Below are 55,472 nucleotides of genomic sequence, written 5' to 3'. Positions count from 1 at the left end.
CGCCGTGCTCGACGCACTCGCCTGAGCGCTCCGGTTCGGCGCCCGATCCTTCCCATCACGCGTGCGATGGAGGGTGCTTTCGGGCATACCTGGTCGATTCTTCGTGGCAGGTACGCCCGGTTCCGGTAGGTACGCCCGAGTCCGGCAGGTACGCCCGATTCCGGTAGGTACGCCCGGATTCGGCAGGCACGCCCGGTTTCGGGGGTGACCGCAGGCGGCCTGGAGGCGCGGGGCGGGGCCGCACCGCGCCTCCAGGCCGGTGGTCCCCACGTCTAGAGCGTGCGCCGCACGTCCCACAGGTGGTGCACCGGGTCGTGCGCGTAGTAGGTGGCGAGCGTCGCGACGGTGAACGCGCTGCCGTCGGACCGGAGCCCGGTGCGCCCGAGCACCTCGTCGGGGACGGCGGCGAAGGCCCGGGCCGCGCGGTCCGCCGACTCCCGCAGTTCCCGAGCGACGACCGCGGGGTCCTGCTCGCCGTAACGGTCCTCGACGGCGGTGGCGTCCTGGTCCCAGTTCGGGAACGTCGGTGCGTCCTCGGTGAGCATCAGCTCGAGGCGCTCCGCCATCTTCCGGTGCACGTCCCGCACGTGGGCGCCGTACTCGAGCGGGGACCACGTGTGGTCGTCCGGGCGGTTGCGCACGTCGTCGCGCCCGAGGACATCGGGCCACCCGGCGGTGTTCTCGTCGATGATGCCCGGCACGTCGCGGACGGTGACCGCGCTGCCGTCGTAGCCGCACTCGGGACACGCGGACTCGATGACCCACGTCCAGTTCTTCGTCTCGGGTTCGATCGCCATGGGCCGATGTTACGGCCTCGTTACTCAGCTTCCGGGTTCGCCGGACTGGTGCGGATCGGCGGCGACCCCCGTTCGGGTGACACGCCGTTCCCTGAGAATCACCGGCCAATGACATTTCGGTTGCTCGGTAACGTCGCTCGCTGTTCTGGGCCGGTTCCCGACGGCCCACCGATCTTCTCGAGGAGCAAGGCATGGGTTCCGACCCCAGCAGTACCAACACCCGACCACACCGACGGCTGCGCGAGAGCGACGTCACCGTGGTCGACAAGAGCATGATGCGACGAGCCGTCAGCGGCATGGTCGTCGGCAACACCATGGAGTGGTACGACGTCGGTGTGTACGGCTACCTGGCCGTCACGATGGGGAAGGTCTTCCTGCCGACGGCCGAACCCTCGGTGCAGATCCTGTTCAGCCTCGGGGTGTTCGCGGCGACCTACATCGCACGGCCCCTGGGCGGCATCGTGTTCGGACGCCTCGGCGACAAGATCGGCCGGCAGAAGGTGCTCGCGACGACGCTGATCATGATGGCGGCGTCGACGTTCCTGATCGGGGCGCTCCCCGCGTACGCGACGATCGGCGTGTTCGGCCCGATCCTGCTCGTCGTGCTGAAGCTCGCGCAGGGCTTCTCGACCGGTGGTGAGTACGCCGGGGCGACGACGTTCGTCACGGAGTACGCCCCGGACCGCCGTCGTGGGTTCTTCGCGAGCATCCTGGACTTCGGCAGCTACCTGGGCTTCGCGCTCGGTGCCACGGTGGTGTCGGTGCTGCAGCTCACCCTCGGCGACGAGGCGATGACCGCCTACGGCTGGCGGTTCCCGTTCCTGGCGGCCGGTGTGATCGGCGTCGTGGCCATCTACTTCCGTCTGCGGATCGAGGAGTCGCCGGTGTTCCAGGCGACCCAGGCCGCACAGGAGGCCGCGACCGAGTCCCGTGCGTCCTTCGACGGTGAGCGTCCGGCCAACGTCGTCGCGATGGTCCGTCAGCACTGGCGCCCGATCGTCATCGCGATCATGCTCGTCGCCGCGTCGAACACCGTGGGCTACGCCCTGACCTCGTACATGCCGACGTACCTGACCGACTCGCTCGGGTACTCTGCCATCGACGGCACGCTGCTGACGATCCCGGTGCTCCTGCTGCTCGCGGTGATGCTCCCGCTGACCGGCAAGCTCTCCGACCGCGTCGGCCGCCGCGTCGTGATGTGGATCGGTGCCGCCACCACCGTCGTGCTCGTCGTGCCGGCGTTCATGCTCATCGGGCACGGGGCGCAGTGGTCGACGCTCGCCGGCCTCGGGCTGCTCGCGCTCATGACCGCGCTCTGGGTGTCGAACCAGGCTGCGTCGCTGCCGGCGCTGTTCCCGACCTCGACGCGGTACGGCGGCATGGGCTTCGCCTACAACATCGCGATCGCGGTGTTCGGTGGGACCACGCCCCTGATCGTGCAGGCGCTGCTCACCGCGACGGGTGACGAGCTCGCGCCGGCGTACTTCCTGATGGCGATGAGCGTCGTCGGAGCGATCGGTGTCTTCTGCATGAAGGAGTCCTCGCAGCGCCCGCTGCCCGGGTCGATGCCGGCCGTGGAGACCGAGGACGAGGCGAAGGAGCTCGTGCTCACGCAGGACACGAACCCGCACCTGGACCTCGGTGACCTGCCGTTCGCGGCGCAGGACGCGGCGGCTGCCGCTGCGCGTGAGGCTGCTGCGCGTGAGGCTGCAGCGCGGGAGGCGTCGCCGGTGCGGTGACGCTGCGGTTCTCGACGTGACCACGGACGGGAGGCGCGGTGCGGGTCCGACCCGCACCGCGCCTCCCGTCCGTGCGTGCGCACACTGCGACGATCCACGCGACGATCCACGCGCGTTCTGTCGCAACATGCGCACGGAGCGGATGTGTGCGCATGAGACGACGATGCACGCGTCGATCGACTCGTGCTCTGTCGCAAGACGAGTGCGCAGCCTCCCGCGCCCCACCTCACTCGTGCCGGTGCTCCGACGCCGGGTCCACCGCGGGCCACACCGGGAACGGGTCCGGCCAGCCGCGCCACACGTCCGGCCCGGCGAGCAGCTCCGACGGCGTGAGCAGCGCCCCGTCGAGCGCCCGCTCGATCGCCCGGACGTCGAGCTGCTCGCCGACGAACCACAGCGCCTGCCCGATCGGGGCGTCGGCGTCCCACGACGGGTTCGCGGTGGGGTCGAGCGCGAGCATCGACCCGAAGCTCGACCACGAGCCGACGTGGTCCGGCCGGGACGCCAGGCGGAAGAACCCCCGCGACCGCAGCACGCGGCCGTTCACGCCGGCGGACAGGTCCTCGGCGATGACGGTCGAGAGTCGCCCGGGGTGGAACGGCAGCGGCTCCCGGTAGCGCATCGAGACCAGGGCGTCGCGGGCCTCGCGCCCGGTGTCCGCGCCGCTCGACAGCGCCCGCATCCAGCCGGCACCGGTGGCGAGCACCCGTGCGGCTCCACCGTTCGAGGCAGGCAGGTCGGCGGCGCTCCGGATCGCGGGCATGGCGACGATCACGGCCTGGGGCGCCATCCGGTGCAGTAGTGACACGAGCGCCCGTCGCCGACGGCCCGACAGCGGCTCGATGCGGTCCAGGGCGATCACCGTCGCGTACTCGACGAGTGCGGCCATCCGGTCCGCGGCCACGAAGGCGTCGTCGACGTCCGACCACAGCAGGTGCGCGACATCGTCGGCCCGCAGTACCCCGACGACGTGCCGCAGCACCCGGTCGTCGCCGGTCTCGGACCGTGCCGCGTTGGCGAGCAGCATGCCGACCGCTCGGGCATCGGCTCCCGGGTGCAGGGTGACGACGAGCCCGTGGCCCGCGTCGGGTCCGCAGACCCGGTCGAGCTGGTCGGCGCGGTCGGCCACGGCGCGGGCGGTGGCGAAGGCACTCCCGGCGACGTGCATCCGGTGTCCGTCCGAGATCCGGGCGGCGACGCGGTCGGCGTCGACCTGGTGCAGGGCGGTGACGAGGGTGATGGCAGCAGCACGCATGTCCGCTACTGTAACTGAAAACCGTTATCAACAAGGAGGCTCGTCGTGAAGGTCCGCAACTCCCTCAAGGCCCTGAAGAAGATCCCCGGCTCGCAGGTGGTCCGACGCCGGGGTCGCGTCTACGTCATCAACAAGAAGAACCCCCGCTGGAACACCCGGCAGGGCTGACGTCAGCGGCGGTCCGTAGGGTGGCGGCATGCGACTGCTGCTCATCCGCCACGGCCAGACCCCCGCGAACGTGCACGGCATCCTCGATGCCGTGGTGCCCGGACCGGGGCTGACCGAGCTCGGGCAGCAGCAGGCCGACGCCCTGCCCGCAGCGCTCGCCGACCGGGGGATCGAGCGACTGTTCGTGTCGACGATGGTCCGCACGCAGATCACCGCGGCGCCCCTGGCGACCTCGCTCGGCCTCGAGCCCGAGGTGCTGCCGGGCCTGCGTGAGATCGAGGCGGGCGACACCCAGGGCAAGAGCGACAAGGTGTCCGTGCAGACCTACATCTCCACCGTGCACGGCTGGTCCGGCGGTGACCGGACGACCCGGATGCCCGGTGCGGAGAGCGGCGTCGAGTTCTTCGAGCGCTACGACGACGCCGTCCGGCAGATCGAGGCCACCGGGGTCGCCGTCGCCGCCGCCGTCAGCCACGGTGCCGCGATCCGCACGTGGGCGAGCGCAGCTGCGCAGAACACCCCGGACCACTTCGGCACGAAGCGTCACCTGGAGAACACCGGCATCGTCGAGCTCGAGGGGTCGTTCGCCGACGGCTGGCGCCTGGTCGACTGGGAAGGCGAACCGGTCGGCGGCGACCAGCTCATCGACCGCACGGCGCTCGACCCCACCGGCGAGCGTTTCTGACGCGACCAGCAGACAGACAGGAGGCGCGGTGCCAGCTGGCACCGCGCCTCCTGTCTGTGGTCGGTCGCGTCGACTACGCGAGCTGCGACGCCGATGCGGACGTCAGCGGCACGATCACGCCGTGCGACTCACGCAGCACGTCGAGCGTGCGCTGGACCTCGTCCGCGCGCTCCTCGGTCGTCCAGCCGAGCGCGCCGGCGAGCACGTCGGCCAGCTCGTCGAGCAGGTCGATCGTGACCCCGCCGACGAACGCCAGGTTCGTGCGGCGCAGGACGACGTCCACCAGGTGGACGGCCTGCTCGTGGCGGGCGAAGTACGCGACCTCGGCGCGGGTGAGCGACGGGTCGGACTCGAGCGGCTCGACCGGGCCGTCGGTCAGGACGTCCACGACCTCGGCGGCACGGGTGCCGTAGCGCTCGAGCAGCCCCTCGACCAGCGACTCGTCCAGGCCGTCGCGGTGCGACTTGATCCACAGGGCGCGCTGGGCGTCCGTGGTCGGGAACTCCTTGCCACCGCCGATCGGCATGCCCGTGGTGTCGACCTTGCGGCTCATGCCGAGCTTGGTCGTCGCCTCGGTGGACAGGTGTGCAGCGAGGGCACGGAAGGTCGTCCACTTGCCGCCGACGAGCGACAGCACGGTCGACTTCGGCAGCCCGGCGATCTGGGTGTCCACGATCCGGTAGTCACGGGACACGAAGCCGGGGGCGGTGTCCTCGTGGCGGGGGAGCGGACGGATGCCGGAGTAGCTGTAGACGATGTGGTCGCGGGTGACGTCGATCTGCGGGAACACGTGCTTGACGAGCCCGAAGAAGTAGTCGATCTCCTCGTCGGTCGTCGTGACCGGCTTCGCGGGGTCGGCGTCGATGTCGGTCGTGCCGATGAGGACCCGGCCCTTGAGCGGGTAGATGAGGACGATGCGGCCGTCGTCGTTCTCGAAGAACAGCTCGCGGCCCTTGGTGGCCTCGAGCAGCTCGTCGTTGTGGACGACGATGTGCGAGCCCTTCGTGCCGCCCATGAACTTCGTCTCGCCGCCGAACGCCTCGTTCGTCAGGTCGGTCCAGGGGCCGGAGGCGTTGATCACGACGTCGGCCGTGAAGACGAACTCGTCGCCGGTCTCGCGGTCACGCAGCAGGACGCCGCCGTCGCGGGTGCCGGCTGCCTCGACGTAGTTGACGGCGCGTGCCTTGTCGGCTCCGGCGGCCAGGCCGTCCTTCAGGACGTCGAGGGCCAGGCGCTCGGGCTCGTGCACGCTCGCGTCGTAGTAGGTGCCCGTGTACTTCAGGTCCTTGTTGAGGGCGGGCATGTCCTCGAGCGCGGCCTTCTTGGTGCGGAAGACGTGCTTCGGGACGGAGCCGCCGTCACGCGAGAAGGAGTCGTAGATCGTCATGCCAATCTTGATGAGCATCGCGCCGCGCTCCTTGGTGGAGCGCTGCTTGTGCGTCAGCATGCGCAGCGGGGCGTTCATGATGCCGGAGAACGTCGAGAAGATCGGCATGGTCGTCTGCAGCGGCTTGACGTAGTGCGGGGCGATGCGGATCAGGCCGTTGCGCTCCTGCACGCTCTCGCGCACCAGGCGGAACTCGCCGTTCTCCAGGTAGCGGATGCCGCCGTGGATCATGTGGCTCGAGGCCGCGGAGGCGCCGGAGGCGTAGTCGCCACGCTCGACCAGGGCGACGTCGACGCCCTGGAGCGCCAGGTCGCGGAACGTCGCGATGCCGTTGATGCCGCCGCCGACGACGAGGACCTGCGCGTTCGGGCGCTCGGTGAGGGCGGTCACCGTGTTCCGGGGCTGTGTCTTCTTCGACATGGTTCGTCGCTTCCTTCGTCTGTTCGTGGGGTCAGGTCGATCGTGCGCTCGTTCGACAGGGCGGGCAACTTGCGTGCACGAACGTGCAGCACACGTGTCGTCCAGGCCCGACACGGCGGTCAGGAGGCGCGGCAGGGGTTGCAGAGGCCCTGCACGTCCGTGCATGGTTGCGTTCGACAGATCGGAGCACCATGAGCGATGCGGCTCAGCCCATGCGCACGCAGCAGGCGCTGCGCGCCGCCCACCTGTACTACCTGCAGGACCTGACGATGGACGCGATCGCCGACGAACTCGGCACCTCGCGCTCGTCGGTGTCGCGGCTGCTCAAGTACGCCAGGGACACCGGGCTCGTCGACATCCAGATCCGGTCGCCCCTGGACCAGGCCGCTGCGCTGAGCCGGAGCATCCGCTCCCGCTTCGGGGTGCACGCGCACGTCGTCCCGGTGCCGGACCACACGAGCGACGTCGACCGGCTCGAGCGGGTCGCGCTGTCCGCCGCCCGGATCCTGACGCAGTACGTCGAGTCGAACATGGTCATCGGGATCTCGTGGGGCTCGACCGTGAGTGCGGTCAGCCGCTACCTGGTGCCGAAGACCACCCACGGCTCGACGATCGTGCAGATCAACGGTGCCGCGAACACCCGCACCACGGGCATCGTCTACGCGTCCGAGATCCTGCGCCGGTTCGGCGAGGCCTACGGCGCGTTCGTCCAGCAGTTCCCGGTGCCGGCGTTCTTCGACGACCCCGCGACGAAGGAGGCCCTGTTCCGGGAGCGTTCGATCCGCCGTGTGCTCGACCTGCACGAGCGGATGGACCTCGTCGTGTTCGGTGTCGGTGCCCCGCAGGCCCCGGTGCCCTCGCACGTGTACTCCGGCGGGTACCTCGACCCCGAGGACCGCGACGAGCTCACGCAGGCGGGGGTCGTCGGGGACGTCTCGACGGTGTTCTACCGGGCCGACGGCTCCTGGAAGGACATCGGGGTGAACGCCCGCGCCGGCGCTCCGGACCTCGACACGATCAAGCGCGCGCCGCGGCGGGTCTGCGTCGTCGCCGGGCGGTCGAAGGCGGCGTCGCTGCGGGGCGCGCTGGCCGCCGGGCTCATCACGGACCTGATCCTGGACGAGAGCGTGGGGCAGGCGATCCTGCAGCCCTGAGTCAGGACCTGACGCACTTTGTCGGTGGTCGGTCCTAGGTTCTCGACCATGGTGCTTTCTCTCGAACAGCCCGGTCAGCGGTACTTCCGGCGGATGGTCGGCAGCGACGTCGACCAGGCGCTCGCGTTCTTCACGGGCGACTACGACTTCCGTGCGCCACTGGTCCGTCGCACCCACGAGAACGCCCACTGGGACTTCGCCGGCGTCGGTGACGAGCGGATGTCCCTGCGCTCGTCACGGTTCATGGTCGACCTGCGGAGCGAGAGCCAGGTCGACGACGAGTTCCTGGTCGCCTGGATGCGCAGCGGCTCGAGCCGGATCACCTCGGGCGGCGAGACGTACGAGCTCGAGGCCGGGGTGCCTGTCGTGCTGCCCTTCGCCGAGCCGTACGCGCTGCACCACCGCGACATCGCCCTGAACCTGGTGCACCTGGACCGCGACTTCGTCCGAGCCGTGGCCGGCGACGACGACTTCGCCTTCGAGCCGATGCGCCGCCCGACGGCCGACGGCATCGCGCTGTGGCGGTCGGTGGTGCGGAAGTACTCGGCCACGTGGCTCGACGTCGACCGGTCGATGAGTCCGATGGTGCAGCACGACATCGCCGAGGCCTTCGCGACCGCGGCGATCCGGGCCTTCCCGCAGCGCAACAAGTGGCGCGCGACGGTGTCCGGCAGCGGCCCGGAGCACGACCGCCTGCGCCGGGCGCTCGAGTTCGTGCACGAGCACGCGCGCGAAGCGATCGGCACCCCGGACATCGCGGCGGCGGCGGGGCTCAGCCCGCGCGGGCTGCAGCAGTCCCTCCGCCGACACCTCGACCAGACGCCGGGGGAGCTCCTGCGCGGCGTACGACTCGACGGTGCCCGGACCGACCTGGTCGGCAGTGGCCTGGACGAGACGACGGTGGCCGAGATCGCGCGGACGTGGGGCTTCGGGCACCTCGGGCGCTTCTCGGCGACCTACCGCAGCCGTTTCGGGGAGCTGCCGAGCGAGTCGCTGCGCGGGCACTGACCGACTGCTGCTGCGGACCGCTCCGCCGAATCTGATGACACGGATCGCGCTGCGGCTGTCCGGATGTTCGGCTGAGCGCTGCTGTGGGCGAATCCGGTGCTCAATGGACGGGACGAACGCACCGCCCACGAAGGAGTCAGCATGCGCATCGGCGTCCCCACCGAGATCAAGAACAACGAGTACCGCGTCGCGGCCACGCCCGCCGGTGTCGCCGAGCTCGGGTCGCACGGCCACCAGGTGCTGGTGCAGGCCGGTGCCGGGGCCGGTTCGGCCTTCTCCGACGACGAGTACCGCACCGCCGGGGCCACGATCGTCGACACCGCGGCCGAGGTGTGGGAGCGCGCCGAGCTGATCCTCAAGGTGAAGGAGCCGGTCGCGTCGGAGTACCCGATGATCCGGCCGGGCCAGGTGCTCTTCACCTACCTGCACCTCGCCGCCGACCGACCGCTGACCGACGCGCTCATCGATTCGGGCGCGACGGCGATCGCCTACGAGACCGTGCAGCTGCCGGACCGCTCGCTGCCCCTGCTGTCGCCGATGTCCGAGGTCGCCGGGCGACTGTCCGCCCAGGTCGGCGCGTTCCACCTGATGCGCACGAACGGTGGGCGCGGGCTGCTGCTCGGCGGGGTACCCGGCACGCCGAAGGGCCGCGTGGTCGTCATCGGCGGCGGCGTCGCGGGGGAGCACGCCGCGACGATGGCGCTCGGCATGGGCGCCGACGTCACCGTGTTCGACATCAGCCTGCCGCGGCTCCGGGCCCTGGACGCCCGGTTCGACGGCCGCGTCACGACCCTGCGCTCGTCGGCGCACGCCATCGCCGAGGCCCTGCGCGACGCCGACCTGGTGATCGGCTCCGTGCTCATCCCCGGGGCGTCCGCACCGAAGCTCGTCACCGACGCGATGGTCGCCGACATGCGGCCGGGCTCGGTGCTGGTCGACATCGCGATCGACCAGGGCGGCTGCTTCGAGGGCTCCCACCCGACCACCCACGACGACCCCACGTTCGCCGTGCACGACACCGTGTACTACTGCGTGGCGAACATGCCCGGCGCCGTCCCGCGCACGAGCACGATCTCGCTGACGAACGCCACGCTGCCGTACGCCGTCGCGATCGCCGACCGTGGCTGGGAGGCCGCACTCGAGGCCGACCCCGCACTCGCCGCCGGCCTGAACGTGCACGCCGGCCGGGTCACGAACGCCGCGGTCGCCGCCGCCCACGGCCTGGTGGCGCCCGCGCGCTGATTCTTCGCGCTGAGGCCGGGGGCGTCGGGCTGTCCGGCCGCCCACTTCGCGAAAGCGACAGTTCCCCGCCGAACATCGGCGGGGAACTGTCGCTTTCGCGGCCCGGACGGGTGCGAGGCCGCGGGAGCTGTCGCTTTCGCGGGCCTGACGCGCAGGTAGCCGCGCGTCAGGCCGCGACCGGGGCCGCCGCCCGACCGGCACGCCCGCCGCCCCAGCAGGCGCGAGCCCGCAGCACCACGGTCACGACGACCACGGCCGCAGCAGCCACCACGGCCGCGACCGCCGTCGGCGCGGAGACGAGCGGTCCCTCGAACCGGGCCACGGCGACCCACGCCAGACCCCACGCGACCGAGGCCATCGGCGCCAGGCGTCCCCGGCCCCACAGCGCGATGAGGACCCCGACGAGCCCGGCCACCGCGGCGACGACCACGCCCCACGGGTCCTGCCCGAGTCCGAAGCCCCGGAAGCCCGCCGCCGTCAGCACCGCAGCGGTGTTCGCGGCCGTCGCGACGCAGACCCACCCCAGGTACAGCCCGAACGTGCCGTCGGTCAGGATCGCCTCGACGACCCCGCGGGACGGTGTGCGGCGCAAGATCGTGAACGTCCAGATCAGCACGACGAGCAGTGCGACGATGATCGGCTCGCTCGCCCACAGGAACCCGAACTGCACCGACAGGATCCACGCGGCGTTGAGCAGCAGGGAGAGCACCGCCGGCACCACCAGACGCTCGTGCCGCTCGTCGTTCGCGGTGCGGAAGAGCTGCAGCACCGCGTAGCCGATGAGCCCAGCGTAGACGACACTCCAGATCGAGAAGGCCGGGCCGTCCGGTGCGATCGCGGTCGAGGACGCCGACAAGGCGCCACCGGCGGCGTCCTGGATGGGCGTGCCGCCGGCAGCGCCCGACCCGACGTACGCGCCGATGACGGCGACGACCGCGCTCACGGCCACCGCGATGCGCTTCCAGATCCTCTTCATGACAGTCCCTTTCGTCAGCATGCTGATGACCTGCACCGTAGGCGGCCGGTGGCGGCGGTCGTGCAGCGCACGTTCAGGCAGGACGCGGGGCGTGTGGCGGGACCGCCACGGGCCTCCAGGCCGGAGACCGGCCACCCTGCGTACGGTGGGCGCGTGAGCGTCGAACTGAACACCGTCTACATCGACCGGATCGCACCGATCGCGAGTCCGTCCCTCGACGACACCTTCCGGATGCTCGACGAGCAGGGCGCCAGCGCGTGCATCGTCCTGCACCAGCCCGACGCCGAGGAACTCGGCGACGTCGCGGTCGCCCTCGGCCTGCACGAACTCGCCGTCGAGGACTCCGCCGAGGGGCACCAGCGACCGAAGCTCGAGCGCTACGGCTCGACGCTGTTCGTGGTGCTCAAGCCGGCGCTGTACAACGACCAGCAGGAAGAGGTGGCGTTCGGCGAGGTGCACGCCTTCGTCGGTGAGACCTTCTTCCTCGCCGTCGTGAAGGCCGACCCCCGCGGCAAGCAGACCGTTCCCAAGGCGCTGCAGCGGTTGAGCGGCAAGCCGGGACTGGTGACCGTCGGCCCGCAGGCGCAGCTCTGGGCGCTGATGGACTCCATCGTCGACGGCTACGTGCCGGTGATCGACGGCCTCGAGGAGGACATCAACCAGATCGAGGACCAGCTGTTCTCGGGCGAGGCCGGGGTGTCCCGGCGCGTGTACGAGCTGTTCGGCGAGGTCGTCGACTTCCAGCGTGCGGCGCGTCCCCTGGTCTACATGATCGAGAACCTGCACCGCGGCGCCGAGAAGTACCACCTGCCGATCGAGATGCAGCGGCGGTTCCGTGACGTCCTCGACCACGCGATCCGGGTGGTGGAACGCCTCGACACGTTCCGGCAGCTGCTGCAGAACGCCCTGACCGTCGACTCGACCCTGGCGGCGCAGAAGCAGAACGACGACACGAAGAAGATCTCCGGCTGGGCGGCGATCCTGTTCGCACCGACCCTCATCGCCGCGATCTACGGGATGAACTTCACGCACATGCCCGAACTCGGGTGGACGTGGGGGTACCCGCTGTCGATCGTCGCGATGGTCCTGTTCGCCGCGATCCTGTACGTGGTGTTCAAGGTCAAGCGCTGGTTCTGAGCCGCGCCGCAACCTGAGCCGCAACCGGAGCCGCGCCGCAGCCGGATTTGCAGCGGACGGCTCCGGACCGGAAAGCTCTGACGTGCAACGACGCCGACTGGAGCCCCGCATGCCGCACGAACTCGTCCACCTGACCGCCGGTGGCGTCTCGCTCGTCCTGGACTGCCGCGACGACGCGCTCCCCGCCGTCGTGCACTGGGGAGCGGCACTCGGACCGCTCGACACCGACGCGCTGACGGCCCTCGCCGACGCCGACGTCACCCCGGTGTCCCCGAACGAGATGGACGACCCGGTCCGCCTGTCGGTGCTGCCCGAGCCACACCGGGGCTGGAGCGGTCGTCCGGGGCTCGCCGGGCACCGTGACGGCGCCGACTGGTCGCAGGCGTTCACGGTGACGTCGCTCGCGGTCACCGACACCGCGGTCACCGCCGATGCCGAGGACACCACCGCCGGACTCACCGTCCGGGTGACCATCGAGATGCTCGGCTCCGGGCTGGTGCGGGCCCGCGCGAGCGTGACGAACACCGCCGACGGCGTGTACACCGTTGACGACCTGACGCTCGCGATGCCGATCCCGTCCGGGGCCCGCGAGATCCTGGACTTCGCCGGCCGCTGGGGCAAGGAGCGCACCCCGCAGCGCCGCGAACTCGTCGTGGGAACCCACCAGCGCGAGGGACGGAAGGGTCGTACCGGCACCGACGCAGCGACCGTGCTGACGGTGGGGGAGCCGGGCTTCGGCTTCGCCCACGGCCGGATCTGGGGCGTCCACACCGCCTGGAGCGGCAACCACCGGCACCACGCCGAACGGCTCGCCACCGGCCGCCAGGTCATCGGCGGCGGCGAACTCCTGCTGCCCGGCGAGGTCCGGCTCGACACCGGTGGCACGTACGAGGGGCCGTGGGTGTACTTCGCCCACGGGGACGGCCTCGACGACCAGGCCCGACGGTTCCACCGCTGGCTCCGCAGCCGCCCGCAGCACCCGACGACGCCCCGCCCGATGACGATCAACGTGTGGGAGGCCGTGTACTTCGACCACGACCTGGCCCGCCTCGTCGACCTCGCCGAGCGTGCTGCGGCCCTCGGTGTCGAACGCTACGTGCTCGACGACGGCTGGTTCCGTGGCCGCCGCGACGACCACGCCGGCCTCGGTGACTGGTACGTCGACGAGGACGTCTGGCCGGACGGACTCAGCCCCCTGGTCGACCGGGTCCGTGCGCTCGGCATGGAGTTCGGCCTGTGGTTCGAACCCGAGATGGTGAACGAGGACAGCGACCTCGCCCGCGCCCACCCGGAGTGGATCCTGCAGGCCGACGGTCGGCTGCCCGCGCGTTCCCGCGACCAGCAGGTGCTCAACCTGGCGATCCCCGAGGCCTTCGACCACGTCCTCGAGCGGATGACCGCGATCATCGGCGAGTACGCGGTCGACGCCGTGAAGTGGGACCACAACCGCGACCTCGTCGAGGCGGGGTTCCCGGGCGGTGGCGCAGCGGTCCACGAGCAGACCCTCGCCGCGTACCGGTTGATGGCGACGCTCGGCGAGCGCTTCCCGTCGCTGGAGATCGAGTCGTGCTCGTCGGGTGGCGGTCGGGTCGACCTCGGCGTCATCGAGCACACCGCGCGAGTGTGGGTGTCCGACGACATCGACCCGCTCGAGCGCCAGCAGATGCACCGGTGGACGCAGCAGCTCCTGCCGCCGGAGCTGCTCGGGTCGCACATCGCGAGCGGCCGGAACCACACGACCGGTCGCGTCCACGACCTCGCCTTCCGTGCCGGCACCGCCCTGGTCGGCCACCTCGGAATCGAGTGGGACCTGGCCGGCGCGACCGCCGACGAGTCCGCTGCACTGACCGAGTGGATCGCGCTGTACCGCGAGCTCCGCCCGCTCCTGCACGGCGGTGACCTGGTGCGTTCGGACGAGGTCGACGACGCACGGCTCGTGTACGGCACGGTCGCGCCGGACCGGCAACGGGCCGTCTTCTTCCTCGCCAGCATCGGCCGCTCCGAGGTCTCCGGCACCGGCCGGGTCACCTTCCGCGACCTCGACCCCGACACGTCGTACCGCGTCGACCCGGTGGTCATCGGCGACGGCCACGACCTGGTGCGACCGGACTGGTGGTCCGGCCCGCGGGTGTTCAGCGGCCGGGTGCTCGGCACCGTCGGCCTGCAGCCGCCGCTCATGCCGGCCGACTGCGTGGTGCCGTTCCGGTTGACGGCCGTCTGACGGCGGGTGGTCGGGGCTCCCGGCCTGGAGGCCCGTCCCGCGTCCGGCGGGCCCGTTGCGGTCCGTCATCGGGTGCGTCCAGCCCGTTAGGCTTCCGGTCATGCCGCACTCCGGACACGCGACCCCGGTCTGGGCCCTCAAGCTCGCCGTCGTCACCGCCCTGGTGGGCGTCTCCGGCGGCATCGCAGGCATCGCGGTCTGGCTCGCGCTCCAGCTCATCCAGTTCGTCGCCTTCGGGTACGGGTTCGGCGGGCACCTCGAGGCCGCCGACGCATCGTCGGGCCTGAACCGGTTCCTCGCGCTCACCGCGGCCGGCGTCCTGACCGGGTTCGCCTGGTGGGCGCTCCGTCGGTGGGGGCGCTCGATCGTCTCGGTCACCGCGGCAGTCGACGGCAAGCGGATGCCGGCCCTGGCGACGCTCGCGAACGCCGGCATCCAGATCCTGGCCGTGGGGCTCGGCGCGTCCATCGGCAAAGAGGTGGCGCCGCGCGAGGTGGGGGCCTGGCTCGCCCAGCTCGTCACCCGTCGTGCGGGACTGACCGCGCGCGAGACGAAGATCCTCGTCGCCTGCGGTGCTGCGGCCGGCCTCGCCGCCGTGTACGACGTACCCCTCGGTGGTGCGCTGTTCGCGGTCGAGGTCCTGCTCGGGGAGATCAGCTTCGCGACCGCCCTGCCCGCCTTCGCCACGAGTGCGGTCGCCGCCATCACCGCCCGGCTCGTGATCCCGGACGAGGTGCTCTACCACGTGCCCGCGATGCACCTGTCGCCGTCGCTGCTCGTCTGGGCGATCGTCGTGGGACCCGTGCTGGGACTCGCCGGGGTCGGGTTCGTCAAGCTGACCAACCGGCTGCAGGGCATCGCGCCGAAGGGCTGGCACCTGCTCGTCGTGCTGCCGGTGGTCTTCGCGATGGTGGGGCTCATCGCGATCCCGTTCCCGGAGATCCTCGGCAACGGGCGGGCGCTCGGCCTCGTCGCGATGAACACCACGCTCGACGACGCCTCGTTCGCCGGCCTCTCGCCGATCGTCCTGCTGCTGTTGCTCGGTGTCCTGCGGACCGTGACCACCTCGGCCACCATCGGAGCGGGTGCGGTCGGTGGCACGCTGACCCCCTCGATCGCGATCGGTTCGGCGATCGGCGGTGGCCTGGGCGGTGCGTGGCTGCTGTTGTGGCCGGCCGACGGTCCGAGCCTGGCGGCCTTCGCCTTCGTCGGGGCGGCGGCCTTCCTCGCCACCACCATGCGGGCGCCGTTCACCGCCCTCGTGCTCGTCGTCGAGTTCACCCAGCAGGGCACCGACATCCTCGTGCCCTCGTTGCTCGCGGTGTCCGGCGCGGTCGCCGTCGGGTACGTGCTCGCGCGCCGTCGCAGCGCCCAGATGGTGTGAAGACCCCGAGCGTTCCGGTACGGACGACGGCCCCGGGGCCTACTGTCGGCGCCAGGACGGAGCGACGGGCTCCGCACCGAGACGAGGAGCAGCCGATGGCGGGGTTCGACGACATCACGAAGAAGGCCCAGGAGTTCCTGAAGGACGGCAAGGTCCAGGACGCCCTGCAGAGCGAGAAGGCCGAGGGCGTCAGCGACAAGGTGCTCGGCGGCGTTGCCGACGCGGTCAAGAAGGCCACGGGCGGCAAGTACGACGACAAGATCGACGGTGCCCGCGACGCAGCGGACAAGAAGATCGGCAACGAGTAGCGAACGACGTGCGACGGCCCAGGACCCGGCGTGGTCCTGGGCCGTCGCCGTGCCGACTGGACGTGGTCGGGAACAACGGACACCATGGACGGGTTGCTCCGGACAGCAGCACCAGGAGGACGAGACGTGACAGTCGTGGCGCCGAACCAGCCGCTCACCGAGACCGAGGTCGAGGCGATCAAGCGGGACTTCCCGATCCTCGCGCAGGACGTGAACGGGCAGCCGTTGGCGTACCTGGACTCCGGGGCGACGGCTGAACGCCCGCGCCAGGTCCTCGACGCCGAGCGCCGGTTCCTCGAACACGACAACGCCGCCGTCCACCGCGGCGCGCACACGCTCGCGGCGCTCAGCACCGACGCCTACGAGGACGCCCGTGCCACCGTCGCCGGCTTCATCGGCGCCGCTGCCCCGACCGAGGTCGTGTGGACCGCGAACGCCACCGACGCCCTCAACCTCGTCGCCTACGGCATGGCCAACGCCAGCCGTGGCCGCGGCGGTGCCGACGCGGAGCGCTTCCGCCTGGGCACCGGTGACGAGATCCTCGTCACCGAGGCCGAACACCACGCCAACCTCGTCCCGTGGCAGGAGCTCGCCGCACTGACCGGAGCGACCCTCCGATGGATCCCGGTCGCCGACGACGGCACCTGGACCGCCGACGACGCCGCGGCGCTGATCACCGACCGCACGAAGGTCGTCGCCTTCTCGCACGTCTCGAACGTCACCGGGATGATCGCCCCCGTCGAACAGGTCGTCGGGCTCGCCCACGCCCGCGGTGCCCTCGTGGTGCTCGACGCCTGCCAATCTGCACCGCACCGTCCCCTCGACGTGCAGCAGCTCGGGGTCGACTTCGCCGCGTTCTCCGGGCACAAGATGCTCGGCCCGAACGGCATCGGCGTGCTCTGGGGCCGTGCGGAGTTGCTCGATGCCCTGCCGCCGTTCCGCACCGGCGGCTCGATGATCACCACCGTGACGATGGAGGGCTCCGAGTTCATGCCGGCGCCCGAGCGGTTCGAGGCCGGCACGCAGCCCGTGTCCCAGGCGGTCGCCCTCGCCGAGGCCGTCCGCTACCTGCAGGGCATCGGCATGGAACGCGTCCGCGCCCACGAGGAGTACCTCGCCCGCCGGATGCTCGACGGTCTCGCCGCCGTGCCCGGCATCCGCCTGGTCGGTCCGCCCGCCGGTGTCCCGCGCTCCGGCCTGGTGTCCTTCGACGTCGACGGCGTGCACGCCCACGACGTCTCGCAGTACCTCGACGCGCAGGGCATCGCCGTGCGCTCCGGCCACCACTGCGCGCAGCCGCTGCACCGCCGCCTCGGTCTGGTCGCCACCAGCCGCGCGAGCACCTACGTCTACACGACCGAGCACGACGTCGACCGGTTCCTCGCAGCCGTCGCCGAGATCCGCGACTACTTCGGAGCCACCGCGTGAACGCCCTCGACAGCCTGTACCAGCAGGTCATCCTCGACCACGCGAAGGCGCGTCACGGCGACGGTGCGATGCCCGACGCGGATGCATCGCACTTCGAGCGGAACCCCACGTGCGGCGACGAGATCACGGTCAGCCTGCGGCTCGAACCCGGCACCGACCGCATCGCCGGGCTCGCCTGGCAGGGCGACGGCTGCTCGATCTCGATGGCCTCAGCATCGGTCCTCACCGACATGGCCGTCGGCCGCACCGTGCCCGAGTTCCTCGCACTGACCGAGGAGTTCCGCACCATGATGCGCTCGCGCGGTGTCGGTGAGCCCGACGAGGACGTCCTCGAGGACCTCATCGCCTTCCACGGCGTCTCGAAGTTCGTCATGCGCGTCAAGTGCGGCATGCTCGCCTGGGTCGCGGCGGAAGCAGCCGCGCGCGAGGCGACCGCTTCCCGCTGAGCCGGCTGCGGCTCGCGATCGCGACCACCGACCGACCGGGAGGCCCGTTGCGGGCCCGCCCCGCGCCTCCCGTCCGCAGCTGGTCGCCGACCAGGCCCCGGAAGGCTTGAACGGTATGCCTGTTCAAGGGGCGCGATGATCTTCGAGACCAAGCGACCCGGCGCAGGGCGTCTGCCAGGGACGCGGGATCACGTCGTTGCGGCTGGACACCCGCGCTGAGCTCGCCGAGGCCTGTGCGCTCTACGAGCGGCTCGGCTTCGTCCGGGTGGCGCCGTTCAACGACGATCCGTACTCCGACCGCTGGTACGCGAAGTTGCTCACTGCGGGGTAACGATCAGGCGATGGCGCCGATCTCGCGGAGCGCGTCGCCGACGGTGATGCGCTCGCCGCGTTCCTGCGCCCGTGCCCAGCGGGACTTCGCGAGCGCGACGGCGTCGTCGTCGAGACCGAGGAGCTCGTAGAGGCCGTCCAGCTCTCGGGGAACGAGGTCGGCGAGCGGCACGGGGAACTTCCGTTCGGGGCTCGCGTAGCTCTGCTGGGCGAGCTGGTCGAGGACGCCCGGGTCGGTCTCTCGCTGTTCCATGAGCAGGACGACGGCTCGTGACCTCGTCATCATGAGGAAGGCGGACCGCACGTTCTCGTCCGGATCGGTCGCCAGGGTGATCTCGACGGCGAGGGGGAGGTCCTCTTCGCACGCGAGCTCCCAGCGCTGCGAGGTGTCCCCGTGGATCGCCGTGAGCATGTCCGGGTGGACGCCGAGGCCGCGCTCGCCGCGTTCCGGTCGCAGCGAGGTCGGGCGGGGGTCGTCCCCGACGCGGGCGGTGGGGAAGCCGACGCCCGTGTACACGGTGTGGGCGATCGGCAGGAACTGGAGCGCCTGGTGCAGTGCGGTCGCGGCGTCCTGCACCGCCGGAGCGGTCACGTCACCGTCGGCGGCCGCGATGGCGGTGGCGTAGTCGGAGAGTGCGGTGTGCTGCTGCTCGATGGCCCGGGCGAACATCTCCTTGCCCCTGGCGGTGTCGCCGAGGAGCCGTGGGTCCAGGTGCAGCGTGACGGCGCTGGGGTCCTGCAGGTGTCCCCGTGGTGTGCCACCGCCCGACATCATGATCTCGAACGTCTCGTCTTGCTCGTGGGCATCGGTCACGTCGCTGACGCTACCGGCTCAGGGGAGCGTGACGACGAGCTTCCGGGCGGAGACACCGGCGCGGAGCTCGGCGAGGGCGTCCGGGATCGCGGCGAGTCCCGATCCGACGACGGACGCGGTCGGGGTGGCACGGTACCGACCGGTGCGGAGCGCCTCGGGCAGGAAGTCGCGGTAGATCGCGGGGCCGACCTCGGACTCCGTCGGGCGGCCGCCCCAGATCGCGGTGACGTGGACCCCGTGTCGGCGCTCGAGCCGCGCCCGGATCGTCGTCACCGGTGTCGGGTACGCGGATGCGAGCCGACCGGAGCCGGTGGCTGCCCGGACGATCGGGAGCGTGCGGGTCAGCGAGCCCTGACCGAAGGCGAGGGTGCCGGCGAGCTCCCGGTCGGCGAGTGCCTCGAGGATGCGGCGTGCGGCACCGTCGTCGCGGTAGTCGAACACGGCCTCGGCCCCGAGGTCCTGCACGAACCCGTGGTTCTTCGGCGATGCGGTGCCGATCACGGCGTAGCCGGCGGCTCGGGCGAGCTGGACGGCGTTGGCGCCGACGCTCGTGGACGCACCCCACACCAGGACGACCCCGTCGCGATCAACCGCATCGGCCGTCGGGAGCGACAGCGCGAGCTGGTCCGGCTCGAAGAGCCCTGCCGCGGCGGTCGAGACGGCGAGTGGCAGGACCGCCGCCTGCGCGGCGGGCAGGGCATCCGGAACCGGGGTCGTCACACGGTCGAGCAGCAGGACCAGGTGCTGGAAGGCCCCCTCGGCAGCACTGTTCCGGTGCTGTTCCTGCCCCGCGGCGTGCCCGACGACCCGGTCGCCCACGCGGAAGCGCTCGACGTCCGGGCCGATCGCGACGACCGTGCCGGCGACGTCCGACCCGAGGACCGCGGGGAACCGCAGCTTCGGGAACACCAGGTGCCGGAAGAGCCCGCCGACGGCGTCGACCGGGTTGACGGCGACCGCCTCGGCGCGGACGACGAGTTCGCCGGGCCCGGGCTGGGGGACCGTGGCGGGCCCGACGGCGAACCGCCCGGTCGACGTGGTCCAGAGTGCTGCGTTGCCGGATGGCGACATGGTGTCCCGATCTCTTGCTCGAAGTGAGTCATGACACGACGTGTCATCGGCCAGTCAACCATGACACGACGTGTTATCACCACTACTGTGGACACATGCGTTGGTCTCCGGATGCCCGAGGGCGACTCGAGCGAGCGGCGTTCGAGCTCTTCGCTGAGCAGGGCTACCAGGCGACGACCGTGCCGCAGATCACCGCGCGAGCCGGCCTGACGACCCGCACCTTCTTCCGGTACTTCGCCGACAAGCGCGAGGTGATCTTCGCCGGTGACGAGATCCCCGACCTCGCCCGCGCTGCCATCCAGGGTGCACCGGCCGGGATCGACCCGCTCGACATCGTCGTGCACGGCCTCCGCACCGTCGCCGACGAGCGGTTCGAGGGGCGGCACGCCGAGGTCGGCTCGGTGCGGCGGCTGGTGCTGTCCGAGTCCTCGCTCCGGGAGCGTGACGCCCGGAAGCGTGCCGACCTGACGGACGCGGTGCGCGAGGCCTTCGCCCACCGCGGGCTCGATCCGTCCGAGGCAGCGGTCATCGCCGAGACGACCGTGATGCTGTTCCACCTGGCCCTCGAGGCCTGGCTCACCGGACCGTCCGATCGCCGGATGGCCGACGTGGTCGACGAGCAGCTCAGTGCACTCCGTGGGGTGCTCGATCGGCGACCCGCAGCGTCATGAACACGTCGACGCCGTCCTCGGTGTCGAGCACGAAGCCGTGTCGTTCGTAGAGTCGGCGAGCCGGGCTGCCCACCAGCACGTTGAGCCGCGTCGGGCCGTCGTGGGGCTCGTCGAGGACGGCGCGCAGCACGGTCGACCCGACTCCACGCCCCTGGGCGTCGGGCGCGAGGTAGAAGTGTTCGACCCAGCGGACGTCGTCCTCGACCCGCACGGTGATCGACCCGACGTCGCGACCGTCGACCACGACGATGCGGGTCAGCTGCGGCTGGAACGCGTCGCGGAGGCGCTGTCGGACGCGCGTCTCGTCGAACACCCCGAGGCGTGACAGATCTTCGCGCAGCACCACGGCCCGGAGCTCGACGAGCCACTCGAGGTCCTCGGTGGTGCTGTCCCGCAGTGCGACGTCCATCCGCTTAGCCTACGAACTCCGGTGCACCGTCATCGACCTCGTACGCTTGCCCGATGGACCGCGACGGCGTCATCGACCTTGTCGCGTCCCGCCGCGCCTCGGCCCGTGCACCGATCGTCGTCGGTGTCTCCGGCTACTGCGGATCCGGCAAGTCGACGCTGACGCGCACCCTCGTCGAGGGGCTCCCCGGCGCGGTCCGCATCCGCGGCGACGACTTCCTCGACCCCGTTCGGTCCCATCAGCGGTCGGCCGACTGGGACGGCGTCGATCGTCCCCGTCTGGTGTCGTCGGTGCTCGAACCGCACCGAGCCGGTCGGGCGAGCACGTTCCAGCGGTTCGACTGGTCGGTGCGAGCCCTCGGCCCGGCCGAGCCGCTGCCGCGGACGGACGTCCTGGTCGTCGACCTGATCGGACTCTTCCACCCCGAGGCGCTCCCGCACCTCGACGTCAGCATCTGGTGTGACGTCGACCTCGACACGGCGGTGCGTCGGGGCACGGCTCGTGATCGTGCGCTCGGGCGCAGGCACGATGCGCTCTGGCGAGATGTGTGGGGCCCCAACGAGCGTGACTTCGAGGATCGGTACGCACCGAAGGACGCCGCTTCGGTGCGCTACGCGCCCTGACGCCGCAGCGACGTCACCATGCTCCGCAGGATCCGGCGCGCCTCGGTCTGCCCGTCACCGGCCCCGACTTCATCTCCCTGCAGACCCGCGACCTCGATGCCTCGCAGGCGTTCTACGAGCGCTACCTCGGCCTCGTCCGCTCGCAGGCCGGTCCGCCGCACGCCGTCGTGTTCGAGACCACGCCGATCGCCTTCGCCCTGCGCGACCTGGTGCCCGGCACGGACCTCGACGCGGTGGCGCAGCCCGGCGTCGGCGCCGCGGTCTGGCTGCACGCAACGGACGTGCAGGCGATCCACGACGCGCTGGTCGCCGACGGCCACCGCATCGTCTCGGCGCCGATCGACGGTCCCTTCGGTCGGACGTTCACGTTCGCCGACCCCGACGGCTACCACGTCACGCTCCACGACCGCGCCTGAGCCCTGGAGCCGGCCACGCGCCCGGCGCGGGCGACGTGACGGTCGCGGGGCGGGCCTCCAGGCCGGTGCCGGAGCCGACCGTCACGCTTCGTCACGATCCGTGACGGTCGCAGGTGTCCGACGTAGCGTCTCGACCCGTGACCACCAGCAGCGAGCACCGGCAGATCCGCTTCAACGCGTTCGACATGAACTGCGTCGCGCACCAGTCCTCCGGACTGTGGCGGCACCCCCGCGACCGATCGCGGGACTACCGCGACCTGACCTACTGGACGGACCTGGCGAAGACGCTCGAGCGCGGGGCGTTCGACGGCATCTTCATCGCCGACGTCCTGGGCACCTACGACGTGTACGGCGGGTCGAACGAGGCCGCGCTCCGCACCGGGTCGCAGGTGCCCGTGAACGACCCGATCCTGCTCGTGTCGGCGATGGCGTCGGTGACCGAGCACCTGGGCTTCGGCATCACGGCCGGCACCGCGTACGAGCACCCGTACCCGTTCGCCCGACGCATGTCGACGCTCGACCACCTGACCAAGGGCCGGGTCGGCTGGAACGTCGTCACCGGGTACCTGCCGAGCGCCGCGCGGAACATGGGCCAGACCGACCAGCTGTCGCACGACGACCGGTACGACGTGGCGGACGAGTACCTCGAGGTGCTCTACAAGCTGTGGGAGGGCTCGTGGGAGGACGACGCCGTCGTCGCCGACCGCGAAGCCGGGGTCTTCACGGACCCGGCGAAGGTGCACCCGATCGAGCACCACGGCACGCACTTCGACGTGCCGGGCATCCACCTGTCGGAGCCGTCCGTGCAGCGCACGCCCGTCATCTACCAGGCGGGTGCGTCGCCGCGCGGCATCCGCTTCGCCGCGGAGAACGCGGAAGCGGTCTTCGTGGGCGCACCGACCGTCGAGCAGCTCGCGTCGACCGTCGCGAAGGTCCGGGACGCCCTGGAGGCAGCTGGTCGCGACCGGTACGCCGCCCGCGTCTACACGCTGCTCACCGTGATCACGGACGCCACCGACGAGCTGGCCCAGGCGAAGTACGAGGACTACCTGTCGTACGCGTCGGAGCTCGGTGCGCTGGTGCTCAACTCCGGCTGGATGGGCGTCGACCTGTCGCAGTGGGACCCGGACCAGCCCCTCGGTGACGTCGAGTCGAACGCGATCCAGTCGGCGGCGGCGAACATCGCGGCAGCGACGGGGGAGGACGGGTCGAAGTGGACGATCCGTGACCTGGCACGGCAGACGGCGATCGGCGGGCTCGGCCCGGTGGCGGTCGGCGGGGGAGCGACGATCGCCGACCGGCTGCAGGAGATCCAGGAGCTGACCGACGTCGACGGCTTCAACCTGGCCTACGCGGTGACCCCGGGCACGTGGGAGGACGTCATCGAGTTCGTGATCCCGGAGCTCCGTGCCCGTGGGGCCTACCCGGAGGAGTACGAGCCGGGGTCGCTCCGCCAGAAGCTGCACGGCCGCGGGGACCGGCTGCCCGACGAGCACCGTGGGGCGTCGTTCAGGATCGGGAGCCGGGCGGTCGTAGGCTGATCGGGTGATCGAGTCGTCCGTGGTCGTGCGTCCTGCGACCCCGGACGAGACCGACACCTGCATCGACCTGTGGGCCGCTGCCGTGGCTGCCCGTGACGGTGCCGCCGAGGACCCGGCGGTGCGGGAGCGCGCGCGGCAGAAGTTCGCGGCGGAGCACGTCGCCTGGCTGGTGGCCCCCGGCCCGGACGGTTCGGTCGACGGCTTCGTGCTCGTGACGGCACCGGGCACCGGTCGGTCGACGGACCCGGCGGACGCCGCCTACCTGTCGTTGCTCGCGGTGCGCCCCGGGGTGCAGGCCCGCGGGGTCGGACGGTCGCTGCTGTCCGAGGCGGTGCACGACGCCCGGGCCGCCGGACACCCCCGCGTGGTCCTGCACGTGCTCGGCGACAACGACCGGGCGGTGCGGCTGTACGAGGCGGGCGGCTTCGTGGCGACGGGCGACGAGTTCGCGCACGCGCTGAGCGGGGTCACCACCCGCGTGTACGTCGCGGGCTGAGCGGGCCGACGTTGGCTCCGCGGGCTGACGCTGGTTACGCGTCCCGTCCGCGCACCGGCGTCCACGTCGGGTAGGTCGCCGAGCGCCCGTCGCCGGACGACGTGCGGGTGATCCGGCGCTGCACCCACGGCAGGACGTACTCGCGGTAGTAGCGGAGTTCCTCGCCCAGACGGGTCCGGGCAGCACCGGGGTCCGCGGGCTCGACCGGCGCGGGGCCGTCCAGGACCGCGTGCAGCGCCAGGTCCGCGACCCGCTGGTGCCCGGTGGCGTTCATGTGCAGCCGGTCGTCCGACCAGAACTCCGCACGGCGCAGGTGCGGGTCGCGGGAGACGTCGACGAACGGCAGACCGCGGCGTCGGGCGAGGGTGCCGAGCGCCTCGGCCCAGGCGTCACCGCGGCGGTTGATCAGGGATCCGAGGGGCAGGCGGGCGCTCGGGTCGGCCGGGCTGAGGAGTGCCAGGCGCGCCCCGGTGGCCTCGACGCGGTCGGCGGCGGCCTCGACCTGCCCGATCAGCGCGTCCACCTCGAAGCGCGGGCGCAGCAGGTCGTTGCCGCCGGCGCAGAAGGTGATCAGGGTCGGCGCCGGGTCGAGCGCGAGGGCGGCCTCGAGCTGGCCGTCGAGGACCCCGGCGAGCAGTCGGCCGCGCACCGCGAGGTTCGCGTACGAGACGTGGGCGTCCGAGGCTCCCGCCATCGCGCTCGCGAGTCGTCCGGTCCAGCCGGGGAACGGAGCGGGTCCGGCGTCGCCGATGCCCTCCGAGAAGCTGTCGCCGATCGCGACGTAGCGGATGGTGTCGTGCATGCGCCCATCATCGTGCACACGCCTGTGCAGGTTCCCGGCACGACCCTCGTACCGGGAGCCCGCATCAATGAACCCTCACAGCACCGACTTCGGCACCCGGTGCAGGGTGACCGCACCGACGGCGGCGAAGGGGTGCAACGGGTCCGGGGCGGCGGAGCCGGTCGGCCCGCCGAGCTTCGAGTCACCGACCGCGCTGAGCACCGCGTAGGCGTCCTCGGGGGTCCAGCCGTGCTCGTCGACGAGGAACGCGAAGGCGTCCTCGTACCCGCGCCGGACGCTCTCCTGCACGGGGTCGCCGAGGCCGACGAACAGCCAGTCGTCGGCGGTCTCGATGCGTGGTGCGCGGAGCACCGGACCGCCCTTGACCAGGTCGACGGAGACGATCGCGGTGCCCTGGGCCTCGATGGCGACGAACGACGACTCGCCCTCGGCCATGAGCGCGTGGATGTCGCCGATCGACAGCAGCGCACCGGGGACCCGGACGGGCAGGGACACCGTCGAGCCGGGGCGGGCCTCGGTGACGTCCATGTTGCCGCCCTCCGGGTAGGCCGGCATGATCGTCGAGTTCTCGCCCTCGGCCGGCGCCGTGCCGATGCACCCGATCATCGGCCGGACGGGGAACCGGTGCCGGTCGGACACCTGCACCATGTCGTCCGAGATCGGGCAGCGGCGGGCGAAGACCCGGTCGCCCATCACGTGCTGCAGGGCCCCGGAGCCGGGCAGGGACACCGACCAGCCGTGCGTGGTCAGCTCGATGGCGTGGATGGTCACCACGAGGGTGTCGCCGGGTTCTGCCCCCTCGACGAACACCGGCCCGGTCACCGGGTTGATGGGCGCCTGCAGCTGCGCCATGTCGTGGTGCTGGTCGAGTTCGGCGTAGACGGCGTCGGTGGTCTCGAACCCGATGGTCTCGCCGGTGCCGGGGCGGACCCGCAGCACGGGCTCCCGGTCGGCCGAGAACCCGGGGCGGCCGAGGGTGTTCGGCAGGAAGTGGTCCGGGGTCATCGTGCGTCCTCCGTCGTCGGTTCTGCTTCGGAGCCGACCTCGGTGGAACGGCCGGTGCGTCGGTAGTACAGGAACACTGCCGCGCCGACGATCAGCCAGATGATCCCGCCGACCTTCGCCTCGACCGCGGCGTTGAGCAGGACGTACCCGATGATCAGGAACCCGACCAGCGGCACGACCAGGTGCAGCAGCCAGTTGCGCGACTTCCCCTTGACGACGTGGTGCACGAAGACGGACACGTGCAGGAGCATGAAGCCGAACAGCGCGCCGAAGTTCACGAGCGACGAGATCGTGTCGATCTGCCCGACGAAGAACAGCACCAGGATCGCGGAGAGCACCGAGACGACGATGATCGCGTTCTGCGGCACCTGGCGCCCGTTGAGCTTGTGCAGGAACGCGGGCAGCTGACGGTCGCGGCTCATCGAGAAGAGCAGGCGGCTCGTCGCGGCCTGCGCGGCCATGGCGTTCGCGATGCCGACGGCGAGCACGTTGACGGCGAAGAACGCGGTCGCCCACCCGCTCGACGAAGCCTGCTCGACGATGGTGAAGAAGGCGTTGCCGGCCTCGCTGTCCGAGAACGAGTCCCGCCCCGCGGCCAGGGCGGATGCGAGCCAGGTCTGCAGGATGAACAGGAACGCCACGATGACGAGCGCCAGGATCATCGCCGTGCCGGCTCCGCCACGACGGCCGGTGGACTCCTCGGACAGCGTCGAGATGCCGTCGAAGCCCAGGAAGCTCAGCACCGCGATCGACAGGGCCGAGGCGATGAGCGGCGCCGACACCTTGGCCGGGTCCCAGATCTGCTCGGTGCCGAAGGACGCGTCGGGGATCGTGCCACCGGTCAGCGCGACGATGGCGATGACGACGAAGATCGCGACGAAGACGAGCTCGATGAGCAGGAAGATGCGGTTCGCGAGCTTGAGCGAGGACACCCCGGCCAGGTTGATGACGGTGTTGATCGCGACGAACACGAGCGCCCACAGCCAGCGGGGCGTGCCCGGGAAGATGCCGACCATGCTCTCCGCGGCGAACACGTAGAGCAGCGTCGGGACGAGCAGGTAGTCGAGCAGGATCGCCCAGCCGGCGAAGAACCCGGCGGTGGGGTGGATGCCGCGGCCGACGTACGAGAACACGCTGCCGGCGAGGGGGATCGACTTCGCCATCTGCGCGTAGGCCAGGGCGGTGAAGATCATCGCGACGAGGCCGACGAGGTACACCAGCGGCACCATGCCGCTGGAGGCGTTGTAGACGGTCCCGAAGATCGCCCACGGGGCGATCGGGACCATGAAGACCAGGCCGTAGATGAGCAGGTCGGTGGTGGAGACGGAGCGCTTGAGCTCCTGCTTGTAGCCGTAGGCCTCGAGCTGCTGCTGTGCGGAGAGCTCGCTGTGCTGCTGCGACATGTCGGGTTCCGTTTCGGGTGGAGGGACGGGTGCGGCGGTGGGGGTGGGGGTGGGGACTGCTTGCCTGGAGGCGCGGGGCGGGCCCGTCCCGCGCCTCCAGACCGAAGGTGGCCGGGTCAGGCGTCGTCGTGCGCGGCCAGGAAGGCCGCGACGACCCGGCGGAACTCCGCCGGCTGCTCCAGGTGCGAGCAGTGGCTCGCGCCGGGGAAGACGTGCTGCCGGACGTCGGCGATCCGCTCGACGAACGGCGCCCACGTGGCGGGCGTGGCCTCGTCGTGCTCGCCGGCGACGACGAGCGTCGGCACGGCGACGCGGTCGAGCCGGTCGACGATGGTCCAGTCGCGCATCGTGCCGATGACGTGGAACTCGTTCGGGCCGTTCATCGTGTGGTAGACCGTCGGCTCGCGCTCCATCTGCTCCTCGGAGTCGACGAAGTCCGGATGGCTCGGGACTACGCGGCAGACGTGCCGCTCGTAGAAGACCTGCGTCGCCGCCAGGTACTCGGGGTCGTCGACGGTGCCGGCCGTCTCGTGCCGGGTCAGGGCGTCCTGCACGTCGGCGGGCAGCTGCGCGCGGAGCTCGGCGGCGCCGTCGACCCAGAGCTGCATCGACGCGGGGGAGTTGCAGATCGCCAGCGACCGGAGCCCCGCGGGCTGCTGCACCGCGATCTCGGCGCCGAGCATGCCGCCCCACGACTGCCCGAGGACGTGGTGGTCGCCGAGCCCGAGGTGCTCGACCAGGGCGGCGTACTCGTCGACGAACAGCTGCGGCTGCCAGGTGTCGACCGGCGCGTCCGGGCGGTGGCTGCTCCGGCCGCAGCCGAACTGGTCGTGGTGGACGACGGTCCGGCCGGTCTCGTCGGCCAGGGCCGCGAGGTTCCGGAGGTAGTCGTGGGCCATGCCGGGCCCGCCGTGCAGGACGACGAGGGGCAGCGCGCCCGCGACCGGGGTGTCGGGCGTGGTGACCCGGTACCAGGTCTCGCCGTCGCGGAACGGCATCGTGGATTCGGTGATGCTGGACATGGGGGTCAGCATGGAGCGGAAAAAGGTCCCACGCAATACCTTTTCTGCTGCCTTAACGTGGTCGTAACACCGCGAAGGGGGTCCGTGTGTCCGATCGTGCGACCGAGACGCGCGTCGACGAGGTCGAGGACCGCCTCGTGACCGCCGTCGCCGTGGGTGAGTACCTGCCCGGCGCGAACCTGCCGCCGGAACGCGAACTGGCCGGCCTGCTCGGCGTCGCCCGGGTCACCGTGCGCGGTGCGATCGCGCGGCTCGTCGAACGGGGGCTGCTCGAGACCCGTCGAGGCCGGGGCGGCGGCACGTTCGTCCGCACCGAGTGGCCGGACAACTCTTCGGACGCCGTCGGGCGGGTGCTGCTCGCCCGGTGGGAGGCGATCCAGGACACCGCCGACGCCATCGCGCTGCTGCACGGGGCGCTCGCGACGGCCGCCGCGGAACGGGTGACCCCGGACGACGCAGCCCTGATCCGTGCACGGCTCGAGGTGTTCCGCGACGCCACCTCGGGACTCGAGAAGCAGCAGGCCGACGCCGTGCTGCACCGGACGATCATCGACGCCGCGCGGAACGACGCCCTGCGGACGGCGCTCGCCGGGTTGGAGGCGCAGATCTCCATCGCCGCTCCGGCGCACCTGTGGGGCACGGCCGAGGGCATGGCGGAGATGGAGACCCGCGCGCTCCACGAGCACGAACTGCTGGTGGACGCGGTGTGTTCGGGGCGGGCGCCCGAGGCGGGCGTCATCGCCCGGCAGCACGTCGGGATCGACGTCGAACTGCTCGAACGGGCCGTGCGGCGGACGGGGCAGGTGCCCCGCCACTGAGAGGACGGTCTGTCGGTCGGTGTGTTGGTCGGTCGGTGCGGCGGTCGGTCGTCAGTGCACGGCGGGTGCCGGCACCGGGTAGACGTCGTCCGGCATCGGCCACGGCGCCCACTTCGGCCGCGGCGCGTACACCAGGTACGGCTGTGGCGTCGGGTAGCTGACGAGCTCGAGCGTCGACCCCCACGGCGTGCGCGTGTAGACGAACCGGTTGCCGGCCCCCGCCTCGTCACCCCGCAGGTCGCGCGGGTCGGAGTTCCGGGTGCCGCCGGCCGCCTCGACCCGGGCGAGCGTCTCGTCCAGGTCGTCGGCGTACATCGCCAGGTGCTGCCACCCCAGGTCGGACGGGTGTGCGGCGTTCCGCTGCTCGGGCCCCAGGTACTCGAACAGCTCGAGCCCCGGCCCCTCCGGCAGCGCGAGCATCCGCATGGCCCCCTGCGCCATGGTGCTCGGGATGCCGAGGTAGCCGTGCGCCTCGGAACTGCTGTTCGGCGTCTCGTCACGACGCCGCATGTCGTACAGGACGACGGCGTCGAACGCCGCCTCGAAGAACTGCGTGGCTGCGTCGATGTCCGGCACCGTGACGCCCACGTGGTCGATCCTGATTCCCCTGCTCATGGTCGATTCGTACCACCGGCGGTCACCGCCGCTCGGGTCGGGGCGGGGTCCGTGCGGGGTCGGTGCCCATCGATGCGGCAAGCCGCACCGCGGCTCCTGGCGCGGTCGGCGCCGGTCTCGGCGACCGTCCCGGAACGGTCGTTCCAGGACGGGGTGCGGGACACACGACCGTTACACGAGGGAAACGGCGGGGGCGAAGTCGCTCCGTAGCTTCGTGCTCAAGCACGCACCGCCCCGCTTCCCACTCCCTCGGAGGACGCCATGGCTACCGACATCGCGACACCAGTCGCCGCGCCCCACGCCCCCACCACGACCGCCGCTCCCGCCCCAGCGGGTGCCGGTGTCGTCAAGCCCGGGTACGACCCGGCGCTCACGAACGAGGACCTCGCCCCGCTGCGCGAGCAGCGCTGGACGAGCTACAACTTCTTCGCCTTCTGGATGTCCGACGTGCACTCGGTCGGCGGCTACGTCACCGCCGGGTCGCTCTTCGCCCTCGGCATCGCGAGCTGGCAGGTGCTCATCGCTCTGGTGGTCGGCATCCTCATCGTGCAGGTCTTCGCCAACCTGGTCGCGAAGCCGTCGCAGCGCACCGGCGTGCCGTACCCGGTGATCAACCGCGCGGTGTTCGGGGTGCTCGGCGCGAACGTCCCCGCCATCATCCGCGGCCTCATCGCGATGGCCTGGTACGGCGTGCAGACCTTCCTCGCCGCCCAGTCGCTGAACATCATCTTCCTCAAGTTCATCCCGGCGTCGGCGGGGCTGCTCGACCACTCGTTCCTCGGGCTGTCGGCCCTGGGCTGGATCTCGTACGCGATCCTCTGGGTGGCACAGGGCGCGCTGTTCTGGATGGGCATGGAGGCGATCAAGCGGTTCATCGACTGGGCCGGACCGGCGGTCTACGTGGTGATGATCGTGCTCGCGGTCTACCTGGTCAGCCAGGCGGGCATCGGCAACATCTCGTTCACCCTGTCGGCCGGCGAGCCGCTGTCGTTCGGGGCGTCGATCCCGGTGATGCTGTCCGCGGTCGCCCTGGTGGTCAGCTACTTCTCCGGCCCGATGCTGAACTTCGGGGACTTCTCGCGCTACGGCCGGTCGTTCCGTGCGGTCAAGCGCGGCAACTTCTGGGGTCTGCCGATCAACTTCCTGTTCTTCTCGGTCCTGACGGTCCTCTGCGCCAGCGCGACGGTGCCGGTGTTCGGCAAGCTCATCACCGACCCGATCGAGACCGTGCAGGCCATCGGAGCACCCTTCGCGATCCTGCTCGGCGGCCTGACCTTCGTCACCGCGACCGTCGGCATCAACATCGTGGCGAACTTCATCAGCCCCGCGTTCGACTTCTCGAACGTGGCACCCCGGAAGATCTCGTGGCGGGCCGGCGGCATGATCGCCGCGGTCGGCTCCGTGCTCCTCACCCCGTGGAACTGGTACGGCAACGACCAGGCGATCCTGTACACGCTCGGGGTGCTCGGTGCGCTGATCGGCCCGCTGTTCGGCATCCTCATCGCGGGCTACTACATCGTCGGCAAGCAGCGCATCGCGATCGACGACATGTACTCCACGAGCCGCACCGCCCGGTACTGGTACCGCGGCGGGTTCAACCCGAACGCCATCTGGACCCTCGTGGTCACCGGCGCGATCTCGGTGGCGAGCGCGGTCCTGCCCCCGGCACTCGGCGTGCTGCCGTGGCTGGCGAGCTACAGCTGGTTCATCGGGTGCGGCCTGGGCCTCGTCGTCTTCTGGGCGCTCGAGCGTGTCCGGCCGAGCATGCCCGTGCTCGACGCGGACGACCCCTCGGTCGACGACGGCGCGGCCGTCGGTCGCGCCTGACCCCCGGCGTCGCGGCCCGTCCTCCACAGGGCGGGTCGCGGCGCTCGGTCGTCCACAGATCCACACCACGGCCGGGAGGCCCGCCCCGCCCCCGCCACGATGGTCACCACCCAGCACCACCCAGCACCACCGGTTCCACCGCTCCACTCGCTCCACCGGAAGGACCCCGATGCGCATCCGCGTCGTCAACCCCAACACCACCGCGTCGATGACACGGGCGATCGGCGTCGCGGCCCAGGCCGCCGCCGCTCCCGGCACGCTGGTCGAAGCGGTCGAACCCTCGATGGGGCCGGCCTCGATCGAGAGCCACTACGAAGAGGCCCTGGCCGTGCCCGGGTTGCTCGAGCAGATCGCCCGCGGGGAGCAGGACGGGGTGGACGCCTTCGTCGTCGCCTGCTTCGGGGACCCGGGGCTCGACGCCGCGCGGGAGCTCGCGACGGTGCCGGTGATCGGGATCGCCGAGGCCGGGTTCCACGCCGCCGCGATGCTCGGCCGCCGGTTCGGTGTCGTCACCACCCTGGCGCGGACGACCGGCCGCGCCCACGAGCTCGCCCAGCGCTACGGCTTCGCCCCGCTCGTCACGGAGATCCGGGCGTGCGAGGTCCCGGTGCTCGAGCTCGACGACCCCGAGTCCGGAGCGCGGGCGCTCGTGATCGAGGAGTGCCGAGCGGTCATCGACGGGGGAGCCGATGCCGTCGTGCTCGGCTGCGCGGGCATGGCCGACTTCTGCGCCGAGGTCTCGCTGGCCATCGGGGCACCGGTCGTCGACGGCGTCGCGGCGGCCACGGTCCTGGCGGAGTCGCTCGTCCGGCTCGGGTTGTCCACGGGCAAGCGCGGCGAGTACGCCCTGCCGCCGGTGAAGGCGATGTCGGGGCTGCTGGCGGGCTTCGAACGCCACCCGGCGGCGGTCGCGACGGCCGGGGCGGGCGCGTGACGGGCCTCCCGGCGGGCGACACGGCAGACCTGGTCGTCCGTGCGCAGCGAGCCTGGGTCGACGGGACGTTCCGCTCGGCCGCGGTCGTCGTCCACGACGGCCGGGTCGAGGGCGTCCTGCCCGTCGACGCGGTCGTCGACGCCGTGCAGGACCACACCGTGCCGGCCGCGCAGGTGCTGCTCCCCGGACTCGTCGACACGCACGTGCACGTCAACGAGCCCGGCCGCACCGAGTGGGAGGGCTTCGCGTCCGCGACCCGGGCCGCTGCGATGGGCGGGGTCACCACGATCGTGGACATGCCGCTCAACTCGATCCCCGCGACCACCACGGTCGAGGCGCTCGCCGTCAAGCGTGCGAGTGCCGAGGGTCGGGTGGCGGTCGACGTCGGGTTCTGGGGCGGCGCGGTCCCCGCGAGTCTCGGGTCGCTCGACGCCCTGCACGACGCCGGCGTCTTCGGGTTCAAGTGCTTCACGGCGCCGAGCGGTGTCGACGAGTTCCCGCACCTCGACCCCGAGCAGCTCCGCGCCGCGATCGCCGAGGTCGCCCGGATCGACGCCCTGCTGATCGTGCACGCCGAGGACCCGGAACACCTCGTGCCGCACCAGGCGCTCGGTGGTCGGTACGCCGACTTCCTGGCCACCCGGCCCGTCGCCGCCGAACGGTCCGCGATCGCGCAGGTCATCGACGGCGCGCGGGCGACCGGTGCGCGGGTGCACGTGCTGCACCTGTCCGACGCGGGCGCGCTGCCGATGCTCCGTGCCGCGAAGGACGACGGCGTCCGGATCACGGTCGAGACCTGCCCGCACTACCTGTCGTTCGAAGCGGGCGCGATCCCGGACGGCGCGACCGCCTACAAGTGCTGCCCGCCGATCCGCGACGACGCCAACCGCGACGCACTGTGGGCCGGCGTGCTCGACGGCACGATCGACCTCGTCGTGTCGGACCACTCGCCCTCCACCGCCGACCTGAAGACCGACGACTGGGGCCTCGCCTGGGGCGGGGTCGCCGGCCTGCAGGTCGGGTTCCGGGCGGTGTGGACCGAGGCCGAGCGTCGCGGGATCCCGCTCGAGGCACTGCTCCCGCTGTTCACGACCGGTCCGGCCGCCCTGGTCGGACTGCGCGACCGCGCGGTGATCGCTCCCGGTGCCCTGGCGCACTTCGCCGTGTTCGACCCGTCCGCCGAGTCCGTCGTCGACGTCGCCGGGCTCGAGCACCGCAACCCGGTGTCCGCGTTCGAGGGGCTCCGCGTGCGCGGCAGCGTCACCGAGACCTGGCTCCGCGGCCGTCGCATCGCCACGGCGGACGGCGGCGTGGTCGGCGTCGAGGGGCAGCTGGCCGGACGGCCCGTGCTCGCGGCGGAAACACCCCTGTAACGATCGTTCCGGTATCGTCAGATCAGGAACGGAAGGAACCACCATGCTCCCAGTGAACCCACCCGCTCGTCTCCTCATGGGGCCCGGTCCGATCGACGCCGACCCGCGCGTGCTCCGTGCCCTGTCGACGCCGCTCGTCGGCCAGTACGACCCCTGGATGACCTCGACGATGAACGAGACGCAGGCGCTCTACCGCCGCGTGTTCGGCACCCGCAACGATGCGACGCTGCTCGTGGACGGCACCTCGCGTGCGGGGATCGAAGCGGTGCTGGTGTCACTGCTCGCCCCGGGTGACCGCGTGCTCGTGCCGGTGTTCGGTCGGTTCGGGCACCTGCTCGCCGAGATCGCCGGCCGTGCCGGGGCCGAGGTCCACACCATCGAGACCGACTGGGGTCAGGTCTTCACGCCGTCCGCGATCGAGTCGGCCATCGCCCGCGTCCGGCCGAAGGTGCTGGCGGTCGTGCAGGGCGACACCTCGACCACGATGAACCAGCCGCTCGACGAACTCGGTGCGATCTGCGAGCGGTACGGCGTCCTGCTCTACACCGACGCCACCGCGACGGTCGGCGGCAACCCGCTCGAGGTCGACGCCTGGGGGATCGACGCCGTGAGCGTCGGGCTGCAGAAGTGCCTCGGTGGCCCGTCCGGCAGCGCACCCGTCACGCTGTCGCCCAAGGCCGTGGCCGTGCTCGACGAGCGGCGGAGCGTCGAGGCCGGCATCCGCGAACCCGGTGACGACGTCGCCGACGAACCGATCCGCTCGAACTACCTCGACCTCGCGATGATCCTCGACTACTGGGGCCCCCGCCGCCTGAACCACCACACCGAGGCTGCTTCGATGCTCTACGCCGCGCACGAGTGCGCCCGCATCCTGCTCGAAGAAGGCCGCGACGCCGTCGTCGCCCGCCACGAGACCGCCGGGCGCGCGATGCTCGCCGGGGTGCAGGCCCTCGGGCTCCCGGTCTTCGGCGACGTCGCCCACAAGATGCACAACGTCGTCGCCGTCGAGATCCCGTCCGACGTCGTCGGCGACCAGGTGCGCGGCGCGATGCTCGACGACCACGGGATCGAGATCGGCACCTCGTTCGGGCCGCTGCACGGACGGGTCTGGCGCATCGGCACGATGGGCTACAACGCCCGGAAGGACACCGTGGTCACGACCCTGGCCGCGCTCGAGCACACCCTGCGCCGGGCCGGGCACGCGGTCCCGAACGGCGGTGGTGTCGACGCCGCCCTCGACGTCTTCCGCGACGACACCGCAGCGGTCGCTCCCGCCGGGGCGGAGGTGCTCGCGTGAGCGCCGTGCCCGTCCTGAACGCGACCGCCGTGGGCACCGCCGACGCCGAACTCGTCGCCCGCTGGTGCGACGAGCTCGCCGCCCTCAGCGCCGAACCGGGCCGGATCACCCGCGTCTACCTGTCGCCCGAGCACGCCCGGGCGAACGCCCTCGTCGCGGGCTGGATGCAGGACGCCGGACTGTCCACCTGGCAGGACGCCGCCGGCAACCTGCACGGCCGGGCCGCGGGCGCGACGCCCGACGCCCCCGTGCTGCTGCTCGGCTCGCACCTGGACACCGTGGTGGACGCCGGACGGTACGACGGCGTCGTCGGGGTGCTCATGGCGATCCGCACGGTCGCCCGGCTCACCGCCGACGGTCCGCTGCCCGTCGCGCTCGAGGTCATCGCGTTCTCCGACGAAGAGGGCACGCGCTTCGGCAAGGCCCTGCTCGGGTCGTCCGCGGTGGCCGGGGTCTGGGACGACGCCTGGTGGGACCTGGCCGACGGTGACGGCGTCACGCTCCGGCAGGCCTTCACCGACTTCGGCCTCGACCCGGAGCGCGTCGGCGACGCCGCGGTCGACCCGGCGTCGGTGGTCGGCTACCTCGAGGCGCACATCGAGCAGGGGCCGTACCTCGAGCAGGCCGGGCAGGCCCTCGGGGTCGTCACGAGCATCGCGAGCGCCCGCCGGTTCTCGGTCGAGGCCGTGGGAGAGGCCCGGCACGCCGGTGGCACCCCCTACGAACGCCGGCACGACGCCCTGCTCGCCGCCGCCGAGGCCGCGCTCGCGGTGGAACGGATCTGCCGGGCATCGCACCAGGTCGGCACCGTCGGCACGATGACCGTCGAACCCGGAGCCGTCAACGTCGTCCCCGGGCTCGCACGGTTCTCCGTCGACCTGCGCGGCGAGTTCGACGACGAGCGCGACGAGGTCTGGGACGAACTCACCAAGGCCTTCACGCTCATCGGTGAACGACGCGGGGTGAGCGTCACCCCGACCGAGGTGCACCGTGCACCCGCGGTGTTCTGCTCGCCCCGCCTGATGGACGCCGTCCGCGCCGGGATCGTCTCGACTGGCGAGACCGCGCCGATGGAGCTGTTCTCACGAGCCGGCCACGACGCGATGTCGCTCGGACTCGTGACCGACGTGGCGATGCTGTTCCTCCGCAACCCCGACGGCATCAGCCACCACCCGGACGAGTTCGTGTCGACGCCGGACATCGCCCTCGGCCTCGACGCCCTGGCCGTCGCCGTCGACCGGGTGGCCCGCGCATGAGCACCGCCGGCCCCGACGTCCGCGCCCGGATCGACTCCGTCTGGGAACAGCTCTCGCCCGCCGAACGTCGGGTCGCCGCGATGGTCCGCCACGACCCGGAACTCCTGCTCGTCGGCACCTCCGCCGAACTCGCGGCCGAGTCGGGCACCTCGAAGGCCACGGTCTCGCGACTCGTGCGGTCGCTGGGGTTCCAGGACGCCGCCGAGGTCCGGCAGAACCTGATGTCCGCACGGGGCTCGGGCCTGCCGTGGGTCGCCGAGGACGCCGCCCACGTCGACCAGCGCGCGGTCGAGGCGCGGAACCTCGACGCGGCCTTCGCATCCCTCGGCCGAGCGGACCGCCCGCGGCTGGCCCGTCGGATCGTCCGTGCCCGCCGGGTGCTCGTCCTCGGTGAACGCGGCGCGTACCCGATCGCGCTGCAACTGCGATCCCAGCTGGCGCAGGTGCGGTCCGACGTCCGGGTCGGTCCGTCGCCCGGGCAGCGGCTCGGCGAAGAGGTCGCCGACCTCGACCGGCACGACCTCGTCGTCCTGGTCACCGTGCGTCGGCACACCGCCGGGGTCGAACGGATCGTCCGGCACTGCGTCGACTCCGGGGCGGACGTCATCGTGCTCGGCGACCCGACGGCCGCGGTCATCGCCGCTCCCGCCGCCACCGCGATCCTCTGCCCGGTCGATTCGCCGTCGGCGTTCGACTCGATGGCCGCGCTGTTCGCCGTCGTCGCCGCGATCACGAACGACGTCTACGACGCCTCGGGTCCCGGTGGCCGGGTGCGGGTCGACGCCGTCGCCGCCGCCTACGGCACTCTGGGGGAGCTCGCTGCGCCCTGATCGCCCTCCGATCCGGCGCGCAGCTCGGCACGCAGTTCGGCGGCGAGCGAGGCGTTGCGGTCGGCGATGAGCCGCGGCATGTACCGGGCCAGCGCGAGCACCTCGGCCAGGCGGCCCAGCGGGCCGAGCGGTGCGCGGAACGTGATGGTGTCGACCATGCGCGTGCCGCCGGCCGACGGCTCGAACCGGTGCTCGTGGTGGAACCGGGCGAACGGCCCACGCACCTGTTCGTCGACGAAGCGGTGGGGCGCCTCCAGGGCGGTGATCCTGCTCGTCATCCGCCAGACGATCCCGAAGTGCCGCGCACGCCAGGTGACGGTCTCGCCCAGGCCGATCATGCCGGCCGTCGTCCCGGCGACGGCGCGTTCGTCGGTCGCGACCATCGATCGCTCGTGCGCGCCGATGTCGAGCGACAGCGCGAAGGCGCGCTCCGGCGGAACCGGCAGCTCCGTCACGACCCGGAACGAGACGGTCACGACGCCGGCCAGACCGTCGCGGCGGACCGATCGTCGTCGGCGTCGCCGAGCTCGGGGGCCGAGAGCACCAGTCGCTCGGTGCGGAGGGTGACGGGCTGCACGGTTCGAGCCTAGCCACGACGGCGCGGGCGGTAGCGTCGGGGGATGACGTTCGACGCGCTCCCGTTCCCGGTCATCGACGGCCACAACGACCTGCCCTGGGAGCGCCGTGACAGCCACGACTCCGGCGTCGAGGGCATCGACACCGAGACCGACTCGCTGCACACCGACATCCCGAAGCTCCGCGCCGGCGGCGTCGTCGGGCAGTTCTGGTCGGTGTTCGTGCCCGCGGACGACCCGGACCCCGTGACGACGACGCTGCAGCAGGTCGACCTCGCGCACCGGATCATCGAGCGCTACCCCGACGACCTCGCGCTCGCCCGCACCGCCGCCGAGGTCCGTGCCGCCGTCGACTCCGGCCGGATCGCGTCGCTGCTGGGCGCCGAGGGCGGGCACTCGATCGGCGACGACCTCGCGGTCCTCCGCACCCTGGCTCGGCTCGGCGTGCGCTACATGACGCTCACCCACAACGACGACACCCCCTGGGCCGACTCCGCGACCGGGGAGCGGGCGCACGGCGGCCTGACCGACCGCGGGCGACAGATCGTCGCCGAGATGGAGCGGATCGGCATGCTCGTCGACCTGTCCCACACCGCCCCGGCCACCATGCGGGACACCCTCGACGTGGCGACCCGGCCCGTCGTGTTCAGCCACTCGTCGACCGTCGCGATCGACGACCACCCGCGGAACGTGCCCGACGACGTGCTCGCCCGGTTGGCCGACAACGGTGGCGTCGTGATGATCACCTTCGTGCCGAAGTTCGTGTCGCGAGCATGGGCGGACTGGGAGGAGTCGGGCATGTCCGGCGAACCGCCCCTGGTCACGGTGTCGGACGTCGCCGACCACGTCGAGCACGCGCGTGACGTCGCCGGTGTCGCGCACCTGGGCCTCGGCGGTGACTACGACGGGACCCCGGTGCTGCCGCCGGACCTGCGGGACGTTTCGCGGTACCCGGTGCTCGCGGCGGAGCTCGTCCGACGCGGTTGGGGCGAGCCGGACCTTCGTGCGCTGGCCGGCGGCAACGTGCTGCGGGTGCTCGAGGCGACCGACGAACGGTTCGCCCGGACGGCGTTCGTGCGCTGACGCGGTGGGGCGAGCCGCGAAAGCGACTCTCCTCGGCGCTGGTCGTGCTCACTCCCGCGAAAGCGGCAATTGGTCCACAGCGTGTGGACCAATTGCCGGGCGCGCACGCGCCGTCACGGACAGGACCGCCTGGGGTCCGGTCGCTAGGATCGGGCGCACACCGCGCCTCCAGGAAGAGCGATGCGCGACCTGAGCTGCGAAGGACGGACCGGATGAGCGGCACCATCTACGAGAACATCTCCCAGGCGTTCGGCAACACCCCCCTCGTCAAGCTGAACCGGCTGCCGAAGGCGGGCGGGGCCGAGGTGCTCGCCAAGCTCGAGTTCTACAACCCGGGCGCCAGCGTCAAGGACCGCCTGGGCGTCGCGATCATCGACGCCGCTGAGGCCTCCGGCGCGCTGCAGCCCGGTGGCACCATCGTCGAGGGCTCGTCCGGCAACACCGGCATCGCCCTCGCGCTGGTCGGTGCCGCTCGCGGGTACCGGGTCGTCATCACGATGCCCGAGACGATGAGCGTCGAGCGCCGTGCGGTCATCCGCGCGTACGGTGCCGAGATCGTCCTGACCCCCGGGCCCGAGGGCATGAAGGGCGCGGTCGCGAAGGCCGAGTCGATCGTCGCGGAGACCCCCGGCGCCATCCTCGCCCACCAGTTCGAGACGGCCGCGAACGCCGAGATCCACCGGAAGACCACAGCGGAGGAGATCCTCCGCGACACCGAGGAGCACGTCGACGTGTTCGTCGCGGGTGTCGGCACCGGCGGCACGATCACCGGTGTCGGGCAGGTGCTCAAGGAGCGCGTACCCGGCGTGCAGATCGTCGCCGTCGAGCCGAAGGACTCGCCCCTGCTCACCGAGGGCAAGGCCGGTCCGCACAAGATCCAGGGCATCGGCGCGAACTTCGTGCCCGAGGTCCTCGACCAGAGCGTCATCGACGAGGTGTTCGACGTCGAGCTCGACGACGCGCTCCGGGTCGCCCGTGCCCTGGCGACGCAGGAGGGCATCCTGTCCGGCATCTCGTCCGGCGCGATCATCCACGCGGCCCTCGAGATCGCCGCACGCCCCGAGAACGCCGGCAAGCGGATCGTCGCCATCGTGTGCGACACCGGAGAGCGCTACCTGTCGACGGTGCTCTTCGAGGGGCTCACTGCGTGAGTCGTCCTCTTCGACGAGGCGTGCTGCGGACCATCCGGGAGGACCTGTCCGCAGCACGCCGCGGTGACCCCGCTGCCCGGGGTGACCTGGAGAACGCGATCGTCTACTCCGGGTTGCACGCCATCTGGACGTACCGCGTGACCCACCGTCTCTGGAACGCGCAGGGGCTGCCCGGGTCCCGGTTCGCGGCCCGCCTGCTCGGGCAGATCGCACGGTCGGTCACCGGCATCGAGATCCACCCCGGCGCGCGCATCGGCCGTCGGTTCTTCATCGACCACGGCATGGGCGTCGTGATCGGCGAGACCTCGGTCATCGGTGACGACGTGCTCGTGTTCCACGGCGTCACCCTGGGCGGACGCGGCGGAGACCACGGGCCGGGAGCCCGACGGCACCCGGTGGTGGGGGACCGCGTGGTGCTCGGCGCCGGGTCGTCACTGATCGGGGCGATCACGATCGGTCCGGACTCCGTCGTCGGTGCCAACACGGTCGTCACGAAGGACGTGCCGGCGGGGTCGGTCGTCACGGGCGTCGCCGGGACTCCGCGTCCCCGGTCCGGGCACGAGGGCGTCCCGACGCTCTGAGCGCGTCGCGCCGCCCTGGGCACGCAAAACACCGGTGTTCGCGCATCGCACCGCGGTGTGCGGGTGTTCAGCACGCGAACACCGGTGTCGTGCCGGTGTCACCGAGCGAGCGGGAGCGTCAGCTCTTCTCGCAGGCGATGCCGTCCTTGTCGCGGTCGAGCTTGGTGTTCGCCTTGTACAGGGCGTCGTCCTTCTTCACCGTGCCCTTGAGCGCACGGTAGGTGGTCTTGCCGCCGGAGACGACCTTGTTCTTCGTGACGGACTTCTTGGCGATGCCGCCGGAGTACACCTTGTGCACCGCGGTGCAGTTGGCGTAGGACTTCGGCGCGGCCTGCGCGGTCGAGGTCCCGCCGACGACGACGGTGGTCGCGAGGACGGCGGTGGCGGCGGCGACGCCGAGGGTACGGATGATGCGCACGGGTTCCCCCTGGAACTGGTGGTGATCGCGCGAGCGACCGCCGCGTCGGGTGCGCGGCGTGGTGATCCTACGACGTGATCGACACTCACGACCTGCCCCCGAACGGGGTGCGCTGTCGGCGGCCTGCGGCATCCTGGTCACATGGACGGCGAGCAGCTGCACGACATCGCGAGCCGCACGGCGCTGGCGTTGCCGGCGGCCGTCGAGACCCAGCCGTTCGGCGAGGGCTCGGTGGTCTACAAGGTCGTCGGCAAGATGTTCGTGATGGTCACCGAGGTGCGTGGGACCCCGATCGTGAACCTCAAGTGCGCGCCGCCGCACGGGGCAGCGCTCGTGCGGGACCACGACGAGATCACGCCCGGGTGGCACATGAACAAGCGGCACTGGATCACGCTGACGCCGGGCAACGGCATAGACGAGACCCTGGTCGAGGACCTCGTCGCGAACGCCTACGACCTGGTCGTGGCCGGGCTGCCCGTGGCGAAGCGTCCGATCGACCCCTCGCGCGGCGTGCTGCCGAGCTGATCGGACCCGACGGGCCCGACTGGCTCGGCGGGCTCAGGCCCGCGCGGCGACCTTCGACAGGTCGTGGACGACCTTCGGTGCCAGCCGTTCGCCCGACTCGAGCACGGCCCGCGCACGATCGGGCGCCAGGTCCCCGAAGATCTCGCCGATGGTCACCCCGTGTTCCGGCCGGTGGATCACCTCGACGGGGTCACCCGCGGCGACCGAACCGGACTTGACCACGCGGAAGTACGCCCCGGGCCGCCCCTCGTCGGCGAACCGCTTCACCCACCCGTCGATCCCCATGCGCCGGGCGAAGGTGCCGCAGGGAGTGCGGGGACGGTCACCTCGAGCACGAGGGTGTCGCCGATCCGCCAGCGTTCCCCGGTCACGGCCCCGGTGACGTCGATGCCGCTGGTGCGGAGGTTCTCGCCGAACAGGCCGGGCGGGACCTCGCGCTCGAGCAGGTCGGCGAAGTACGCGGCGTCCTCGTCGGCGTAGGCGTACACGGCCTGGTCCACACCGCCGTGGTACTTGCGGTTCGCCTGCACGTCGGCGCGCAGGCCGAGCGGCCGGACCCGGACACTGCCGGTGACCGGACGCTTGTCGATGGCGGTGACGCCGATGATGCCGGAGTCGGGCAGCAGACGGTCGACGCGGCAGACGGCGGTGACGAGCGACATGGGATCAACTCTGGTGCACACACGCCCGCGAACCAAGCCGTGCCCGGCCCGGCCGGATCGGGATGAATGACCCAAGCGGTCGTCGGCGCGCCGGTCCTACGGTGAAGGGGCTTCGGTCTCCCGCCGAACGGGAGGCAGCGGCCAGTCCGCGTCACATGTGGAGCAGAAACTCACGGAGGTTCACGATGGCGTTCGTCACCACGAGCGATGGTGCAGAGATCTTCTACAAGGACTGGGGGCCGCGCGACGCGCAGCCGATCGTCTTCCACCACGGATGGCCCCTGTCGTCGGACGACTGGGACGCGCAGATGCTGTTCTTCCTGGGCAAGGGGTACCGGGTGATCGCGCACGACCGCCGCGGGCACGGGCGGTCGTCGCAGATCGGCACCGGTCACGACATGGACCACTACGCGAGCGACACGGATGCGGTCGTGCAGCACCTCGACCTGCAGAACGCGGTCCACATCGGGCACTCCACCGGTGGCGGCCAGGTCGCACGGTACGTCGCGCAGTACGGCGAGCCCCAGGGCCGGGTCGCCAAGGCCGTCCTGGTCTCGTCGGTGCCCCCGATCATGCTGCAGAGCGACACCAACCCGGAGGGCACGCCGATCTCGGTGCTCGACGGGTTCCGGAGCGCACTCGCCGCGAACCGCGCCGAGTTCTTCCAGGCGGTCGCCGAGGGGCCGTTCTACGGCTTCAACCGGCCGGGCGCCGAGGTGTCCGCACCGGTGGTCGCCAACTGGTGGCGCCAGGGCATGACGGGCAGCGCCCTGGCCCACTACGAGGGCATCAAGGCGTTCTCCGAGACGGACCAGACCGAGGACCTGAAGGCGATCTCCGTCCCGGTCCTCGTCACGCAGGGCGACGACGACCAGGTCGTGCCGTACAAGGCGGCCTCGCTCAAGCAGGCCGAGCTGCTCAGCAACGCCACGCTCAAGATCTACGAGGGGTACCCGCACGGGATGCTGACGACCCACGCGGACGTCATCAACCCCGACCTGCTCGCCTTCATCCAGCAGTAGGACGAGCCGACCGTCAGGAGGACGAGCCGACACGCAGGAGGGCGAGCCGACACGCACGACGTCAGGGGCGCGCACCGGAACCGTCCGGTGTGCGCCCCTTCGGTGTGTGACGAACGCGGTGCGTGATGCGTCCCACCAGTACCCGTCCGACGACGGTGGACGGACGCACCCAGCCGTTCACCATCCACCACCAGTAGAAGGAACGCGTGCACCACCAGTCCCTCGCCGAGCTCGACGACGCGGTCCTCGCCGGCCGGTCGTCCGACGGTGACGTCCGGGCCTTCGAGGTCCTGATCCGTCGCCACACCCCGCTGCTCCGCGCCTACGCCCGTCGGACCCTCGGTTCCACCGACGAACTCGACGACGTCGTGCAGGAGACCTTCATCACCGCGTGGGACCGCCTCGACTCCCTCGAGGACCTCGCGCGCGTGAAGTCGTGGTTGATGCGCATCCTGAGCCGGAAGTGCCTCGACCGGATCCGCGCGCGGCGCGTCCACGACGACGTCACCGAGCTCGAGGTCGCCGCGCCGGCCGACGACGCACCCGACCGGGTCGCCGAGGCGCGCTCGCGCGAGGACGCGGTCGAACGTGCGCTGGCCGAACTGCCCGAAGCCCAACGACGGTGCTGGATCATGAAGGAGGTGCTCGAGTACCGGTACGACGAGATCGCCGCCGAACTCGACCTGCCACCCTCGACGGTCCGGGGACTGCTGTCCCGAGCGAGGAAGAACATGATCCGACTCATGGAGGGATGGCGATGACCGACCACGACGGCATCCGGCCGGACCTGCCCGACAGCCCGGAAGCACTCGACGCCCTCGAACGCGGTGACCTCGACGGCCACTCGATCGACGAACTCGCCGACTACCTCGATGCCGGCATGCAGCCGGCGGACCCGAGCATCGACGACTCGCCCGCCTGCCAGAACGCCCTGGCCGCGATCATCCGCGTCCGCCACGCGTCGCTCCGCTCGCTCGAGGCGGCCGCCCGCGACGAGGCCCCGGCCGACGAGTCCTGGATCAGCGGCGTCCTGGCGAACATCTCGATCGAGTCCCGCTCCGGTCGCGACGTCCCGCTCCGCCCCCTGTCCGAGACCGAGCGCCCGGTGATGACCGAGGGCGCCATCCGGTCCCTCATCCGCCGCACCGGCGACGAGGTCCCCGGGGTGCTGGTGGCCCGCTGCCACCTCGACGGTGACGTCACCGAACTCGCGTCCCCGATCCGGGTGGTCGTCGAGATCGCGATCGCGTCCGGTCCGTCGATCCCGGCGACCGCCGAGCTGGTCCGCGCCGCCGTGGCCGGTGCCCTGGCCGAGCAGACCGACCTGCTCGTCGAGGCGATCGACGTCGTCGTCCGTGACCTGCTGCCGGACCCCGAGCCCGGCACCGACGAAACAGGCACCGACGAGCCCGGCACCGACCCGGAGGAGGCCCGATGAGCACCACCGACGAGACCCTCGCCGCGATCGAGGCCGCCGTCCTCGAGGTCCCCGGGGTCACCGACCTGTACCGCTCCCGCCCGACGGTCGCGAGCGCCGTGCAGGCGGTCCGCAGCATCGCCACGAGCACCGGACCGCTCCGGATCGTCGTCGACGACGACGCCCTGCGCGTCGTCATCGGCACCGACGGCTTCCGCCCGGCCCCCGAGGTCGCCCGCGCCGTCCACGACGTCGCCCTGGCGACCGCCGCAGCGCACGGCCTGGCGCTCAGCCGCGTCGACGTGCGCGTCGCGCGGGTGGGCTGACCGCGACCACAGACCGGACGGGAGGCCCGTGGCGACGCCGCCACGGGCCTCCCGTCCGCCGTGGGCGCAGCTGATCCCGCCCGGCGCGACCCGACGCCGCCTCCGGTGCCGAAGGAGACCCTCGCAGGACCACGTGCAGCGCGCCGGCAGTCCGTAGCGTGCTCGTGAGGGAGCGGCAGCAGTTCCGCACCGATCGTCGTCGCACGGACCGGAGGAGCCATGGAGACCGACGCCGCCGTGGTCCCGTCACGTCGCGTCCGCGTGTACGGACGGCCGTTCGACGCGGACTCCTACGCCCTGCGGGACTTCCTGTCGCGCTCCGTGGTGCAGTTCGACTGGTTCCCGGTCGACGTCGGTGGTGCCGGACCCGGCGACCAGGCCGCGGCCGCCGTCCGGATCGATCCGTCGCGGCTCCCGCTCGTGGTGTTCCCCGACGGCACGGAACTGGTCGCACCCACCCTGCGCGAGGTCGCCGACCGGCTCGGGTGGATCCACGCTCCGCGCCGCCAGGAGTACGACCTGTCGATCTACGGCGCCGGTCCGGCGGGGCTGTCCGCTGCCGTGTACGCCGCGTCCGAAGGGCTCGACGTCGTCCTGCTCGAGCGGGACGCCGTGGGCGGGCAGGCCGGATCGAGCAGCCTCATCGAGAACTACCTGGGGTTCCCCGAGGGCATCACCGGGGCGGACCTCGCCGAGCGTGCCCGGGAACAGGCCGTCCGGTTCGGCGCCGAACTCCTGGTGATGCGCGAGGGCGTGCGCGGGGTCTTCCACGACGGCCGCATCCACGCCGACCTCGCCGACGGCGGCCACGTCGTCGCCCGTGCGAACATCTGCGCGACCGGTGTCGAGTGGCGTCGGCTCGGGCTGCAGCGCGAGCAGGAGCTGCTCGGCTGCGGTGTCTACTACGGTGCCGGGACGAGCGAGGCCGACGGCTGCGCCGGCGAGCAGGTCTTCGTGGTCGGCGGGGCGAACTCGGCGGGCCAGGCGGCGATGAACCTGTCCCGTTCCGCGGCGCACGTCACGATGCTCGTGCGGGGCGCGTCGCTGTCGGCCACGATGTCGGAGTACCTGAGCGCCAGGATCGCGGCCGCACCGAACGTGACGGTCCGGACGGGCTGCCGGGTCTCGACGCTGCACGGGGACACCCGACTCGAGTCGATCGAGGTGACCGACGGCGACGGTGCCACGGTGTCGCTGCCGGCCACGCGGTTGTTCATCTGCATCGGCGGACGACCGGACACGAGCTGGGCCGAACAGACACCCATGGTCCGTGACCGCCTCGGGTACCTGGTCACCGGCCCGGACCTGGACGCCGTCGACGGCTCGCTCGAGCACTGGCCGCTCGAGCGGCGTCCCTTCTGGCTCGAGACGAACGTGCCTGGGTCCTTCGCCGCCGGGGACGTCCGCGCCGGGTCCGTCAAGCGCGTCGCCGCAGCGGTCGGCGAGGGCGCCATGGCCGTGACCTTCGTCCACCGCCACCTGGCGACGAGCGACTGACCGAGGAGTCCCGCGATGCCCGACGAACCCGACACGACACTGCCGACCGCCGCCGAGTCGATCACCTCCCTGGACCGGCCGACCGCCTTCTTCAACGCCCTGATGACCGAGCACTTCGTCCTCGAGAGCGCGCGGAGCATCACCGTCAGTGAGTCGAGCAGTCGCTCCTCGCTGTACCTCACCACGCTCTCGAGCTCGCTCGTCGCCTTCGGGTTCCTCGCGCACACGCCCTTCGCGCTCGGGTTCCTCGGCGCGATCATCCCGGTGATCGTCCTGCTCGGCGCGTTCACCTACGAACGCCTCGTCGAGACCTCGCTCGAGGACGTCGCCGCGCTCGCCGCGATGCAACGGATCCGTCGCTACTACGGCCGGCTGCTGCCCGAGGCCGACACGTACTTCCCGATGCCCCGCGGGCGGCACGCGGCGAACGAGCTGCTCGACATCGGGCGGGCCCCGTCGTGGTACCGGCTGCTGTTCACGATGTCGTCCGCGATCGCGGTGGTGAACTCGATCGTCGCCGGTGCCGGGGTCGCCATCCTGGTCGACCAGCTCGGCGTCGACGACCCGGGTTCGATCGCGTGGGGCGTCGGATCGGCGGTGGTGCTGGCCGTGGCACACCTGTCGTACCAGGTGCGGTCGCACACCACGATGCACGAGGTGATCGCCCGGTCGGAGGCGCTCGACACCGACCGTCGGCTGCCCTGACCGGTCGCGGGAGGCCGCGTCCCGGCGTCAGCGTCGCTCGGCCAGCTGCTCCGACCAGTCGCGGGGGACCCGGTCGGCCGGGCCCGGGACCGACTGGGTCGTCGGGTGCGCCTGCGGGTCGGCGAGGCGGGGTCCGTCCACGAAGTCCTGCATGACGAAGTCCCAGAACCACCCCTCGCCGGGCTCGAACGACTGCATGACCTCGTGCCCGGTGACCGCGAAGTGCGCGGTGGCGTGCCGGTTCAGGGAGTCGTCGCAGCAGCCGACGTGCCCGCAGGCGGCGCACCGACGCAGGTGCACCCACCACGAGCCCGTCGCGTCGCACTCCACGCACCCCGTGCCGGACGGGGGGACGGACGGGGAGACCATGGTCGCGCGTGCACTCATGGTCCAACCGTGCGCCGCGCACCCACCGGAGCGCTTGAGTCAAACGGCGCTGGTCCCGCGCGGGCGGACTTTCTACGGTCGAACCGAGGCCGGACGAGGAGTGCGTGGTGCGGGAGACGACGGATGACAGGACCACGTCCTTGACGACCCTCGCCACGTGGGCGCAGCAGGTCGTCGACGGTCCTCGGCACCGACGACCGGCCGTCCACGTCCCGGTCGCCGTGGCGGACCTCGGTCGGCACGGCACCCTCGGGCTCGGCGCGCTCGCCGGTACCGGTACCGGCACCGCCGACGGCCTGGTCGTGTTCGACCGCCGGTGCTTCCGGATGCTGCCGGACGGCGCCGCAGCGGTCGCGGACGCGGCCGACCCGGTCGCGTTCGCGGTTGTCTCGACGTTCTCGCCCGACCTGGTGGTGACGGTCGCGTCGGTCGCCTCCGTGGCCGACCTGGAGGCCCGGATCGCCGCCGTCCTGCCGCCGCGCGACTTCGCGGTGGCCGTCTCGGTCGACGGCGTCTTCGACGAGGTCCGGACCGAGGACGGCACGACCGGGACGACGGTGCACCGCGCGGTGGCGGGTCGTCTCGTCGGCTTCCGGACGCCGGGCCCGGGCGGGGTCCGTGCCGACCTGCACCTCGGGTTCCTCGACGCCACCCGCACCCGCGCCGGAGCGCTCGCCGGGTTCGCGGGGTTCTCCGGGCGGATCGAGCTCGGCTTCTCCACCGCGCCGCACCTGGCGGTTCGTGCGCTCGGTGCCGGGTTCGACGGGGGACCGGTGTGACCCGAGCGGCGGTCAGCCGGAGCGGTGCTGCCGGAACCGCGCCGCGAGCTCCCGGCGGGAGGCCACGCCCCACTTCGCGTAGACGTGGCGGACGTGGCTCGTCACCGTGTGGGTCGAGATGAACAGGTCGGACGCGATCTGCTGCGTCGTCAGGCCGGCGGCGACCCGTTCGACGACCTGGGCCTCGCGAGCGGTGAGCCCCGGGAGTCCCGAGGCGCCCGACGCAGCGGGGTCGGCGGTGGCCGTCCGGACGGTCACGCCGACGCCCCGCAGGTGCCGCCGCGACCGTTCGGCCTCGCGCAGGGCACCCGCACTGTCGAACAGCTCCGTCGCCTCCCGCCACACCTCGACGGCCGCGGGCACGGAGCGCCGCCGCAGGGCGCTCCCGAGGTCCTCGAGCGCCGCGGCCAGCACGAGCCGGCGGTCGACCCGGCGCAGCCGCTCCACCGCCGCGCCGAGGTGCTCCACGGAGTCGTGGACGAGTCCGTGCACGTGCAGCCAGGTCCCGCCGCACAGGTCGTTGTCCGGGTTCGCCGTGGCCCGGAGCCGCGCCACCCGTTCGATCCGCTCGAGCCGGTCCCGTCGGCCTCCACGGATCGCGATGCGCGCCAGGTGGACGTCGTCGGCGAAGTCGGCCGGGCTCGACATCGACGCGATCGGTTCCTCCAGGCTCCGCCACGCCACCTCGCTGCGGTCGACGGCGGCCCGGGTGTCGCCGTGTGCGTCCGCTTCGAGCGCCAGCAGCCACGAGCCGGAGCGTGCGAAGGCCGGATCGGCGTGCAGGGCCTCGGCGAAGTGCCGCGTCCGGTCGGCTGCTGAGCGGTCGCCCTGCAGCAGCGCCGTGCGGAAGAGGACCGTCCCGGCCGTGAGCGCCGCGAACTGACCGAGCTCCAGGTCCTCGGCCAGGTCGAGGACCGACTCGGCCGACGTCTTGGCGTCCTCCAGGCGGCCCTGGTCGAAGAGCACCCGCGTGCGCAGCATCATCCAGGCGGCGGTCGGGCGGGCCAGGTGGTTGCGACGGGTCTCGATGGCGTTCGCCTCGGCGATGCGTCCGGCTCGGTCGGTCTCGCCGAGTGCACCCGCGAGGAACGCCACCCAGAGTCCCTCGGGCAACCAGGTGCTCGACGAGCCCCCGGTGGCAGCGATCCGGCTCATCGCCGACGTGATCGCCTGCGTCGCGTCCGCGAACCGGCCCTCGTTGAAGGCGAGCACGGACGCGCTGGCCTCGAAGGTGGCGACGGCGACCGGGTCCGCGTCACCGTCGCCCGTCGCCCGGGCCTCCCGCAGCGCGGTCGCGAGGTCCGCGTGCTGCCCCGCCTGGGCGAGGTTCAGCGCGCGGACGGCGAGCAGACGGGACCGCACACCGGCGCTCACGCCGGGCAGGGCCAGTGCGGACTCGACCGTCCGTAGCGCTTCCGGCGTCGAGCCCTCGGTCTGCAGCCGCGCCAGGGTGAGGTGCAGGCATGCGTCGTCCTCCGGGGCGAGGCGGCCCTGCAGGTCGTCGAGCAGCGCGCGGGCCTCGGCCGTCCGACCGCTGTGCCAGAGCAGCGGCAGGACGTCGACGACGATGCCGGGCAACGCCGGGGTGCCGTGCGCGACGTCGGCGGCGCAGAGGGCGAGCGCGCCGGCCTCGGTGGGATCCGTGCTCGCGAGGTCGATCGCCACCGTGCGCAGGACCTCGGCGGCCCGGACGTCCCCGCGCTGCGCCACCGCGGCGATGCGCGCGGCGATCGAGACCGGTGGGACACCCTGCCGCAGGAGTTCGTCCACCGCTTGCCGGAGCAGGTCGTCGCGGACGGCCGCGGGGATCATCGACTCCGCCGCCTCGCGGAGGACGTCGTGGCGGAACGACAGGTCCGTCCCGTCGTCGACGAGCACCCCCGCCTCGATCGCCTCCTGCAGCCCGGGGAGCAGTCGCTGCACCGGCTGGTCGAGCATCGCCGACAACGACCGCACCGAGAACGAGCGTCCCAGGGTCGCTCCGACCTGCACGAGCTGCTGCGTGGGCTTCGACAGGCGTCGGAGGCCCTCGCGGATCGACGCACCGAACCTCGCCGGCAGCGCGGCGCCCGGCATCGTGGCGACACCGTCCGCGATCGCCAGCAGGCCTTCGTCGACGAGCCCGCGGACGAGTTCGGCGACGAGGATCGGGATGTGCTCCGTCCGGCGCGCCGCACGGAGGACCGAGCCGTCCGGCGTCGCGCCGATCAGGTCGGCGATCATCGCGGCCGTGGCCTGTTCGTCCAGCGGGTCGAGGTCGACGAGCCGTCCCGTCGCGGCGAGCTCGTCGACGGTCGCCGTGACCGGCGGGTCCTGGTGTTCCGTCCGGACCGCGACGACCCAGAGCACGGGGACGTCGGCGAGCCGGCGCGACAGCGATCGGAGCACCGCCAGGGTCGTCGTGTCGCACCACTGCAGGTCCTCGACGACGACCACCACGCCGTTCGACGCCGCGGCCCGCTCCAGGTCGTCCTGGAGCTGCTGGAGGAGCCAGTACCGCGCCTCCGGGTCCAGCGTCACCGCGCTGAGCCGGACACGGTCGGAGATCGGCCGGGTCCCGGCGCCGAGCGCGTCCATGATCGGTGCGAGCGGGATCAGACGTGCGTCGCGGTCCGTGCGACCGACGGCCACGCGGAGGCCGGCCGCGGTCGCCTGGTCGACGACGTCCTCGAGCAGACGCGACTTGCCGACGCCCGCAGCGCCGCGGACGACGAGCACGTCACCCGCGCCCCGTGCCAGACCGGCCAGGGCATCGGCAACGACTGCCTGCTCGACGCTCCGGCCACGGATGGGCAGCCCGCTCCGGGGCACGGCGGACACCGGCACGGAGACCTCGTCTCCGCGGGGGAGCAACTCCTCGTCCGTCAACACGGCGGCCACCAGTCCTCGTCGGTGGCTGGAGTCTACGAACGGACCGCGGGCTCGCGACGGGCCCTGCCGTTACCCCGGCGACGGGTTCCGGTGACGTTCCCGGGTCGTCCGTCCGGGGTGTCGCGGGTGACGGCGGGAGCATCCGGGGCCCACGGGGCGGGCGGCCGGCGAGGGTGTCCCTGACAGGGTCACGTCCGGGCGTCGCCCGTCGCGTCGCCTCCCAGTCGCAGGAGTGCATCCCGGAGTCCGGCGCGCGTCGTCACGCCGAGCTTCGGGAACAGCCGGTACAGGTGCCCGCTCACGGTGCGCGGCGAGAGGTACAGCTGCCCGGCGATCTGCTTGTTGGTCAGTCCGGCCGCGGCGAGGGACGCCACACGGCGTTCCTGTTCGCTCAGGTCGACCGCCTCCAGCGCCGTCGGCAGCGGACGGGCGGCACCGGCTGCGCGCAGCTCGCGTTCCGCGCGGGCCTGCCAGTCACCGGCACCGAGCACATCGAAGGCGCGCGCCGCCATCCGGAACTGGCCCCGGGCCTCCAGGGCGTGCATCCCACGACGCAACCACTCGCCGTAGGCCAGGCGGACGCGGGCCACCTCGAACGGCGAGACGTCGCCGTCGACGCTGGCCAGCGCGTCCTCGAAGAGGGCGCGGGCACCGTGCGTCTCGTCGACGACCGCTCGGCAGGCGAGCAGCACAAGGGAGCGGCGCGGGGTCGGCTGGTCGGTGAACGCCCGTTCCGCCCGGGCCACCAGCGCGGCACCGTGGTCGGCCAGGCGGAGCCGCGCAGCCGACTCCACCGCGTCGAGCAGCTCGATCGGTCCGTAGCTGCTCTCGAGCCACCGCCCCGCCCTGCCCGATCGCGTCGCCGAGCGGCTGTAGGCCTCCTCGAACCGTCCCGTCGCGACGTCGAGCGCGGCGCGGGCGTGCTCCGCAGCCCGGGCGACCAGCGGCGTACCGTGCTGCGCCGCCCACCGTGCTGCGCGGTCGGCCTTCCGTGCCGCCTGCTCCGGCTCGCCCTGCACGGAGAGCACCAGTGCCTGCAGCGCCTCGGTCAGCGCGACGAGCGTCCCGGCCTGCCAGCGCTCGGCCGCTCGGTGCACGTGGTCGAACGCCGCCCGCGCCGCGTCGAGCCGCCCCGCCTGGTAGTGCGTCACGGCGGCACGGCACGAGCTGAAGTAGCCGAGGAGCCCGGCGTCGCCCGCTCGTCGGAGCACGGTCTCCACGTGGTCCCGGCGCGGATCCGTCGAGTCGAGCAGCGTCCACGCGATGTGCAGTGCCACGGCCTTCCACGGTTGCGTGTCGGCAGCGGATGCGTGCACCTCGCGGTACAGCGCGGCACGCTCGTGCTCGGTCCGGCCGGATCCGTCCACGCAGTCCTCGACGAGCCGCAGCACCGGGTCGAGGTCGCGGTCCGCGGTCAGCGCCAGCGTCTCGTCCCACCAGGAGTCGTGCCCGCCGAGGTAGCAGAGCACGTGCAGCGTCGCGACCAGGACGTCGTCGGCGCCCGCCCGGTCGGACTCCCGGAGCGCGGTCAGGACGGTCCGCCTGCCGGCGTGCACGTCACCGGACCGGACCGCCCGGGCGAACTCGACCGCCGCCACCAGCGACGGATGCGGTCGCGTGCCCCGGCGGACGGCCCGTTCGGCCTCGGTGTCGACGAGACCGAAGTCCCCGGTGAAGGCGGCCGTGACGGTGACGGAGACGTCGGCCGACGGCAGCCGGTTGCCCGATCCGGCCAGGGCCCGGCCCTCGCGCACGGCGACCACCACGACCGTCCCGAGGTCCCGCGCCAGTGCGGCGAGCAGGTCGTGCAGCACGGTCCTCGCGTCCTCGTCGAGCGCGTCGAAGTCCTCGACGAGCACGACGCTGCGGGTGGGCCCCGGTGCCCCGGCGTCGTGCGCCCGGACGAGGGCGAGCCACGGGGCCAGCGACGCGGCCTCGATGACGGGGTCACCGCCCACCGCACGCCACCGGACGACCGTGTGGCCGTCCGCCCGGGCGGCGTCCGTGATGTCCGCGAGTGCCCGTGCCCGGGCGGACGCGTCCGGTCCGGTGACGACCACGAAGGGATCGGTGCCGCCGGACGGCGAGCGCAGCGCCCGCCCCGTGCCGTCGTCGTGCGCCGGTCGTGCGTCCGAGATGCTGATCGTCATCGTCGCTCCTGGATCGTCGGTCGTCCGCCGCCCGGGAGGCCCGTGGCGGCTGCTCCGGACGCTAGCGACGACGACGCGGTCACCACATCACCCCGTGGTCGCCCGGGCATCCCCCCTTGCGGAGCGGGTCATCCGACTCAGGCGTGACGAGGTGCCGGGTGGCGATGCTCGACGGGAGACACCCCACGGCACCGAACCGCACCGTCAGGACGGCTGCGGAGGAAAGGCGGACACCATGGCCTCCGTCCACGGCGCACCCTGATGCCCGGCGCACCGGGCAGCCGCGTCCCCATCGACGCGCAGAGCGTCGACGCACCGCTGTCCCGTTCGGCGGTGTTCCTGACCCTCGACGTCGGGCCGGACGACGACGACCTCGATGCCGTCCGCGACGTCCTCAGCGACCTCGACGGCCTGCTGAAGACGGTCGGGTTCCGCGACCTCGACGCGCACCTGTCCTGCGTCGTCGGCATCGGGGCGGTGGCGTGGGACCGGTTCTCGCCGCACGCCCGCCCGGACGCGCTGCACCCGTTCCCCGCCCTGACCGGGCCGGTCCACTCGGCGCCGTCCACCGGGGGAGACCTGCTCTTCCACATCCGGGGTGAACGCACCGACGTCTGCTTCGAGTTCGAACGCCTGCTGCTCGCTGCGCTCAGGGACCACGTCACCGTGGTCGACGAGGTCAGCGGGTTCCGGTACTTCGACACCCGCGACCTGCTCGGCTTCGTGGACGGCACGGCGAACCCGGTCGCACAGGACCTGGCAGCCTCCGCACTCGTCGGTGCGGACGACCCGGACTGGGCCGGCGGCAGCTACGTCGTCGTCCAGAAGTACCTGCACGACCTGCCGGCGTGGAACGCCCTCGGGACGGACGCGCAGGAACGCATCATCGGCCGGTCGAAGTCGGACAACGTGGAGCGGGACAGCGCCACCGAGGTCCGGCCGTCGCACAAGTCGCTCGCGACCATCGTCGACGACGACGGGGTCGAGCACGACGTCCTCCGCGACAACATGCCCTTCGGTCGACCCGGCAGCGGGGAGTACGGCACCTACTTCATCGGCTACAGCGGTGAGCTCTGGGTGCTCGAACGGATGCTGGAACGGATGTTCGTCGGCGATCCTCCCGGGACGTACGACCGGCTGCTCGACTTCTCGCGTGCGATCACCGGAGCGACGTTCTTCGCACCCGCACGCGATCGTCTGGTGGACCTCGCCGCGCTCGCGGCACCACCGTCGCCGTCCGTGGTGGCGGCTCCCGACGCCACCGGTCCCGGTCTCGGCATCGGTTCACTCCGCAGCACGGAAGGGGACACGCCATGAACCACCTCCTCCGCGAACTCGCACCGTTCGGCGACGACACCTGGGCGGTGCTCGACGCCGAGGCCCGTGACCGGCTGGTCCCGGCGCTCGCCGCGCGGCGCATCGTCGACTTCGACGGCCCGCGCGGCTGGCAGTGGTCCTCGGTCGACCTCGGCCGCACCGACGCGGTGACCGGCGGGGTCGCCGACGGCATCACCGCACGGCGCCGCAGGGTCCTGCCGCTCTGCGAGGTCCGTGCGACCTTCAGCGTCGCGCTCGAAGAGCTCGTGGACTCCTCCCGCGGCGCCACCGACGTCGACCTGGGCGACCTCGACGCGGCCGTGCTGCGGCTCGCGGCCCACGAGAACCGGGCGACGCTCCGGGGGTGGCCGGAGGGCGGCATCACCGGGGCCGGGCAGGCGTCGACCCAGCCCGCGCAGTCGCACGACGGCTCGCCGACGTCGTTCCGGGCCGCGGTCACCGCTGCGGTCGCCGCGCTCCGCGACGTCGGGGTCGCCGGGCCGTACGCCCTGGCGTGCAGCCCGCGTGACTGGGCGGACATCGTCGAGACCGACGACGCCGGCACACCCCTGCGTGAGCAGCTCGAGGGCATCACCGGCGGTCAGGTCGAGCGAGCGCCCGGCATCGACGAGTCGCTGCTGATCAGTCAGCGCGGCGGGGACTTCGTGTTCACCGTCGGCGAGGACCTGGCCCTCGGC

General features: G+C 72.0%; 56 protein-coding genes and 1 pseudogene (2 of these 57 cut by a window edge). 39 read left to right on the top strand and 18 right to left on the bottom strand.

The window, feature by feature from the left end:
• On the top strand, positions 1-25 hold the end of the coding sequence (locus tag DEJ06_RS01680) for a sugar-binding transcriptional regulator (protein WP_027466226.1). The gene continues 947 nt to the left of window position 1, outside the view; 25 of the gene's 972 nt are visible here — the last part of the coding sequence; the start codon falls outside the window, past its left edge; the stop codon is at positions 23-25.
• Positions 26-272: 247 nt separating this feature from the next.
• On the opposite strand, the gene DEJ06_RS01675 is transcribed toward DEJ06_RS01680, so the two are convergent.
• Positions 273-797 (bottom strand): DinB family protein, encoded by a 525-nt coding sequence (locus DEJ06_RS01675; protein ID WP_111038189.1) that lies wholly within the window; start codon positions 795-797, stop codon positions 273-275.
• A gap of 191 nt (positions 798-988) precedes the next feature.
• On the opposite strand from DEJ06_RS01675, the gene DEJ06_RS01670 reads away from it, so the two are divergent.
• Positions 989-2,536 carry an MFS transporter gene (locus DEJ06_RS01670; RefSeq protein ID WP_111038188.1) on the top strand — a complete coding sequence of 516 codons (1,548 nt, stop codon included), beginning with the start codon at positions 989-991 and terminating at the stop codon, positions 2,534-2,536.
• 226 nt (positions 2,537-2,762) lie between these two features.
• Here DEJ06_RS01670 and DEJ06_RS01665 read toward each other — a convergent pair whose 3' ends face one another.
• Positions 2,763-3,791, bottom strand: a complete 1,029-nt coding sequence (locus DEJ06_RS01665; protein ID WP_111038187.1) for a GTP-binding protein — start codon at positions 3,789-3,791, stop codon at positions 2,763-2,765.
• Positions 3,792-3,836: 45 nt separating this feature from the next.
• Here DEJ06_RS01665 and ykgO point away from each other — a divergent pair, with 45 nt between their 5' ends.
• Together ykgO and DEJ06_RS01655 are read left to right on the top strand one after the other, a co-directional pair.
• A complete protein-coding gene (gene ykgO, locus DEJ06_RS01660; RefSeq protein ID WP_017888460.1) occupies positions 3,837-3,959 on the top strand; it encodes a type B 50S ribosomal protein L36 in 123 nt (40 codons plus the stop codon).
• A gap of 28 nt (positions 3,960-3,987) precedes the next feature.
• Complete coding sequence (locus DEJ06_RS01655; RefSeq protein WP_111038186.1) at positions 3,988-4,644, top strand: histidine phosphatase family protein; 657 nt, start codon at positions 3,988-3,990, stop codon at positions 4,642-4,644.
• A gap of 73 nt (positions 4,645-4,717) precedes the next feature.
• Here the strand turns inward: DEJ06_RS01655 and DEJ06_RS01650 are convergent, their stop codons facing one another.
• Complete coding sequence (locus DEJ06_RS01650; RefSeq protein WP_111032090.1) at positions 4,718-6,451, bottom strand: glycerol-3-phosphate dehydrogenase/oxidase; 1,734 nt, start codon at positions 6,449-6,451, stop codon at positions 4,718-4,720.
• A 191-nt stretch (positions 6,452-6,642) separates the two neighbouring features.
• On the opposite strand from DEJ06_RS01650, the gene DEJ06_RS01645 reads away from it, so the two are divergent.
• From DEJ06_RS01645 to ald, 3 genes are all read left to right on the top strand, one after another.
• On the top strand, positions 6,643-7,605 hold the full coding sequence (locus DEJ06_RS01645; protein ID WP_027466231.1) for a sugar-binding transcriptional regulator: 963 nt from the start codon (positions 6,643-6,645) through the stop codon (positions 7,603-7,605).
• Between the two features lie 48 nt (positions 7,606-7,653).
• On the top strand, positions 7,654-8,613 hold the full coding sequence (locus tag DEJ06_RS01640) for an AraC family transcriptional regulator (RefSeq protein ID WP_111038185.1): 960 nt from the start codon (positions 7,654-7,656) through the stop codon (positions 8,611-8,613).
• Positions 8,614-8,754: 141 nt separating this feature from the next.
• Positions 8,755-9,855 carry an alanine dehydrogenase gene (gene ald / locus DEJ06_RS01635; protein WP_111038184.1) on the top strand — a complete coding sequence of 367 codons (1,101 nt, stop codon included), beginning with the start codon at positions 8,755-8,757 and terminating at the stop codon, positions 9,853-9,855.
• Between the two features lie 166 nt (positions 9,856-10,021).
• Here ald and DEJ06_RS01630 read toward each other — a convergent pair whose 3' ends face one another.
• Entirely contained in the window at positions 10,022-10,831 is an 810-nt protein-coding gene (locus tag DEJ06_RS01630) for a tryptophan-rich sensory protein (RefSeq protein WP_111038183.1), read from the bottom strand.
• A 153-nt stretch (positions 10,832-10,984) separates the two neighbouring features.
• On the opposite strand from DEJ06_RS01630, the gene DEJ06_RS01625 reads away from it, so the two are divergent.
• From DEJ06_RS01625 to DEJ06_RS18525, 7 genes are all read left to right on the top strand, one after another.
• The gene (locus DEJ06_RS01625; protein WP_111029980.1) at positions 10,985-11,968 is read left to right on the top strand and encodes a magnesium and cobalt transport protein CorA; all 984 of its coding nucleotides are present in this window, start codon (positions 10,985-10,987) and stop codon (positions 11,966-11,968) included.
• A 109-nt stretch (positions 11,969-12,077) separates the two neighbouring features.
• Positions 12,078-14,189 (top strand): alpha-galactosidase, encoded by a 2,112-nt coding sequence (locus DEJ06_RS01620; RefSeq protein ID WP_111038182.1) that lies wholly within the window; start codon positions 12,078-12,080, stop codon positions 14,187-14,189.
• Between the two features lie 100 nt (positions 14,190-14,289).
• Positions 14,290-15,573 carry a chloride channel protein gene (locus DEJ06_RS01615; protein ID WP_071405054.1) on the top strand — a complete coding sequence of 428 codons (1,284 nt, stop codon included), beginning with the start codon at positions 14,290-14,292 and terminating at the stop codon, positions 15,571-15,573.
• A gap of 95 nt (positions 15,574-15,668) precedes the next feature.
• On the top strand, positions 15,669-15,881 hold the full coding sequence (locus DEJ06_RS01610) for an Rv0909 family putative TA system antitoxin (RefSeq protein ID WP_071247674.1): 213 nt from the start codon (positions 15,669-15,671) through the stop codon (positions 15,879-15,881).
• A gap of 135 nt (positions 15,882-16,016) precedes the next feature.
• Positions 16,017-17,309, top strand: a complete 1,293-nt coding sequence (locus DEJ06_RS01605) for an aminotransferase class V-fold PLP-dependent enzyme (RefSeq protein WP_111038181.1) — start codon at positions 16,017-16,019, stop codon at positions 17,307-17,309.
• Positions 17,306-17,755, top strand: a complete 450-nt coding sequence (gene sufU / locus DEJ06_RS01600; RefSeq protein ID WP_111038180.1) for a Fe-S cluster assembly sulfur transfer protein SufU — start codon at positions 17,306-17,308, stop codon at positions 17,753-17,755. The genes DEJ06_RS01605 and sufU overlap by 4 nt, the downstream gene beginning before the upstream one ends.
• Positions 17,756-17,951: 196 nt before the next feature.
• Positions 17,952-18,086, top strand: a complete 135-nt coding sequence (locus DEJ06_RS18525) for a hypothetical protein (protein ID WP_258372409.1) — start codon at positions 17,952-17,954, stop codon at positions 18,084-18,086.
• Positions 18,087-18,089: 3 nt separating this feature from the next.
• Here the strand turns inward: DEJ06_RS18525 and DEJ06_RS01595 are convergent, their stop codons facing one another.
• Both DEJ06_RS01595 and DEJ06_RS01590 read right to left on the bottom strand, forming a co-directional pair.
• Positions 18,090-18,899 (bottom strand): hypothetical protein, encoded by an 810-nt coding sequence (locus DEJ06_RS01595; protein ID WP_111038179.1) that lies wholly within the window; start codon positions 18,897-18,899, stop codon positions 18,090-18,092.
• Positions 18,900-18,917: 18 nt separating this feature from the next.
• The gene (locus tag DEJ06_RS01590) at positions 18,918-19,970 is read right to left on the bottom strand and encodes a zinc-binding alcohol dehydrogenase family protein (RefSeq protein WP_111038178.1); all 1,053 of its coding nucleotides are present in this window, start codon (positions 19,968-19,970) and stop codon (positions 18,918-18,920) included.
• Between the two features lie 95 nt (positions 19,971-20,065).
• On the opposite strand from DEJ06_RS01590, the gene DEJ06_RS01585 reads away from it, so the two are divergent.
• The gene (locus tag DEJ06_RS01585) at positions 20,066-20,641 is read left to right on the top strand and encodes a TetR family transcriptional regulator (protein ID WP_111038177.1); all 576 of its coding nucleotides are present in this window, start codon (positions 20,066-20,068) and stop codon (positions 20,639-20,641) included.
• On the opposite strand, the gene DEJ06_RS01580 is transcribed toward DEJ06_RS01585, so the two are convergent.
• Positions 20,595-21,050, bottom strand: coding sequence for a GNAT family N-acetyltransferase (locus DEJ06_RS01580; protein WP_111038176.1), 456 nt, complete (start codon positions 21,048-21,050; stop codon positions 20,595-20,597). The genes DEJ06_RS01585 and DEJ06_RS01580 overlap by 47 nt on opposite strands.
• A gap of 53 nt (positions 21,051-21,103) precedes the next feature.
• Here DEJ06_RS01580 and DEJ06_RS01575 point away from each other — a divergent pair, with 53 nt between their 5' ends.
• The 4 genes from DEJ06_RS01575 (at position 21,104) to DEJ06_RS01560 (ending at position 24,126) form a co-directional block, all read left to right on the top strand.
• Positions 21,104-21,673: a uridine kinase gene (locus DEJ06_RS01575; protein ID WP_111038175.1), complete on the top strand. Its 570-nt coding sequence runs from the start codon at positions 21,104-21,106 to the stop codon at positions 21,671-21,673.
• 47 nt (positions 21,674-21,720) lie between these two features.
• Positions 21,721-22,089, top strand: a complete 369-nt coding sequence (locus DEJ06_RS01570) for a VOC family protein (RefSeq protein WP_111032077.1) — start codon at positions 21,721-21,723, stop codon at positions 22,087-22,089.
• Between the two features lie 137 nt (positions 22,090-22,226).
• Positions 22,227-23,630 (top strand): LLM class flavin-dependent oxidoreductase, encoded by a 1,404-nt coding sequence (locus DEJ06_RS01565; protein WP_071405065.1) that lies wholly within the window; start codon positions 22,227-22,229, stop codon positions 23,628-23,630.
• 4 nt (positions 23,631-23,634) lie between these two features.
• Entirely contained in the window at positions 23,635-24,126 is a 492-nt protein-coding gene (locus DEJ06_RS01560) for a GNAT family N-acetyltransferase (RefSeq protein WP_111038174.1), read from the top strand.
• 34 nt (positions 24,127-24,160) lie between these two features.
• On the opposite strand, the gene DEJ06_RS01555 is transcribed toward DEJ06_RS01560, so the two are convergent.
• The 4 genes from DEJ06_RS01555 to DEJ06_RS01540 all read right to left on the bottom strand — a co-directional run bounded on the left by DEJ06_RS01555 (position 24,161) and on the right by DEJ06_RS01540 (position 28,358).
• Positions 24,161-24,928, bottom strand: a complete 768-nt coding sequence (locus tag DEJ06_RS01555) for an SGNH/GDSL hydrolase family protein (protein WP_258371372.1) — start codon at positions 24,926-24,928, stop codon at positions 24,161-24,163.
• 75 nt (positions 24,929-25,003) lie between these two features.
• Positions 25,004-25,933 carry an acetamidase/formamidase family protein gene (locus DEJ06_RS01550; protein WP_111038173.1) on the bottom strand — a complete coding sequence of 310 codons (930 nt, stop codon included), beginning with the start codon at positions 25,931-25,933 and terminating at the stop codon, positions 25,004-25,006.
• Entirely contained in the window at positions 25,930-27,336 is a 1,407-nt protein-coding gene (locus DEJ06_RS01545; protein WP_071405068.1) for an APC family permease, read from the bottom strand. Before DEJ06_RS01545 ends, DEJ06_RS01550 begins: the two co-directional genes overlap by 4 nt.
• 116 nt (positions 27,337-27,452) lie before the next feature.
• Positions 27,453-28,358 (bottom strand): proline iminopeptidase-family hydrolase, encoded by a 906-nt coding sequence (locus DEJ06_RS01540; RefSeq protein ID WP_258372514.1) that lies wholly within the window; start codon positions 28,356-28,358, stop codon positions 27,453-27,455.
• Positions 28,359-28,444: 86 nt separating this feature from the next.
• On the opposite strand from DEJ06_RS01540, the gene DEJ06_RS01535 reads away from it, so the two are divergent.
• The gene (locus DEJ06_RS01535) at positions 28,445-29,176 is read left to right on the top strand and encodes a FadR/GntR family transcriptional regulator (RefSeq protein WP_111022162.1); all 732 of its coding nucleotides are present in this window, start codon (positions 28,445-28,447) and stop codon (positions 29,174-29,176) included.
• 51 nt (positions 29,177-29,227) lie between these two features.
• Here DEJ06_RS01535 and DEJ06_RS01530 read toward each other — a convergent pair whose 3' ends face one another.
• On the bottom strand, positions 29,228-29,791 hold the full coding sequence (locus DEJ06_RS01530; RefSeq protein WP_035808811.1) for a VOC family protein: 564 nt from the start codon (positions 29,789-29,791) through the stop codon (positions 29,228-29,230).
• 261 nt (positions 29,792-30,052) lie between these two features.
• On the opposite strand from DEJ06_RS01530, the gene DEJ06_RS01525 reads away from it, so the two are divergent.
• The 6 genes from DEJ06_RS01525 to DEJ06_RS01500 all read left to right on the top strand — a co-directional run bounded on the left by DEJ06_RS01525 (position 30,053) and on the right by DEJ06_RS01500 (position 37,308).
• Positions 30,053-31,618, top strand: coding sequence for an NCS1 family nucleobase:cation symporter-1 (locus tag DEJ06_RS01525; RefSeq protein ID WP_111038171.1), 1,566 nt, complete (start codon positions 30,053-30,055; stop codon positions 31,616-31,618).
• 169 nt (positions 31,619-31,787) lie between these two features.
• On the top strand, positions 31,788-32,552 hold the full coding sequence (locus DEJ06_RS01520; RefSeq protein WP_111029312.1) for an aspartate/glutamate racemase family protein: 765 nt from the start codon (positions 31,788-31,790) through the stop codon (positions 32,550-32,552).
• Positions 32,549-33,925, top strand: a complete 1,377-nt coding sequence (allB, locus tag DEJ06_RS01515) for an allantoinase AllB (RefSeq protein ID WP_220036516.1) — start codon at positions 32,549-32,551, stop codon at positions 33,923-33,925. The genes DEJ06_RS01520 and allB overlap by 4 nt, the downstream gene beginning before the upstream one ends.
• A gap of 43 nt (positions 33,926-33,968) precedes the next feature.
• Positions 33,969-35,222 carry an alanine--glyoxylate aminotransferase family protein gene (locus DEJ06_RS01510; RefSeq protein ID WP_111038170.1) on the top strand — a complete coding sequence of 418 codons (1,254 nt, stop codon included), beginning with the start codon at positions 33,969-33,971 and terminating at the stop codon, positions 35,220-35,222.
• Complete coding sequence (locus tag DEJ06_RS01505) at positions 35,219-36,478, top strand: allantoate amidohydrolase (protein ID WP_111038169.1); 1,260 nt, start codon at positions 35,219-35,221, stop codon at positions 36,476-36,478. The genes DEJ06_RS01510 and DEJ06_RS01505 overlap by 4 nt, the downstream gene beginning before the upstream one ends.
• A complete protein-coding gene (locus DEJ06_RS01500; protein WP_111038168.1) occupies positions 36,475-37,308 on the top strand; it encodes a MurR/RpiR family transcriptional regulator in 834 nt (277 codons plus the stop codon). The genes DEJ06_RS01505 and DEJ06_RS01500 overlap by 4 nt, the downstream gene beginning before the upstream one ends.
• Here DEJ06_RS01500 and DEJ06_RS01495 read toward each other — a convergent pair.
• Positions 37,275-37,784: an SRPBCC family protein gene (locus tag DEJ06_RS01495; RefSeq protein WP_111038167.1), complete on the bottom strand. Its 510-nt coding sequence runs from the start codon at positions 37,782-37,784 to the stop codon at positions 37,275-37,277. The two genes, DEJ06_RS01500 and DEJ06_RS01495, sit on opposite strands and share 34 nt — an antisense overlap.
• Positions 37,785-37,928: 144 nt before the next feature.
• On the opposite strand from DEJ06_RS01495, the gene DEJ06_RS01490 reads away from it, so the two are divergent.
• From DEJ06_RS01490 to epsC, 3 genes are all read left to right on the top strand, one after another.
• Positions 37,929-38,966, top strand: coding sequence for a dipeptidase (locus DEJ06_RS01490; protein ID WP_111038166.1), 1,038 nt, complete (start codon positions 37,929-37,931; stop codon positions 38,964-38,966).
• Positions 38,967-39,178: 212 nt separating this feature from the next.
• Positions 39,179-40,117 (top strand): cysteine synthase A, encoded by a 939-nt coding sequence (gene cysK / locus DEJ06_RS01485; RefSeq protein ID WP_111022171.1) that lies wholly within the window; start codon positions 39,179-39,181, stop codon positions 40,115-40,117.
• Positions 40,118-40,137: 20 nt separating this feature from the next.
• Positions 40,138-40,698, top strand: coding sequence for a serine O-acetyltransferase EpsC (epsC, locus tag DEJ06_RS01480; protein ID WP_111032065.1), 561 nt, complete (start codon positions 40,138-40,140; stop codon positions 40,696-40,698).
• Between the two features lie 118 nt (positions 40,699-40,816).
• Here epsC and DEJ06_RS01475 read toward each other — a convergent pair whose 3' ends face one another.
• Positions 40,817-41,116: an excalibur calcium-binding domain-containing protein gene (locus DEJ06_RS01475; RefSeq protein WP_204166228.1), complete on the bottom strand. Its 300-nt coding sequence runs from the start codon at positions 41,114-41,116 to the stop codon at positions 40,817-40,819.
• A 141-nt stretch (positions 41,117-41,257) separates the two neighbouring features.
• On the opposite strand from DEJ06_RS01475, the gene DEJ06_RS01470 reads away from it, so the two are divergent.
• A complete protein-coding gene (locus DEJ06_RS01470; RefSeq protein WP_111038164.1) occupies positions 41,258-41,641 on the top strand; it encodes an MmcQ/YjbR family DNA-binding protein in 384 nt (127 codons plus the stop codon).
• Positions 41,642-41,674: 33 nt separating this feature from the next.
• Here DEJ06_RS01470 and DEJ06_RS18695 read toward each other — a convergent pair.
• Positions 41,675-42,303: pseudogene (locus DEJ06_RS18695) on the bottom strand (MOSC domain-containing protein).
• A 185-nt stretch (positions 42,304-42,488) separates the two neighbouring features.
• On the opposite strand from DEJ06_RS18695, the gene DEJ06_RS01460 reads away from it, so the two are divergent.
• The 6 genes from DEJ06_RS01460 to DEJ06_RS01435 all read left to right on the top strand — a co-directional run bounded on the left by DEJ06_RS01460 (position 42,489) and on the right by DEJ06_RS01435 (position 47,270).
• Positions 42,489-43,325, top strand: coding sequence for an alpha/beta fold hydrolase (locus DEJ06_RS01460; RefSeq protein WP_111038163.1), 837 nt, complete (start codon positions 42,489-42,491; stop codon positions 43,323-43,325).
• A 206-nt stretch (positions 43,326-43,531) separates the two neighbouring features.
• Entirely contained in the window at positions 43,532-44,086 is a 555-nt protein-coding gene (locus DEJ06_RS01455) for an RNA polymerase sigma factor (RefSeq protein WP_027466268.1), read from the top strand.
• Positions 44,083-44,763: a hypothetical protein gene (locus DEJ06_RS01450; RefSeq protein WP_128780933.1), complete on the top strand. Its 681-nt coding sequence runs from the start codon at positions 44,083-44,085 to the stop codon at positions 44,761-44,763. Before DEJ06_RS01455 ends, DEJ06_RS01450 begins: the two co-directional genes overlap by 4 nt.
• Positions 44,760-45,068 (top strand): hypothetical protein, encoded by a 309-nt coding sequence (locus tag DEJ06_RS01445; RefSeq protein WP_110863466.1) that lies wholly within the window; start codon positions 44,760-44,762, stop codon positions 45,066-45,068. The genes DEJ06_RS01450 and DEJ06_RS01445 overlap by 4 nt, the downstream gene beginning before the upstream one ends.
• 219 nt (positions 45,069-45,287) lie before the next feature.
• On the top strand, positions 45,288-46,565 hold the full coding sequence (locus DEJ06_RS01440) for an NAD(P)/FAD-dependent oxidoreductase (RefSeq protein WP_111038162.1): 1,278 nt from the start codon (positions 45,288-45,290) through the stop codon (positions 46,563-46,565).
• Between the two features lie 15 nt (positions 46,566-46,580).
• A complete protein-coding gene (locus tag DEJ06_RS01435) occupies positions 46,581-47,270 on the top strand; it encodes a hypothetical protein (protein WP_110863464.1) in 690 nt (229 codons plus the stop codon).
• A gap of 27 nt (positions 47,271-47,297) precedes the next feature.
• Here the strand turns inward: DEJ06_RS01435 and DEJ06_RS01430 are convergent, their stop codons facing one another.
• Positions 47,298-47,657, bottom strand: a complete 360-nt coding sequence (locus DEJ06_RS01430) for a UBP-type zinc finger domain-containing protein (protein WP_111038161.1) — start codon at positions 47,655-47,657, stop codon at positions 47,298-47,300.
• Positions 47,658-47,797: 140 nt separating this feature from the next.
• Here DEJ06_RS01430 and DEJ06_RS01425 point away from each other — a divergent pair, with 140 nt between their 5' ends.
• Positions 47,798-48,436, top strand: a complete 639-nt coding sequence (locus DEJ06_RS01425; RefSeq protein ID WP_181436870.1) for an acetolactate decarboxylase — start codon at positions 47,798-47,800, stop codon at positions 48,434-48,436.
• A 12-nt stretch (positions 48,437-48,448) separates the two neighbouring features.
• Here the strand turns inward: DEJ06_RS01425 and DEJ06_RS01420 are convergent, their stop codons facing one another.
• The gene (locus tag DEJ06_RS01420) at positions 48,449-51,316 is read right to left on the bottom strand and encodes an AAA family ATPase (RefSeq protein WP_111038159.1); all 2,868 of its coding nucleotides are present in this window, start codon (positions 51,314-51,316) and stop codon (positions 48,449-48,451) included.
• A gap of 179 nt (positions 51,317-51,495) precedes the next feature.
• Positions 51,496-53,457, bottom strand: a complete 1,962-nt coding sequence (locus DEJ06_RS01415; protein ID WP_111038158.1) for a helix-turn-helix transcriptional regulator — start codon at positions 53,455-53,457, stop codon at positions 51,496-51,498.
• Between the two features lie 261 nt (positions 53,458-53,718).
• Between DEJ06_RS01415 and DEJ06_RS01410 the strand changes: the two genes are divergently transcribed.
• Both DEJ06_RS01410 and DEJ06_RS01405 read left to right on the top strand, forming a co-directional pair.
• The gene (locus DEJ06_RS01410; RefSeq protein ID WP_111038157.1) at positions 53,719-54,774 is read left to right on the top strand and encodes a Dyp-type peroxidase; all 1,056 of its coding nucleotides are present in this window, start codon (positions 53,719-53,721) and stop codon (positions 54,772-54,774) included.
• Positions 54,771-55,472, top strand: the 5' portion of a protein-coding gene (locus DEJ06_RS01405) for a family 1 encapsulin nanocompartment shell protein (RefSeq protein ID WP_111038156.1). Its footprint extends 105 nt past the window's final position; 702 of the gene's 807 nt are visible here — the first part of the coding sequence; it begins with the start codon at positions 54,771-54,773; the stop codon falls past the right edge of the window. The genes DEJ06_RS01410 and DEJ06_RS01405 overlap by 4 nt, the downstream gene beginning before the upstream one ends.

The organism is Curtobacterium sp. MCLR17_051, from assembly GCF_003234395.1.
Lineage (GTDB): Bacteria > Actinomycetota > Actinomycetes > Actinomycetales > Microbacteriaceae > Curtobacterium > Curtobacterium flaccumfaciens.
The sequence above is the reverse complement of the archived record's forward strand: the minus strand, read 5'-3'. Positions and strand labels throughout refer to the sequence as shown.

What these genes read in the sequence shown, in the direction of transcription:
- DEJ06_RS01675 (WP_111038189.1), bottom strand. Translation starts at nt 797, where the DNA reads ATGGCGATCGAACCCGAGACGAAGAACTGGACGTGGGTCATCGAGTCC.
- DEJ06_RS01670 (WP_111038188.1), top strand. Translation starts at nt 989, where the DNA reads ATGGGTTCCGACCCCAGCAGTACCAACACCCGACCACACCGACGGCTG.
- DEJ06_RS01665 (WP_111038187.1), bottom strand. Translation starts at nt 3,791, where the DNA reads ATGCGTGCTGCTGCCATCACCCTCGTCACCGCCCTGCACCAGGTCGAC.
- DEJ06_RS01655 (WP_111038186.1), top strand. Translation starts at nt 3,988, where the DNA reads ATGCGACTGCTGCTCATCCGCCACGGCCAGACCCCCGCGAACGTGCAC.
- DEJ06_RS01650 (WP_111032090.1), bottom strand. Translation starts at nt 6,451, where the DNA reads ATGTCGAAGAAGACACAGCCCCGGAACACGGTGACCGCCCTCACCGAG.
- DEJ06_RS01645 (WP_027466231.1), top strand. Translation starts at nt 6,643, where the DNA reads ATGAGCGATGCGGCTCAGCCCATGCGCACGCAGCAGGCGCTGCGCGCC.
- DEJ06_RS01640 (WP_111038185.1), top strand. Translation starts at nt 7,654, where the DNA reads ATGGTGCTTTCTCTCGAACAGCCCGGTCAGCGGTACTTCCGGCGGATG.
- ald (WP_111038184.1), top strand. Translation starts at nt 8,755, where the DNA reads ATGCGCATCGGCGTCCCCACCGAGATCAAGAACAACGAGTACCGCGTC.
- DEJ06_RS01630 (WP_111038183.1), bottom strand. Translation starts at nt 10,831, where the DNA reads ATGAAGAGGATCTGGAAGCGCATCGCGGTGGCCGTGAGCGCGGTCGTC.
- DEJ06_RS01620 (WP_111038182.1), top strand. Translation starts at nt 12,078, where the DNA reads ATGCCGCACGAACTCGTCCACCTGACCGCCGGTGGCGTCTCGCTCGTC.
- DEJ06_RS01615 (WP_071405054.1), top strand. Translation starts at nt 14,290, where the DNA reads ATGCCGCACTCCGGACACGCGACCCCGGTCTGGGCCCTCAAGCTCGCC.
- DEJ06_RS01610 (WP_071247674.1), top strand. Translation starts at nt 15,669, where the DNA reads ATGGCGGGGTTCGACGACATCACGAAGAAGGCCCAGGAGTTCCTGAAG.
- DEJ06_RS01590 (WP_111038178.1), bottom strand. Translation starts at nt 19,970, where the DNA reads ATGTCGCCATCCGGCAACGCAGCACTCTGGACCACGTCGACCGGGCGG.
- DEJ06_RS01585 (WP_111038177.1), top strand. Translation starts at nt 20,066, where the DNA reads ATGCGTTGGTCTCCGGATGCCCGAGGGCGACTCGAGCGAGCGGCGTTC.
- DEJ06_RS01580 (WP_111038176.1), bottom strand. Translation starts at nt 21,050, where the DNA reads ATGGACGTCGCACTGCGGGACAGCACCACCGAGGACCTCGAGTGGCTC.
- DEJ06_RS01575 (WP_111038175.1), top strand. Translation starts at nt 21,104, where the DNA reads ATGGACCGCGACGGCGTCATCGACCTTGTCGCGTCCCGCCGCGCCTCG.
- DEJ06_RS01555 (WP_258371372.1), bottom strand. Translation starts at nt 24,928, where the DNA reads ATGCACGACACCATCCGCTACGTCGCGATCGGCGACAGCTTCTCGGAG.
- DEJ06_RS01550 (WP_111038173.1), bottom strand. Translation starts at nt 25,933, where the DNA reads ATGACCCCGGACCACTTCCTGCCGAACACCCTCGGCCGCCCCGGGTTC.
- DEJ06_RS01545 (WP_071405068.1), bottom strand. Translation starts at nt 27,336, where the DNA reads ATGTCGCAGCAGCACAGCGAGCTCTCCGCACAGCAGCAGCTCGAGGCC.
- DEJ06_RS01540 (WP_258372514.1), bottom strand. Translation starts at nt 28,358, where the DNA reads ATGTCCAGCATCACCGAATCCACGATGCCGTTCCGCGACGGCGAGACC.
- DEJ06_RS01530 (WP_035808811.1), bottom strand. Translation starts at nt 29,791, where the DNA reads ATGAGCAGGGGAATCAGGATCGACCACGTGGGCGTCACGGTGCCGGAC.
- DEJ06_RS01525 (WP_111038171.1), top strand. Translation starts at nt 30,053, where the DNA reads ATGGCTACCGACATCGCGACACCAGTCGCCGCGCCCCACGCCCCCACC.
- DEJ06_RS01520 (WP_111029312.1), top strand. Translation starts at nt 31,788, where the DNA reads ATGCGCATCCGCGTCGTCAACCCCAACACCACCGCGTCGATGACACGG.
- DEJ06_RS01510 (WP_111038170.1), top strand. Translation starts at nt 33,969, where the DNA reads ATGCTCCCAGTGAACCCACCCGCTCGTCTCCTCATGGGGCCCGGTCCG.
- DEJ06_RS01500 (WP_111038168.1), top strand. Translation starts at nt 36,475, where the DNA reads ATGAGCACCGCCGGCCCCGACGTCCGCGCCCGGATCGACTCCGTCTGG.
- DEJ06_RS01490 (WP_111038166.1), top strand. Translation starts at nt 37,929, where the DNA reads ATGACGTTCGACGCGCTCCCGTTCCCGGTCATCGACGGCCACAACGAC.
- cysK (WP_111022171.1), top strand. Translation starts at nt 39,179, where the DNA reads ATGAGCGGCACCATCTACGAGAACATCTCCCAGGCGTTCGGCAACACC.
- DEJ06_RS01470 (WP_111038164.1), top strand. Translation starts at nt 41,258, where the DNA reads ATGGACGGCGAGCAGCTGCACGACATCGCGAGCCGCACGGCGCTGGCG.
- DEJ06_RS01460 (WP_111038163.1), top strand. Translation starts at nt 42,489, where the DNA reads ATGGCGTTCGTCACCACGAGCGATGGTGCAGAGATCTTCTACAAGGAC.
- DEJ06_RS01450 (WP_128780933.1), top strand. Translation starts at nt 44,083, where the DNA reads ATGACCGACCACGACGGCATCCGGCCGGACCTGCCCGACAGCCCGGAA.
- DEJ06_RS01445 (WP_110863466.1), top strand. Translation starts at nt 44,760, where the DNA reads ATGAGCACCACCGACGAGACCCTCGCCGCGATCGAGGCCGCCGTCCTC.
- DEJ06_RS01440 (WP_111038162.1), top strand. Translation starts at nt 45,288, where the DNA reads ATGGAGACCGACGCCGCCGTGGTCCCGTCACGTCGCGTCCGCGTGTAC.
- DEJ06_RS01435 (WP_110863464.1), top strand. Translation starts at nt 46,581, where the DNA reads ATGCCCGACGAACCCGACACGACACTGCCGACCGCCGCCGAGTCGATC.
- DEJ06_RS01430 (WP_111038161.1), bottom strand. Translation starts at nt 47,657, where the DNA reads ATGAGTGCACGCGCGACCATGGTCTCCCCGTCCGTCCCCCCGTCCGGC.
- DEJ06_RS01415 (WP_111038158.1), bottom strand. Translation starts at nt 53,457, where the DNA reads ATGACGATCAGCATCTCGGACGCACGACCGGCGCACGACGACGGCACG.
- DEJ06_RS01410 (WP_111038157.1), top strand. Translation starts at nt 53,719, where the DNA reads ATGCCCGGCGCACCGGGCAGCCGCGTCCCCATCGACGCGCAGAGCGTC.